The organism is Trichococcus sp. TS_SC_9, from assembly GCF_056156325.1.
On record NZ_CM149591.1, the window covers coordinates 1083015 to 1140685 of the forward strand.

The window sequence follows — 57671 nt, forward strand, 5'->3', positions numbered from 1 at the left end:
AAATAATCTTTTTTCAAAAGATTGTTTCTACAGAAACACAATTCTTGATTGTGTAAATAGACAAGCCAGGATAAGCAATTATCCTGGCTTTTCTTATATTTTCCGTGCAGTATCGGACTTCCGTCAGAAGGAGTTGGAAATATGTCAAATCATTACTACGCAAAGAACCCTGAAACCGAAAGCAAGGAAACTTCCTGGACGTTTCCTTTGAGGGGTCGTGAGTTCCGTTTCATCTCGGACAGCGGCGTTTTCTCCAAAAGAACGGTCGACTTTGGTTCGCACTTATTGATCGAAAGCTTCCGCTTGAATGAGGAAGTGGCCGGGGATATCCTGGATGTTGGCTGTGGTTACGGTCCGATGGGGCTTGCGCTTGCGCATGCTTATCCTGCCAGACTGGTGGAGATGGTGGACGTAAACGAGCGGGCTATGTCTTTGGCACGCAGAAATGCGGAAGCCAACAACATCCGCAATGTGAAAGTCTACGAATCGAATACCTACGATCAAGTACCTGAAGGAAGGCAATTCGCTGCAATCGTCAGCAATCCGCCGATCCGCGCCGGGAAACAGGTCGTCCATCGCATTTTGTCGGAAGCACACACGCACCTCTTACCGGGTGGCACGCTGACTGTGGTCATCCAAAAGAAGCAAGGCGCGCCGAGTGCTGAACAGAAAATGCTGGATGTCTTCGGGAATGTCGAAGTCATCGCACGCGACAAAGGATATTGGATCATCCAATCGGTCAAGGCTTAATGCGCGTCCCGGATCGCTCCGGATGCGGGCAGAAGGCTGTTGACAAATGAAAGCCATGTGTGTAGAATAGTAAGGTAATATAGACGCATAAGATAATTCAGAAAACGCGACTGAAATATTGTCCAGACGCGCTTTTCGAGGCAGAAAACAAAAGAAAGAGTAATTTTCTCAGAAATTGCAACCTTCTTTTGGTTTTTTTTTGCCAAAAAAACGTTGCGGAATGTATATGTAACAAAAACGTAACACTTGTTGCAGAAATGCAACATAAGAGTGTGTTGTCGCTAAAGGTCTAAATTTAAGTAGGGGTGAAGAAGTTGTTAGGGCATAATGAAAAATTCGGGAAACAACGTACCCGCAGAAGTTATTCGCGTATCAGTGAAGTGTTAGAGCTTCCTAACCTGATTGAGATTCAATCGGATTCTTATGAATGGTTCCTGGAAACTGGGATCAAAGAGATGTTCAAGGACATCACGCCGATCGAAGATCACACAGGGAACTTAGCATTGGAATTTGTCGATTATGAATTCCATGATCCAAAATACACTGTTTCAGAAGCACGTGCACATGATGCCAACTACTCGGCACCAATTTATGTAAAACTACGCTTGATCAACAAAGAAACAGGCGAAATCAAAGACCAGGAAGTTTTCTTCGGTGATTTCCCATTAATGACAGACATGGGTACCTTCATCATCAACGGAGCGGAACGTGTTATCGTCTCCCAATTGGTTCGTTCTCCAGGCGTTTATTTCCATAACAAGATGGACAAAAACGGAAAAGAAAGCTTCGGAAACACATTGATTCCTAACCGTGGCGCATGGTTGGAATATGAAACAGATGCGAAAGACATCTCTTACGTCCGTATCGACCGCACCAGAAAAATCCCGTTGACCGTATTGGTCCGCGCATTGGGCTTCGGTTCGGATGACCAGATTCTTGAAATCTTCGGCGACCACGAAAGCTTACGTTTGACTATGGAAAAAGACGTGCATAAAAACGCATCGGACTCCAGAACAGAAGAAGCGTTGAAAGACGTCTACGAGAGACTTCGTCCAGGCGAACCGAAAACGGCCGACAGCTCACGTAACTTGCTGAATGCCCGTTTCTTCGATCCAAGAAGATATGATATGGCTCCTGTTGGACGCTATAAAGTAAATAAAAAATTGAATGTCAAAACACGCTTGTACAACCAGATATTGGCTGAAACATTGGTCGATCCTGAAACAGGTGAAATCATCGCAGAAAAAGGGACTGAATTGGACCGTGGCATGATGGAACGCTTAACGCCTTATTTGGACAACGGCTTGAACCAAGTGACGTTGTATCCTTCTGATGATGGCGTTGTGACAGATCCGGTCGTTATGCAAGTAGTGAAAGTCTACTCTAAGAAAGACCCTGAGAAAGTCATCAACATCATCGGGAATTCCGAAATTGCTGACGATATCAAACATCTGACGACTGCCGACATCTTTGCTTCCATGAACTACTTCTTCAACCTTACTGAAGGATTGGGAACAACGGATGACATCGATCACTTGGGTAACAGACGTATCCGTTCAGTCGGAGAGTTGTTGCAGAACCAATTCCGTATCGGTTTGTCACGGATGGAGCGTGTCGTGCGCGAAAGAATGTCTATTCAGGATGTTTCTACCGTCACACCGCAACAGTTGATCAATATCCGTCCGGTAGTGGCTGCAATCAAAGAATTTTTTGGTTCATCCCAATTGTCACAGTTCATGGACCAAACGAATCCATTGGGCGAATTGACGCACAAACGTCGTCTTTCAGCCTTAGGACCCGGCGGTTTGACGAGAGACCGTGCCGGCTATGAAGTCCGAGACGTTCACTATTCCCACTATGGCCGTATGTGTCCGATCGAAACGCCTGAGGGCCCGAATATCGGACTGATCAACAGCTTGTCCAGTTATGCAAAAATCAACAAATATGGTTTCATCGAAACGCCATACCGTCGTGTCGACTGGAACACGCACAAAGTTACTAATATCATCGACTACTTGACCGCTGACGAAGAAGATAACTTCACCGTTGCGCAAGCCAACTCGGTCCTATTGGAAGACGGAAGCTTCGCCAACAATATCGTCATGGCCCGTTATATCCATGACAACTTGGAAGTTCCGATCGAACGCGTCGATTACATGGACGTTTCTCCGAAACAAGTAGTTGCTGTCGCTACAGCCTGCATCCCGTTCTTGGAAAACGATGACTCCAACCGTGCTTTGATGGGTGCCAACATGCAACGTCAAGCTGTTCCGTTGATCAACCCGCAAGCACCGTTTGTCGGTACCGGGATGGAATACAAAGCCGCTCATGACTCAGGTGCAGCCCTGTTGTGCCAGAATGATGGTGTGGTTGAATTCGTTGATGCCAAAGAAATCCGTGTCCGTCGTGACAATGGTGCTTTGGATAAATACGAAATCATCAAGTTCCAACGTTCCAACTCAGGAACTTGCTATAACCAACGTCCGATCGTAGCTTTGGGAGACCGTGTTGATGTCGGCGAGACATTAGCGGATGGCCCGTCTATGGAAAAGGGCGAAATGGCTCTTGGACAGAACGTGTTGGTTGCCTTCATGACTTGGGAAGGTTACAACTACGAAGATGCTGTTATCATGAACGAACGTCTTGTGCGTGATGATGTGTACACTTCGATCCATATCGAAGAATACGAATCAGAAGCACGTGATACGAAGCTTGGACCTGAAGAAATCACCCGCGAATTGCCTAACGTCGGCGAAGATGCTTTAAAAGATCTTGACGAGCGCGGCATCATCCGCATCGGTGCGGAAGTCAAAGACGGGGATATCCTAGTCGGTAAAGTCACTCCTAAAGGGATGACGGAACTGTCTGCGGAAGAGCGTCTGTTGCATGCCATCTTCGGTGAAAAAGCCCGCGAAGTGCGCGATACATCGCTACGTGTTCCTCACGGCGGCGGCGGTATCGTCCATGATGTGAAGATCTTTACCCGTGAAGCAGGGGATGAACTATCACCTGGCGTGAATCTGTTGGTGCGTGTCTACATCGTTCAAAAACGTAAGATCAACGAAGGGGATAAAATGGCCGGACGTCATGGTAACAAAGGGGTTGTATCCCGTATCATGCCTGAAGAAGATATGCCATACATGCCAGACGGCACTCCTGTTGACATCATGTTGAACCCTCTAGGGGTACCATCGCGTATGAACATCGGACAAGTATTGGAACTTCACCTAGGTATGGCTGCCCGTTCATTAGGCATCTACGTCGCATCTCCAGTATTCGATGGAGCGGATGAAGATGACGTTTGGGGTACGGTGGCTGAAGCCGGTATGGCGAACGATGCCAAAACGATCCTTTATGATGGCCGTACAGGTCAACCTTTCGATAACCGTGTGTCAGTCGGCGTCATGTACTATCTGAAACTTTCCCACATGGTTGATGATAAATTGCATGCTCGTTCAACTGGACCTTACTCTCTCGTTACGCAACAGCCGTTGGGTGGTAAAGCTCAGTTCGGTGGACAACGTTTCGGAGAAATGGAAGTTTGGGCACTGGAAGCTTATGGTGCTGCCTATACATTGCAAGAAATCTTGACATACAAATCAGATGATGTTGTCGGTCGTGTGAAAACATACGAAGCGATCGTCAAAGGCGAAACAATTCCTCGTCCAGGTGTACCTGAATCATTCCGCGTATTGGTGAAAGAATTGCAAGCACTCGGCCTGGATATGAAAGTGCTTGATGAAGCAGAAGAAGAAATCGAATTGCGCGACATGGATGAAGAAGACGATGTTGTGAATATGGAAAGATTAAATAAACAATCTGAAGCAATGAAGAGAGACTAATCCGTGTTCCCGGGCGCTGTTGAGGCGTTCGGGTGCATGTTTGATCAAAGCGCATTGCCTCACGAGAAACGCAGATAGAGCATTTTGGGCAGCTCAAAGAATAAAGGGAGGTTGGCCCCTTGATAGACGTTAATAAATTTGAAAGTATGCAAATCTCTTTGGCTTCTCCTGATAAGATCCGTAGCTGGTCTTACGGGGAAGTTAAAAAACCAGAAACAATCAACTACAGAACACTGAAACCTGAAAAAGAGGGTTTGTTCTGTGAGCGAATTTTTGGACCGCAAAAGGACTGGAAATGTTCATGTGGTAAATACAATGGTATCCGTTACAAAGGGATCGTTTGCGATCGCTGTGGCGTTGAAGTAACCCGCGCTAAGGTCCGTCGTGAAAGAATGGGCCATATTGAATTGGCTGCTCCTGTAACCCATGTATGGTACTTCAAAGGGATTCCTAGCCGTATGGGACTTGTATTGGATATGAGCCCGCGCGCGTTGGAAGAAATCATTTACTTCGCTTCATACGTTGTCATCGAACCAGGTGACACTGTGTTGGAATCGAAACAGTTGCTGACGGAAAGAGAATACCGTGACAAACGGGCGCAATTCGGAAACAGTTTCCATGCGGCCATGGGTGCGGAAGCTATCAAGCAATTGCTTGATCGCGTGGATGTCGACACTGAATGTGAACAATTAAAAGAAGACTTGAAATCCGCGACTGGACAAAAACGTACGCGTGCAATCCGTCGTTTGGACATCTTGGATGCTTTCCGTTCTTCAGGAAACAAACCTAGCTGGATGATCATGGATGTAATCCCGGTTATCCCTCCAGATTTGCGTCCGATGGTTCAATTGGAAGGCGGACGTTTCGCGACAAGTGACTTGAACGACCTTTACCGTCGTGTCATCAACCGTAACAACCGTCTGAAACGCTTGTTGGACTTGAATGCACCGAACATCATCGTTCAGAATGAAAAACGCATGCTGCAGGAAGCTGTCGATGCTTTGATCGATAACGGTCGTCGTGGCCGTCCTGTAACAGGACCAGGTAACCGTCCATTGAAATCACTTTCGCACATGTTGAAAGGGAAACAAGGACGTTTCCGTCAAAACTTGCTGGGTAAACGTGTCGACTACTCCGGACGTTCCGTAATCGTAGTTGGACCTTTCCTGAAAATGTATCAATGCGGATTGCCGAAAGAAATGGCGATCGAGTTGTTCAAACCTTTCTTGATGAAAGAATTGGTTGCCCGTGATATCGCAAGCAACATCAAAAATGCAAAACGCAAAATCGACCGTATGGACGATGATGTATGGGATGTATTGGAAGATGTCATCAGAGAACATCCAGTATTGCTTAACCGCGCACCGACGCTTCACCGTTTGGGTATCCAAGCGTTTGAACCGGTACTTGTCGAAGGTAAAGCGATCCGTCTTCACCCGTTGGTATGTGAAGCCTACAATGCCGATTTCGATGGTGACCAAATGGCCGTCCACGTACCGCTAGGTGAAGAAGCACAAGCAGAAGCGCGTCTATTGATGCTGGCTGCACAGAACATCTTGAATCCGAAAGATGGCAAACCAGTCGTAACACCATCCCAGGATATGGTCTTGGGTAACTATTACCTGACTCTGGAAGAAATAAATAAAGTCGGCGAAGGAATGATCTTCTCCAATGCGGAAGAAGCTGGTCTGGCATATGAAGGTGGCTTTGTCCATCTGCATACAAGAGTAGCGATCAGCACGCTTTCGTTGCCTAAGAAACCATGGACAGAATGGCAAAGAGGCCGTCTGTTGGTAACGACAGTCGGTAAGATCTTCTTCAACGAAATCATGCCTGATGAATTCCCGTACCTGAATGAACCTACACAATTCAACTTGGATGTTGCGACTCCGGATAAATATTTTGCCGAAGCCGGCGAAGATGTTCCGGCGTTCATCAAAAAACAAGAAATTGTCGGACCGTTCAAGAAGAAATACCTTGGTAACATCATTGCTGCCGTGTTCAAGAAGTTCCAAGTAACAGAAACTTCGAAGATGCTGGACAAAATGAAGGACCTGGGTTACAAAATCTCGACTCGTGCAGGTATCACTGTAGGGATCGCCGATATCTTGGTATTGGAATCCAAAGCAGAAATCCTGGAAAGAGCCCACAAAAAAGTCGATAACATCATGAAACAATTCCGTCGTGGTCTGATCACTGATGACGAAAGATACACCAGCGTCATCATGACCTGGAACATGGCGAAGGACGAAATCCAAGTCGAACTGATGAAGACATTGGGACAAGAAAATCCGATTTTCATGATGAGTGATTCCGGAGCCCGTGGTAACATATCCAACTTTACCCAGTTGGCGGGTATGCGTGGTTTGATGGCCGCTCCAAACGGTAAGATCATGGAATTGCCGATCACTTCGAACTTCCGTGAAGGACTAAGCGTTTTGGAAATGTTTATCTCTACCCATGGAGCTCGTAAAGGGATGACCGATACAGCCTTGAAGACAGCCGATTCAGGTTACCTGACACGTCGTTTGGTTGACGTGGCGCAAGATGTCATCATCCGTGAAGACGATTGCGGAACCGATCGTGGTCTGATAGTCCGTTCCATCCGAGAAGGCAATGAAGTCATTGAAGACTTGGAAGAGCGTCTGATTGGCCGTTATACTCAAAAAACAGTTGTCCATCCTGAAAACGGCAAAGTTCTTGCTGTACATAACCAATTGATCACAGAAGATATGGCGAAAGAAATCATTGATGCCGGTATCGAAGAAGTGACGATCCGTTCCGTGTTCACGTGCCACACAAGACACGGCGTCTGCAAACGTTGCTACGGCCGCAACTTGGCTACTGGTTCAAATGTTGAGGTCGGTGAAGCAGTCGGTACGATTGCTGCCCAATCCATCGGTGAACCAGGTACTCAATTGACCATGCGTACATTCCATACGGGTGGTGTTGCCGGAGACGATATCACACAAGGTTTGCCGCGTATCCAAGAAATCTTTGAAGCGCGTAATCCGAAAGGGCAAGCAATCATCACAGAAGTTACAGGGGAAGTTGTCTCCATCGATGAGAGTGCGTCCGATCGTTCCAAAGAAGTAACAGTCAAAGGTATCACGGATACAAGAACGTATACCATCCCTTATACTGCACGTACGAAAGTGGCTGAAGGCGACATCGTTCACCGTGGTGATCCATTGACTGAAGGATCCATCGAACCTAAGAGCTTGCTGCGCGTCCGTGATGTGCTGTCTGTTGAGACTTACTTGCTACGCGAAGTTCAGAAAGTATACCGTATGCAAGGGGTAGAAATCGGCGACAAGCATATCGAAGTTATGGTCCGTCAAATGTTGCGTAAAGTCCGCGTTATGGATCCGGGTTCAACAGATATCCTGCCAGGTACACTGATGGATATCTCAGATTTCGAAGACCGTAACCGTTCTGTCATCAACGCTGGGGAAGTTCCAGCAACAGCCCGTCCAGTCCTGTTGGGGATCACAAAAGCGTCATTGGAAACAAACAGCTTCTTGTCTGCTGCTTCCTTCCAAGAAACGACTCGTGTCCTGACGGATGCTGCGATCCGCGGCAAGAAAGATTCCTTATTGGGTCTTAAAGAGAATGTTATCATCGGTAAGATCATCCCTGCTGGTACAGGTATGGCCCGCTACCGTAAGATGGAGCCGAAAGCCGTCGAAGCCGAAAGTGAGAGCGTCTATAGCATCACTGATACAGCCGAAACGGGTTCAAACCTATCTGACTACAAAGCGTAAAACGATGAACGTCCCGGAAAAGCAATTTGCTTTTCCGGGACGTTCTTTTTGGTGTTTGATAATATGATTTTCTAGTCTGAGGTTCGAATTTGGTGGCGTAATTCCCCGCCTAGGTGGTTTTGACGTTTTTTTGACTGTGATTTGAACTGATTTTCCCCGCCAACGTGGTTTTGACGGGTTATTTCTGAGCATAAATCCAATCCCCAAATGGAATCAAAGGGGCATTAACGGATCAGCAGTATCCGTGCGAAGTGCACCACGATAGCAGAAGCGGCTAGAAAGGGCCCGAACGGCAATCTGCGCTGCAAGGAGCTGCCTTTCGCCATGTGGGTGTGCAGAAAATAGGAACCCGCGGAAAAACTGGCCAACAAGATGATAAACAAGGTGGGCTCCAACCCAAAAGTCAGGCTCAAGATCGAAAGCAGTTTGATGTCGCCGCCCCCAATCCCGTCAGGAAGAGCGAAGCTTGTGAAAAACAACAAGGAAAAAATCACAAAGAAACTGATGAAGGCTGCCGGCCAATCCGCAACCGGAAGCACTGCTTGGCGAAACACGACACCGAAGAGCAATAAGAGCTGGAAGCGATCGGGAATCAACAGGTAGAGATAGTCGGCAATCGCTATGACCACCAACAGGGAGAACACAAAGGCGAGAGCGACCAACTGCAGCACGTCTGTTGCATAGAAATAATAGAGCAGACAGGCCAAGAAACCGGAGATGATTTCCGAAGTGAGGTACAACGCATCTATTTTTATTGCGCAGTACGCACACTTCCCGCGGTGAAACACGTAAGAAAAAATCGGAAAAAGATCTTTGATCTGCAGCGTATGCTGACAATGGACGCAGTGTGAGCGTGTGGTGGTGAAGTTTTCTTTGATGGGGATGCGTGTTCCCAGGACGGTAAAGAAAGATCCGAAAATGGCTCCGAAATAAAAGATGGGTACGTAAGCAACGATGGCCAAAATAATTCCCCCTTGACGAACAAACTGACTATAATATCCGCAACTAGTCTGTTGAATCTTTTTGTGCGTGGGTTTTGAAAATATTTGGAAGAGCGTTTTGAGAATTGTTCCATTTGTTGTTGACAGGGCGTCCGTCAGATGGTAGACTGTTTAAGTTGTCAAATTAATCGTTTGTCCCGGTAGAAAATAATTGTTGACAGATGATTCTGAATTTGATAATATATAAGAGTTGCTACTGCAGTTCGAAAACGTTTAAAATATCTTCAAAAAATATTTTTAAAAGACGTTGACAACGAGCTGGTCAAGTGGTATTATAAATAAGCAATCACGTAATACGTGATACACGATTGACCTTTGAAAACTGAATAAAGAATGAACGAACCAAATGTGCAAGGAGCTTAGACTTCGGTCGAAGCAAACGAAGACGATACTTAGTATCGCAAACATAAAGTCAGCAAAACAACAAGAGCAATCAGCTTAACGTGTAGGATTTCTGTACAAGAGTCCACATTTACATGAGAGTTTGATCCTGGCTCAGGACGAACGCTGGCGGCGTGCCTAATACATGCAAGTCGAACGGTCTTTTCTATGGAAGCTTGCTTCCACTGAGAAGATAGTGGCGGACGGGTGAGTAACACGTGGGTAACCTGCCCATAAGAGGGGGATAACATCCGGAAACGGGTGCTAATACCGCATAGTTTTCTTGATCGCATGATCGAGAAAGGAAAGACGGCCTTTGTGCTGTCGCTTATGGATGGACCCGCGGCGTATTAGTTAGTTGGTGAGGTAATGGCTCACCAAGACGATGATACGTAGCCGACCTGAGAGGGTGATCGGCCACATTGGGACTGAGACACGGCCCAAACTCCTACGGGAGGCAGCAGTAGGGAATCTTCCGCAATGGACGAAAGTCTGACGGAGCAACGCCGCGTGAGTGAAGAAGGTTTTCGGATCGTAAAACTCTGTTGTCAGAGAAGAACAAGTTGGAGAGTAACTGCTCCAGCCTTGACGGTATCTGACCAGAAAGCCACGGCTAACTACGTGCCAGCAGCCGCGGTAATACGTAGGTGGCAAGCGTTGTCCGGATTTATTGGGCGTAAAGCGAGCGCAGGCGGTTCCTTAAGTCTGATGTGAAAGCCCACGGCTCAACCGTGGAAGGTCATTGGAAACTGGGGAACTTGAGTGCAGAAGAGGAGAGTGGAATTCCATGTGTAGCGGTGAAATGCGTAGATATATGGAGGAACACCAGTGGCGAAGGCGACTCTCTGGTCTGTAACTGACGCTGAGGCTCGAAAGCGTGGGGAGCAAACAGGATTAGATACCCTGGTAGTCCACGCCGTAAACGATGAGTGCTAAGTGTTGGAGGGTTTCCACCCTTCAGTGCTGCAGCTAACGCATTAAGCACTCCGCCTGGGGAGTACGGCCGCAAGGCTGAAACTCAAAGGAATTGACGGGGACCCGCACAAGCGGTGGAGCATGTGGTTTAATTCGAAGCAACGCGAAGAACCTTACCAGGTCTTGACATCCTTTGACAATCCTAGAGATAGGACTTTCCCTTCGGGGACAAAGTGACAGGTGGTGCATGGTTGTCGTCAGCTCGTGTCGTGAGATGTTGGGTTAAGTCCCGCAACGAGCGCAACCCCTATTGTTAGTTGCCAGCATTCAGTTGGGCACTCTAATGAGACTGCCGGTGACAAACCGGAGGAAGGTGGGGATGACGTCAAATCATCATGCCCCTTATGACCTGGGCTACACACGTGCTACAATGGATGGTACAACGAGCAGCAAGACCGCGAGGTCAAGCGAATCTCTTAAAGCCATTCTCAGTTCGGATTGCAGGCTGCAACTCGCCTGCATGAAGCCGGAATCGCTAGTAATCGCGGATCAGCACGCCGCGGTGAATACGTTCCCGGGTCTTGTACACACCGCCCGTCACACCACGAGAGTTTGTAACACCCGAAGTCGGTGAGGTAACCTTTATGGAGCCAGCCGCCTAAGGTGGGACAGATGATTGGGGTGAAGTCGTAACAAGGTAGCCGTATCGGAAGGTGCGGCTGGATCACCTCCTTTCTAAGGAATATAATGGAATCCTTGCTTGGTTCAATCATTCTTTGTTCAGTTTTGAGAGATCAATCTCTCAAGCAAGACAATTTGTTCTTTGAAAACTGAATACTACAAAAATAAAGTAAGAAACCTAAACATTTTACCGCGTTTTAAGTTAACTTAAATGAGTTTTTAACGAAATAAGTTAGCAAGCCAGCAATGGCGAGCTTAACCATAGGTTAAGTGAATAAGGGCGCACGGTGGATGCCTAGGCACTAGGAGCCGATGAAGGACGGGACTAACACCGATATGCTCCGGGGAGCTGTAAGTAAGCTTTGATCCGGAGATTTCCGAATGGGGCAACCCAATATCTTTGATAGGATATTACGTTACACTGAATACATAGGTGTATCGAGGAACACGCAGGGAACTGAAACATCTCATTACCTGCAGGAAGAGAAAGAAAATTCGATTCCCTTAGTAGCGGCGAGCGAAACGGGAAAAGCCCAAACCAAAGAGCTTGCTCTTTGGGGTTGTAGGACTGGGACATGAGACTGCAATGGATAGCAGAAGCCAACTGGAAAGTTGCGCAAAATAGGGTAATAGCCCCGTATGCGAAATCCAAATCAGCTCTACCAGTATCCTGAGTACGGCGGAACACGAGAAATTCCGTCGGAATCCGGGAGGACCATCTCCCAAGGCTAAATACTCCCTAGTGACCGATAGTGAACCAGTACCGTGAGGGAAAGGTGAAAAGCACCCCGGAAGGGGAGTGAAACAGTACCTGAAACCGTGTGCCTACAAGTAGTCAAAGCCCGTTAATGGGTGATGGCGTACCTTTTGTAGAATGGACCGGCGAGTTACGATTTCATGCAAGGTTAAGTTGCAAAGACGGAGCCGCAGCGAAAGCGAGTCTGAATAGGGCGAATAAGTATGAGGTCGTAGACCCGAAACCAAGTGACCTACCCATGTCCAGGTTGAAGGTGCGGTAATACGCACTGGAGGACCGAACCCACGCACGTTGAAAAGTGCGGGGATGAGGTGTGGGTAGCGGAGAAATTCCAATCGAACTTGGAGATAGCTGGTTCTCTCCGAAATAGCTTTAGGGCTAGCCTCGGATATGCGAATCATGGAGGTAGAGCACTGTTTGGACTAGGGGCCCTTCTCGGGTTACCGAATTCAGATAAACTCCGAATGCCATTGATTTAGATCCGGGAGTCAGACTGCGAGTGATAAGATCCGTAGTCAAAAGGGAAACAGCCCAGACCACCAGCTAAGGTCCCAAAGTATCTGTTAAGTGGAAAAGGATGTGGGGTTGCATAGACAACTAGGATGTTGGCTCAGAAGCAGCCATCATTTAAAGAGTGCGTAATAGCTCACTAGTCGAGTGACCCTGCGCCGAAAATTTACCGGGGCTAAACAGATCACCGAAGCTGTGGATGGAACCTTCGGGTTCCGTGGTAGGAGAGCGTTCTAAGGGCATCGAAGCCAGATCGTGAGGACTGGTGGAGCGCTTAGAAGTGAGAATGCCGGTATGAGTAGCGCAAGACGGGTGAGAATCCCGTCCACCGAATAACTAAGGTTTCCTGGGGAAGGCTCGTCCTCCCAGGGTTAGTCGGGACCTAAGCTGAGGCCGATAGGCGTAGGCGATGGACAACAGGTTGATATTCCTGTACCAGTTGCTTTTGTTTGAGCGATGGAGGGACGCAGGAGGCTAAGGAATGCACACGATCGGAAATGTGTGTCCAAGCAGCAAGTCTGAGAACGAGTGAAATGCTTTTTCTCTTAAGGACAAGCTGTGATGGGGAGCGAAATTTAGTAGCGAAGTTCCTGATGTCACACTGCCAAGAAAAGCTTCTAGTGAGAAAGTAACTGCCCGTACCGCAAACCGACACAGGTAGTTGAGGAGAGAATCCTAAGGTGTGCGAGAGAACTCTCGTTAAGGAACTCGGCAAAATGACCCCGTAACTTCGGGAGAAGGGGTGCTGACCGCAAGGTCAGCCGCAGTGAATAGGCCCAAGCGACTGTTTATCAAAAACACAGGTCTCTGCAAAATCGAAAGATGACGTATAGGGGCTGACGCCTGCCCGGTGCTGGAAGGTTAAGAGGAGAGGTTAGCGCAAGCGAAGCTTTGAATTGAAGCCCCAGTAAACGGCGGCCGTAACTATAACGGTCCTAAGGTAGCGAAATTCCTTGTCGGGTAAGTTCCGACCCGCACGAAAGGCGTAACGATTTGGGCACTGTCTCAACGAGAGACTCGGTGAAATTATAGTACCAGTGAAGATGCTGGTTACCCGCGACAGGACGGAAAGACCCCATGGAGCTTTACTGCAGTTTGATATTGCGTGTTTGTATCACATGTACAGGATAGGTAGGAGCCAATGATACCGGGACGCCAGTCTCGGAGGAGGCAACGGTGGGATACTACCCTTGTGATATGACCACTCTAACCCGCTGCTCTTAGCGAGCAGGGAGACAGTGTCAGACGGGCAGTTTGACTGGGGCGGTCGCCTCCAAAAATGTAACGGAGGCGCCCAAAGGTTCCCTCAGAATGGTTGGAAATCATTCGTAGAGTGTAAAGGCAGAAGGGAGCTTGACTGCGAGACCTACAAGTCGAGCAGGGACGAAAGTCGGGCTTAGTGATCCGGTGGTTCCGCATGGAAGGGCCATCGCTCAACGGATAAAAGCTACCCTGGGGATAACAGGCTTATCTCCCCCAAGAGTTCACATCGACGGGGAGGTTTGGCACCTCGATGTCGGCTCATCGCATCCTGGGGCTGTAGTCGGTCCCAAGGGTTGGGCTGTTCGCCCATTAAAGCGGTACGCGAGCTGGGTTCAGAACGTCGTGAGACAGTTCGGTCCCTATCCGTCGCGGGCGTTGGAAATTTGAGAGGAGCTGTCCTTAGTACGAGAGGACCGGGATGGACACACCGCTGGTGTACCAGTTGTTCTGCCAAGAGCATCGCTGGGTAGCTATGTGTGGACGGGATAAACGCTGAAAGCATCTAAGCGTGAAGCCCCCCTCAAGATGAGATTTCCCATCACTTTAAGTGAGTAAGACCCCTGAGAGATGATCAGGTAGATAGGTTGGGAGTGGAAGTACAGCGATGTATGGAGCGGACCAATACTAATCGGTCGAGGACTTAACCAATTTTTAAAAGATGAAAACTCAAGCGGTGTTTTCGGGTTCCCTTTAAATTTGTAGATTCAGTTTTGAGAGAACAACGTTCTCTTGAAAAATGTGCGGTGACGATGGCAAGAAGGTCACACCTGTTCCCATCTCGAACACAGAAGTTAAGCTTCTTAGCGCCGATTGTAGTGAAGGGTTTCCCTTTGTGAGAGTAGGACGTTGCCGCGCATTTATATTATGGAGGTTTAGCTCAGCTGGGAGAGCGTCTGCCTTACAAGCAGAATGTCGGCGGTTCGATCCCGTCAACCTCCATTCATGAGTTATTAGCTCAGTTGGTAGAGCATCTGACTTTTAATCAGAGGGTCGCAGGTTCGAGCCCTGCATAACTCATTCATCATTCTTGCGATAATGATGGAACAATTAAATATAATGAGACGCCGGCTTAGCTCAGTTGGTAGAGCATCTGATTTGTAATCAGAGGGTCGAGGGTTCAAATCCTTTAGCCGGCATCCAAAAATGCGGAAGTAGTTCAGTGGTAGAACATCACCTTGCCAAGGTGGGGGTCGCGGGTTCGAACCCCGTCTTCCGCTTTTTTTTTTTTTAATGGCTATTGTTTTTTAGCCGGGGTGGCGGAACTGGCAGACGCACAGGACTTAAAATCCTGCGGTGAGTGATCACCGTATCGGTTCGATTCCGATTCTCGGCACTTACGCACCCATAGCTCAATTGGATAGAGTACTTGACTACGAATCAAGCGGTTACAGGTTCGACTCCTGTTGGGTGCATTTTCACATAATTATTACCGGGAAGTAGCTCAGCTTGGTAGAGCACTTGGTTTGGGACCAAGGGGTCGCAGGTTCGAATCCTGTCTTCCCGATAAATAAAAATAGACGCAGAAATCATTCCGATGGTTTCTGTGTCTATTTTGTTTATCGGGATATATTGCCGTTTTTTCTCTTTCAGTATATAATGAGGAACATTCTCGATAATTCTGTTGGAAATGTTGAGGGAATACGCTGTTGTAGAGGCAATAGAGAGCAGTGTGGATGGGTTATCAGCTTTCTTGACTAGTTTGCCGCAAACGTCCTCGGATAGCCCTTTCTGATTAATTGGGCGAAAAACCCGGCATTTTAATGCCGAGATGAAAGCCTTTTTTTGTTTCATATTTTTTGGTGCTTACATATGGTGGCGGTATAATGTAGTCAGAGGTGATAACATGACTGACAAAAATCGTTTCACGCATGGTCGGACTTCTGTCTTTCGTTTGGACTACCATATTATTTGGCGGACCAAATACCGCAATCCGGTCCTGTTCGGAAAAGTCGATTCTGACCTCAAACAGATTCTGTCGGAAATAGCGAGCGAATATGGATTTGAAATCCAACACATGGAAATCGGTTTCGATGACCATGTCCACTTGTTGGTGTCTGCGCCGCCGAAATTGTCCGTTACAAACATCGTCCGTTGGCTGAAAGGTATCAGCGCAAGAAAACTGTTCCAGTTGCACCCAGAACTGAAAAATTCTTACTGGCTGGCCGAAGGCAATCGGCACCTTTGGGCGCCGAGTTATTTTGTTGAAAGTATCGGCACAAGCAACGAACAGGCAATCGCCAAGTATATTGACGACCAGCGGATAAAGGAGGCGAAAGACAATGAAACTTAAAGGCATCAAAGTGAAGTTGCTGCCGAATCAGGCCCAAAAGGACCAGATCGACATCAATATCCAACTTCGCCGGTTCATCAAAAACAAGATGCTGGATATGCAGCAGGCACGCTACAAAAACGGCGGTCAATACGTCAACAAATTCGGCATGAACTACCTCATCAAAGTGTTGAAACTCGAATTTCCGTTCCTGAAACAGGCCGAAAGCACGTGTCTGGAATATGCCTGCGCCGATTTGGATCAGGCGTATCAGCGCTTCTTCACTGGCCAAAACAAACATCCGAACTTCGAAAGCCGTAAACGTCCGCACAACAGTTACAAATCCAAATGCATCAACCAAAACATCCAAGTCGCGGATAACCATTACATCAAGCTGCCGAAACTCGGTTTGGTCAGGGCCTACGGCCTTGAACGGATTCGCGGTCAAATCAAGAACGCTGTTATCCGCAAGGAGCCGACCGGCGCCTATTCCGCGACAATCCAAGTGGAACACGAACCTGTTCTGTTGCCCAAAACCAACAAAGAAGTCGGCATCGACCTGGGCATCACCCATTTGGCGATCCAGTCCGACGGATTCAAGCTGGAAAACAAGAACTTTGAACGTTCCTTGGCAAAAAAACGCCGCAGCTGGGAACGTAAGTTGGCGCGCCGGCGCACGCAGGCTTTGGTCAAAATCAAGGAAGCCGAGACGGCCGGCGTCGAACTGGATCTTTCGGAATTCAAAAACGTCCAAAAAGCCAAACAGATGGTGGCCAAACTCAATCGCAAAATTGCTAATCAAAGCGAATACCACCTGCAGAAGTACACGACCGATTTGGTGCGGCACTTTGACCTGATTGTCCTGGAGGATCTGAAAACCAAAAATCTTCTGCAAAACCACCATCTTTCCCGTTCCATTGCGGACGCAGCCTGGGTGAAAATCAAGTCCATGCTGGCGTACAAATGCGACTGGTACGGCAAGGAATTGGTGCTGGTCAACCCTGCCTATACGAGCCAGACCTGTTCGCATTGCGGCGAGAACACCGGCAAAAAGCCGTTGCGGATCCGCACGTTCGCTTGCCCGCATTGTCACACCAAAAACATCGATCGGGACGTGAATGCGGCCATTAACATCCTCGACAAAGCGTTGGCCGAACGTTAAACGGCAAGAGTGTGGGACACGCTTTGGTCCATAGGAATAACCTCTGGCCGGTTGGTTTCCAATCGGTTAAGTCCGTTCCGTTCCCAGAAGCTCAGGCACTTGAGTGCCGAGCAGTCCCCATTTGACAGTTATGTAGGAATAGCATAATATAAACATATAATAGTCAAAATTAGTCAGGGGAAGGGAGGCGTCCATTCCATGCATGGTCAGAACATGTCAGATATCATCGAAGCGTATATCAAAAAGATTCTGAATGCAGAAGAGCAGATTGAAATCAGAAGGAATGAAATGGCAGATCGTTTTCATTGTGTACCTTCACAAATCAACTATGTCATCAATACCCGTTTTACGGAACAGCAAGGCTACTCGGTCGAAAGCAAACGCGGCGGGGGCGGTTATATACGCATCATGAAGGTGAAAATCCTCGATCAAGCAGAATTGTTGGATAAGCTGATCGCGATAGTAGGCGAAAGCATCACCCAGAAAGATGCGTTTGCGGTAACCCAAAATCTATACAGTCGCGGTATCATCACGAAACGCGAAGGAAACCTGATGTTGTCGGTATTGGATAAGTCACTTGCCCCATACACAGGCGAGCACGAAGAAAGAATACGAGCCCTGCTGTTGAGAAATTTTTTGAACAGCTTGCGCTTTGAATAGATAGCCCGTAGAGGAGGCGTTAAAAATGGATGAATTATTTACAGAAAAAGCCAGCCAAGTATTGATGTTGGCAACAGAAGAAGCGCACAAATTTAAGCATCAATCCATCGGAACGGAGCATATGCTTCTCGGACTAGTACGAGAACAAGAAGGCATTGCCGGAAAAGTGTTGCGCGGATACGATATTGATGAGGAAGGAGTCCGCGAAGAGATTGTCCATCTGACCGGTTTCGGCCAAATGAACACGGAAGACTTCAATGCGCCGTTGCCATTTTCTCCTCGGGCAAAAAAAGTCATTATGTATGCGACAAACGAAGCGCACAAATTGGGGGTTCCTTTGGTAGGGACCGAACACCTTTTGTTGGGTTTATTGAAAGAAGAAATTTTGGCAGTCAAAATCATCAAAAATCTGCAGATCGATCCGAATCTGCTGCGTAAATCTCTCTATGAGAAACTGGGCATCAAACAACCGACAAAACCGGATATGCGTTCAGCCAAAAAGACGGAGAAAGTGGAGGAAGGAACGCCAACTTTGGATTCCTTGGCCCGCAATCTGACGGAATTGGCACGGGAAAACCGGATGGATCCGATCGTAGGCCGCGACAAGGAAGTCCGCCGCATCATGCAGATTGTTTCCCGCAGAACGAAGAACAATCCTGTTTTGGTAGGGGAACCGGGTGTCGGCAAGACAGCCATCGTGGAAGGCTTGGCACAGAAAATCGTGGCCGGCGATGTTCCGGATACGTTGGCGAACAAACGCATTATGATGTTGGATATGGGTTCGCTGGTGGCCGGTACGAAATACCGCGGTGAATTCGAGGAAAGAATGAAAAAAATCATCGACGAGATCTACAATGACGGGAATGTCATCCTCTTTATCGATGAGTTGCACACCTTGATCGGCGCAGGCGGAGCGGAAGGGGCGATCGATGCCTCGAATATCCTGAAACCGGCATTGGCAAGGGGCGAACTGCAGACAATCGGTGCTACCACCCTTGATGAATACCAAAAATATATCGAAAAAGATGCGGCGTTGGAAAGACGTTTCGCACCTATCCATATCGATGAGCCCACACCGGAGGAATCGGTTGAGATCATGCGTGGCTTGCGTTCCCGTTATGAGGAGCACCATGGCGTGGAAATCACTGATGAGGCTTTGAAAGCAGCTGTCCAGTTATCCGTCCGCTATATCACTTCCAGAAGATTGCCGGACAAAGCGATCGATCTGATTGATGAATCCGCGGCAAAAGTTCGGTTGGATGTCACCCACGGGGATACGCCGATCGGGAAAATCGAGCTGGAAATCGCTAAGTTGTCGAAAGACAAAGAGGAAGCGATCCTGAATCAGGACTTCGATAAAGCTGCCCGCATCCGCAAACGCGAAATGGCGAAGAAGCAGAAATTCCAAAAAATGGTGGAGCAACAAGCCCAAACGATCACGCACTACGATCTGAAGGTGACTGAAAACGACGTAGCTGAAGTGGTGGCTTTGTGGACCGGAATCCCTGTCAACCAGATGGAGCAGAAGGAAAGCGACCGTTTGATGAGGCTGGAAAAAGTGCTGCATGAACGCGTCATCGGCCAATCCGAGGCGGTCAATGCAGTGTCCCGCGCAATCAGGCGTGCACGTTCCGGTTTGAAGGACCCGAACCGTCCAATCGGTTCATTCCTTTTCCTAGGGCCTACCGGTGTCGGGAAAACAGAGTTGGTGAAAACACTTGCTGAAGCGATGTTCGGGACAGAGGATGCCTTGGTTCGCTTGGATATGTCCGAATACATGGAAAAATACAGCACGAGTCGTCTGATCGGCTCCCCTCCCGGCTATGTCGGTTATGATGAAGGCGGCCAGTTGACGGAAAAAATCAGACAAAAACCCTACTCGGTCATTCTTCTCGACGAGATTGAAAAAGCCCACCCGGATGTCTTCAATATCCTCCTGCAAGTACTAGATGACGGTCATTTGACCGATTCCAAAGGACGGAAGGTCGATTTCCGCAACACGATCTTGATCATGACTTCCAACTTGGGTGCAACGGCTTTGCGTGATGAAAAATCGGTCGGATTCGCGGCGAAGGATCTCAAGCATGATTATAAAGCGATGGAGAAACGCATCCGCGAAGAGCTGAAGAACAGCTTCCGTCCGGAGTTCCTGAACCGTATCGATGAAACAATCGTCTTCCATTCATTGGAGAAAGACGAGTTGCATGAAATCGTCAAATTAATGGCGAACGGCATCGTGAAACGTTTGAAAGATCTCGATATCCATGTGCGAATCACGCCTGCAGCCATTGATGTCATCGCTAAAGCCGGTTTCGATCCGGAGTACGGCGCACGCCCAATCAGACGCGCGATCCAAAAAGAAATCGAAGATAAATTGAGTGAAGAAATGCTGAGCGGTTTGATCAAATTCGGCGATACTGTTACGATTGGTGCCCAAAAAGGCAGTATCCGGATCTCTGTGAAGCCCGCAAAGGCAGAAAGCAAAGATAAAAAAGTGCCGGTAAATTCTTAAGAGCAGCAGGGCCTCATTTGGGAGACAGGGTTATTGTTCGGTTATCGCTTCCGTTTATGTTAAAATATAGTTACGGAAGTTAGAGGAGGGAACCAATAAAATGAAAAATTCTAAAAAGGCATTATTGATCGGTTTGGGTGCTACAGCAGCGATTGCGGCAATTGCGGCAGCTTTGGCATACGAGGAAGAAGCAGTGGACAAAATCGGCTCTTATTTGAACCGTCAACGCATGAAGAGTTTTGTTAAGGACCATCTGAAAGGCAGCCAAAAATTTTTGAAGGCAATCGAAGATTTGACTGATGATGAAATCGACGGATTCTTGCGCGTTGTCGACAGAGCAGGCGATTGGAAAGAATCAGCAATGGACCTATTCTCTGATTTTAAGGACAAAGCCGGCGATGTAAAAGACAGCGTAGGCGATAAGTTGCATAGATAAGAATTGAAAAAGACTGCCGGAACCAGGGGAATCCCTGGTTCTGGCAGTCTTTTTTAGTTGGTGTGAGGACCCGTTACTACAGCGATGGCTAGATAAGCCAAGGCTAGGTCGTCCATGCTCTTCAAGGCCAAGCCGGTCGCATCAAAAAAGCGATCGATCCGGTACTGGAGGGTGTTGCGGTGCAGATAGAGGTCGGCTGCTGCTTTCGACAGGTTCCCTTGATTCTGCCACATGGCTGTGATCAGTTCGTGTGTGCCGTCGACGGAACTGATCGTAGTCTGCAAGGCTTGCAGCACCGGATTTTGGGTTCCAGATTCCGAGATGAAATAAGGAAGCGCGATTGCGGCAAGCGTTATGATCTTGTTTCCTTTGGCAATCGTGCGACTGGCCGAAAATATTTTCCTTTCTTCCTCGAAAAGGAGCGGCAAGCGGGAATCGACAGGCCAGCGCTGTCCCAGATACAAGTCGGTTCGTAGGCTGAAGTCGTCATCCAGAATATCCAGCACTGCAGCCAATTCTTCATCAATACAGTAGGGTTCCGGGCTGTCGAGAATGAAGACACCGTTTTTGCCATTCAAAAAGAAGCATTCGCGGACAAGCGGCAGCGTTTGGCTGAAAGAATCGAGCCACAGTGTCTGGTCGAAAGACCCAGCGTCCTCTTCCCGGTACGAGAGGTTGAACTGGAGCAGTTGGGTCTGCGCCAGTCCGGTCGGAATTTCGGACGTCTGACCCAACAGAAACCGGGCCCAAGGATTCTTCGGGATTTCGGACGTCGTCTGGACCTCGTGGAGCAACAACTGCTTCAAAAGGGCTTTTTCGCGTCCGTTCAGCGTATGTTCAGGGATATGCAACCATTTGTTCTGGAAAGGCAGCGTGAAGTAAGCGGGCCCGAGACTGGCCGCAGTCGTTATCTTGGCTTCGGGGAATAGTTGTTGGAGTTCGTTTTGATTCAAACTTTCACCTCATTTTGTAGGCTGGTTATTTTAGATTTGTAAGGCTTTTCATCCATTTTAGCATTATTATCATTAATTTGCTAAAAAAATATGAAATATGCTATGATTAATGAAGCAAAAGGGACGAGGTTGGGGAAGATGGATGAGTTGAAGGAAGAGTATATGCGGGAAGCCATCAAAGAGGCGGAAAAGGCTGCGGCCATAGGGGAAGTGCCGATCGGAGCGGTGATCGTCTGGAAGGGTGAAATCATCGGGCGCGGCCATAATGAACGTGAAGCGACGAATGATGCGACGACGCATGCGGAAATGACGGCAATTAAGCAAGCCAATGCATTCAAGAAAAATTGGCGGCTCGAGGAAGCCGAACTTTATGTGACGCTGGAGCCGTGTCCGATGTGCTGCGGCGCCATCCTTTTGTCGCGAATCAAGAAGGTCTATTATGGTGCATCCGACCTGAAAGGCGGAACGGCAGGCACTTTGATGAACCTGCTTCAGGATGAACGTTTTAATCATCAGTGCGAGGTCGAACGGGGTGTCCTGGAGGAAGAATGCCGGACGCTGCTACAGGATTTTTTCCGGGCGCTGCGCAAAGAACGGAAGGAAAACAGCCGGAAGCATCTCCGCGAACATATGCAGGAAGAAAACAAAGGCTAGCTTTTTCTTTTTGGCTATGATATGATAAGAAATGCCGAAAGGCCTTATCGCAATGGCGATCTTATGAATTGAGTCAGATCCGGAAGGAAGCAGCTATAAGTAGGTATCGCCATGTGCTATAAGTTAATATAACTTAAATGAAGAAGCAGGATAAACCGTTTTGACGGTTCTCCTGCTTCTTTTTTAAATCGAATCATTTCGAAATTTCATTCAATCTTGGTCGCTCATAATGGAAGAGGAAAAAGACTTTGGAAGAGAAAATAGTGGACAACAAAGAACTTGAACTCAAATATGTATCCGGCAAAGGTGCTTGGACCTATCATATTGAAGTTCCGGACACAAAACAAATCAATGGGCCCTGGGGAAGCATCAAAGTCAGGGGAACCATCGACTGCTATGACTTTGGGGTGATGAACCTGATGCCGTTACGGGATAAAAATGCAATCATGTCCGTCAATGCCAAAATCCGTAAATCCATCGGCAAGGGTGGCGGGGACGCGGTAGTGGTGACGATGTGGCTGTTGGATGCTGAGGAGCATATGTAGGATGCTGTCAGTTCCTTTTGCGGTAGTTTTTGATTAGGCTTTGTATTGCTGGAAAGGCTATGGCGGCAATGACTATGGAAATCGCAATATCATGCGTCAGCAAGGTAAAGGCTAGCATGATTAAAGAAGCTGCGAAAAGGGTATAGACGTTCACTTTTTCTGCATCCATTTGTTTCCTCCTGCATCCAAATTTTGATTGAGAAATGCTTTTTATTATTCCAGTATAATTTTATCATAATATATTAAAATATCCAGGATACTAAAAGTAGGTATCCTGGACCTTTTCGTTATCTTGTGGTTTTTAACCCTCGCTTACTATGATCAAAATATTCCCTTCCTCCAATTCGGAGAAGTATCCTTGCATTTTGCGTTCTTGCTCAGCTTCCTGGTCCGGTGACAACTGCGGATAAGGATGCTGAGGGGAGGGCTCGAAGAGGGCTTCCTCATCGAAGGCCGGGTAGAGCGGGGCGAGTTCATTCCATTCTGCATTCTCGTCGTGCCCGGTTTCGGTGATGACGTCAATACCGGTTTCTTTAGCCAACCGCTCTTTTTTATCTGGTGAGTTGGTCACCAATAGGAGATCCGTTTCCTTGTGCCCTTTTTCGAGGAGTGTTTTTACGGCTGCTTCCACAGCTTCGACGGTTGCGTACGAACCTGCCACAAATTTTGACATACAGTCTCAATCCTTTCTAGTTACATGGTTTTACAAGGCTGTTTGACGGGGCCGAATAGGAAATTTTTATTCGTCCGCTTCCTTCGTAATGATGACGATGCTGCCGCTTTCAATGGCAGCGATGCGGTCTGCAAGAAAGCCCTTGCTGTCCGGGAAAGTCCCGGTCCTGTGCTGGAAATCTTCGTATTGCTTCAGGTTAAAAAGATCGTGGACCTTCTCCAATAACGAATGACTTGAGAAAATCGCACCGTCCGCGCCGCGCAGGTCCCAATTCTCCAATATGGCTTCTTGGCTGGCATTGTTCGTCACCAAGGTAATCTGTTCCTTCGTGTAGCCTTTTTTATGCAGTTCCTCAACCGCCCTTTTGCACTCCTCGATGGAATGGACGCTGGTATGGATGGTATAAGTCATGATGATGTCCCCCTTATCAAGAGAAAAGAAAGCGTTCTCTTTTGATTTGAGTATAAGCCTTTGCATCAAAAAAAACAACAATCGCACTGTCCGTTCCATTCGCTTACAAGCACCTGACATAAAGCCCTGCGATTTTTTATCGGATTAGCCCGGACTTTGTCTGAATACAGCCACTCTGGACCATTTATCCTGATACAGAATACGCACATTCCGTATGCGGTCGAGCGGAATCCATTCTTCACCAATCAGGATTTCATCCTCGCCGCAATAGCCCTTGAAAAAGCCCTCAATGGACTCTGTTTGGCGCCCAAAACGATCTTTTTGATTCAATTGGACCGATATGCGGCGGTTTTTTTTCAAGGCTTCTGCTAAAGTTTCGTCGATTTCGGTAGGGCTCATCTGCGGCAGGATCGGGATATCTTTCATGGCCTCCTCTTTTCCTGCAGAGATGGATTTTACCAGTTCGTCCATCGCGTAGGCCGTTACCCATTTGATCATGCCGCGGTCGTGGTAGTCGTTGTAATCTTCAAATACCTTATCCGTCCGTTCTCTTGGTTCTTTCAGCATTTTCTTCCCCTTCCTCCAATCCGGCCATGCCACCCGCGTGTCCTCCCACCAACGAACTGCGTGCGATTGCGCGGCCGCCCTCCAACAGGCTGACTGCCCGCACCAGTGAGCGGAACCCATATTTTCTGCGGATCGAATCGACTATCTGGTCTTTTTTTTGATCTTTTACTTGTTCGTCAGGCTCCTGAAACAGGTCCAGCTGCAGAAAATCCGTGTAGATCAGATTGCCGGCACCCACCCCGACATTCCGGATCGATTGGTCTTTGTAGTGCTGGTCAAAAATCATCAGGATATGGGCCACGAGTTGGCTGGAGGCGTTGGTGGGCGGAATCTTCATTTGCTGATGGAATCCGGTCCGGCCAAGCTGATCGATATAGTTGATACTGTAGCCGATGCTCAGACTCACAAGCTGGGCCTTGGCTCCGGATTTTCGCAGGCGCGTCGCCACTTGGTCGGCCATTTCGACCAGGACGATTTCGATTTCGGAGCGCACCACATAGTCTTTGATGAGTACCTGTGAGTTGCCGATGGATTTGGACCCTACTTTAACACTGTCCCCCAGAAAGCTGCGGTCGATCCCCCAACTGTGGGCGTACAGCTGCGCGCCCATGACGCCGAGTTGACTCTTCAAATAATAGTAATTGGTATGCGCCAAGTCATAGATCGAGGAGATGCCCAACTGGTTGAGCCGCAGCTGGGTTCGTTTACCGATGCCCCAAAAATCGGTCATGTCGGGGATTTTCCACACGGTTTCGGGAATATCCGGATAACGCCATTCCGCAATCATATCCGGCTGATGCTTGGCCGCGTTATCGAGCGCCAACTTAGCCAGCAGCGGGTTATCGCCGATGCCGATCGTTGTGTAGATGCCGGTCGTCTGCAACACGTCCGCCTGGATGAGTCTGGCCATTTCATAAGCCGTTTTTTTTCCAAAAAGTTTCTGGGCGCCGGTGATATCGACGAAACTCTCATCAACCGAATAGACATGGTGGTTGGCTTCGTCCGCGTATTTCTTGTAGATGTTGTTGATTTCGGTATTTTTCTGCATGTACAGCCGCATCTGTGGCGCCGCAATCACCAGTCCCGGCGGATAGGGGAAGGGCAAGTCCCTGGCCCGGCTGATGTTCGATATCCCGTAAGCCTTCTTGGCAGCCGGAGAGGAAGCCAAAATTAGCCCGCTGCCGCGCTCTTTCGGATCGGCTGAGGGATAGCTCATGACAACCAATTTTGTTTCGAGCGGATGCAGCCCGCGCCTGACACATTCCACGCTCGCATAGAAGGATTTGCAGTCGATGCAAAGAATGTCGCGACTGGGCTCCTTCGCATAATCAAAAACCAATTCTGTTTCATACATAAAAACCGTCTCCAATCTCTATGTCTCTATTATACGAACGTGTGTTTGGTTTTGTAAAGCGAACAGGGAAAGATATTTAAAAAGAAAGTTAGGAAAGTTTTAAAGTGTCTCCTCGATTTGTTACGGCACAGAGTTGGAAACCTTTTCATTTCATGATTAACTGCCTTTCTGCTATACTTGCCGTGTGGAAAACTATTCATAAATTTATGGATAAAAGGAGGAAAAAAGAATGGAACAATTTACGGATTCCTTGCAAGGTTTGTGGGTCTCTTTCGTCAATATCCTTCCGAATCTCCTAGGCGCTCTCTTATTGTTGGTATTAGCTTGGATTATCGCTACGCTAGTGAAAAAGGCTATCGTGAAGGGTCTCAATGCCCTCGGATTTGATAATAGATTGGTAAAATGGGGCGTTGCACACACGGTAGAGGACTCCCACCGCGTTATTGAATCGATCGGGAAGGTCTTCTACTATCTGATTTGGCTATTCTTCATACCGGGTATTCTTTCACAGATTGGTCTCGCCAATATTGCTCTACCCATAACCAACATGTTCGATAACTTTTTGGCTTTTCTGCCTAAACTCTTCGGAGCAACCATTATCTTGGTGATTGGTTACTTCGTGGCCAAATTCGTCAAGGAACTGGTCCAAAGCTTGTTGGAATCCATCAACGTTGACCGTTGGATTTCCAAATACACTCAAACTAGCAATCAAAGTGCGAAACACGCCGCAGGTCCAACCCCTGGGCAGAAGAATACGATTGCCCGTGTTTTGGCCAATATAGCATTTGTGATCATCCTGATTCCAGTCCTGACTATGGCGCTGGAGGCGTTGCAGATCCGTTCCATCTCTGAACCCATCGTGAATGTATTGACCCAAATTTTGGCTGCCATTCCGAATATTCTGGTGGCGGTAATCCTACTGATTGTAGGTACGCTAATCGCAAAATTTGTGGCGGATCTTCTGGAAGGACTGTTGGAGAATGCTGGAATCAACCGCTTCTCCCACTACCTAAATCCTAATGGAACTTCCCGTCTCAACCTTTCACAAGTAATCGCAAAAATTGTACAGGCTGTAATCATTGTCTTCTTCACGGTAGAAGCGCTGAATGCGGTGAACCTGGAAGTGTTGAATACCATTGGCGTTGCGATCATTAGCTACTTGCCATCTGTACTGATTGGCCTCATTATCTTAGGACTGGGGATCTTCGGCGGGAATGCGCTATCTGCCTTCCTGAAAGAGTCTACCGGAAGCTCTATGTTAGGCGAGGTCGTTAAGTACATCTTATATGTCTTGGCTGTCTTCATGACGTTGGATCAACTGCAGTTTGCTTCAACGATTGTGAACACTGCCTTCCTGTTCATCATTGGCGGCCTTGCCGTCGCCTTTGCCTTGGCATTTGGTCTGGGAGGCAGAGAATTTGCCAAGCATCAGCTCCAAAAACTTGATCGCAAAATTGACCAAGAAACAGCCAAGCCTTCCGAGCCTATTGAGAAGACGGAAACGGAAGAAAAAATTGATCCACTTGGCTAATAACAAACAATATAAACTCTCTTTTCAAAAACCAGTTCCTTTTGGAGCTGGTTTTTTTCTGTCAAAGGTTCCATTCCACGCTTGCATAGAAGGATTTGCAGTCGATGCAAAGAATGTCGCGACTGGGTTCCTTAGCTAATCAAAAACCAATTCCATTTCGTACATAAAAATCGTCTCCAATCTCTACGTCTCTATTAAACGAACGTACGTTTGCTTTTTTAAAGCGAACAGGGAAAGATATTTGGATAAAATGACAAAATACAGGCGAAGGAGCAATCTTTTATATACTTGTTGTGAGGAATTACGATTTTTTGATATATAATTATAGGTGGTTAATAGTTCAGGGGAATTGGAAGGGCGGCCGGAAAAGAATCAGGGGTATGGGGAAGATTGGAATGAGGTATCGATTCCTTTTGAATTTCTATTATAATGAAGTACGAAAGGAGTTAGAGCCATGGCGGAATTTCTCACAGCTGGTTGGACCTTATTGAATGCACTTGCTTTAACCCTCTTTGCAGGATGGATTATTACTTATCTTTTCAAAAAGAAATGAATGACCGGTAGGTACTTCTTCTAAACAGATAGGATGGTGTTGGAAAATGATGAAAAAGCCAATGGTAACAACAATATTTTACCTTTCAAGTCTTCTGGTATTGAGTGGGTGTGGCGGTTCCACTTCCACCACAAGTGTCGTGGAGTCAATCGGGAATGCTGCTCAGAAGAACGCGGAACTGGACAATGCCCGGTTTGAGACGCGCTACTCCATGGATAGTGACGCTGAGCCATTCGACCAAAGCTCGGAAGGAGCCTTCGTTAAAAATGCGGAGTCTGATTATGAGTGGTATCAGAAGACTTCCTTCGATGAAACGAATACTACGGAAATAGCTCAGATAGGCGGAAAGCAGTATCAGAAAATCAGTGTGCCCGGTCAATCGGAAACGCAATGGGTGGAGGTTTCTTCAACTGGATTTGCTTTGCAAGAACTTCTGCGCTCGCTCTTTGAGAATGATTTAGTGGAAGCGGATATTGCGGAGAGCCAAGTTAAGGAAACAGGAGAGCGCAAGGAATATACCCTCACCATGAACGACGCTTATGCCGAGAGGATAAAAGCGGAAAATGTGGAAGTGATCCAGCAGAACATCGACAAATTGAAACAGGACGACGAAGAAGCGCTGGTCATCGAGGGAATAGAAGCCCATCTCCAGGAAATAGAGGAGACAGACTACCAAGACGTCACCATCACCTATGAAATCAATGAGGAAGATTTCCTGACGGCTGTCCACTACGAATCTACCGTGGTACCTCCAGTTGGGGAGCCATACACATTGGTCAGCAGTTTCTCCCTTACGGAATATAATCTGGATGATACAGGAGACCTGTTGCCTCAGATCGCAGAGTGAGGGAATCCGGAGAAATAATCGGTATTCCGCAAATAGGCAATGTTTTTGAAGAAAAATCTGTTCCGTTTGTGATAGAATCTAACGGGAACGATAAACATAGAATGATTTAAAAGTGAGGATATAAGATGATTGCAAAGACAGAAGAGGATTTTAACGGATTAAAAGAAATTGGCGGCATTTGTGGAGCGATCCGCGATGAAATGGTCCAATCCACGAAACCCGGCATCACCACAAAAGAGCTCGATGACATCGCCAAGGAGCTTTTTGAAAAAGCAGGAGCGCAATCTGCACCAAAAGGGGAATATGATTTTCCTGGATATACGTGCATCAGCGTAAATGAAGAAGTAGCACACGGGATTCCGAGCGATCGGATCATTGAAGAAGGGGACCTTGTGAATATCGATGTTTCGGGTTCCAAAAACGGCTATTTTGCGGATACTGGCATTTCCTTTGTTGTCGGGAAGGGCGATGTCGTTCTGAAGAAATTATGTGACGTTGCGAAAGAAGCGTTCGATGCTGGACTTGCGAAGGTAAAACCGGGCGCGAAAACAAGCAACCTCGGAAAAGCGGTGCACAACGTGGCGAAACGCCATGGTCTGACTGTCATCAAAAATCTTACCGGACACGGTGTTGGGCGCGCGATTCACGAAGCCCCCGATCATATTTTCAATTACTACTCGCGCTGGGATGACGAGATTCTGAAAGAGGGCATGGTCATTGCCTTCGAGCCTTTCATCTCCACATTCGAAGAGGAAGTTTTCCAAGTTGAAGATGACGACTGGACCTTCTTTACAGAAGAAAGCATGGTCGCCCAATACGAACATACGATCATTGTGACGAAGGAAGGACCGATCATTACCACGTTGTAAAGTCGAAAGATACATATAAATAAAAAGCGCCTCCCGTTACGATAAACGTAACAGGAGGCGTTTTTCATCTTTTTGCTACGACTTCTATTTCTTCATCCACACCAAAAATTATATAGACATAGTTTGTTAATAGGGTACCTTTTTGTGAAATAATTGGAGAGTCAAAGATGGGTACTAAGCCAAAAGTCTAATAGGCTGATGGAAAGTAATCCTGTATAGTAGAAGTAACGAATGAAGGATGGGTAGGTGAACAGGTTGATAAAAATTATGATTATTGAAGATGATTTAGTCATTGCCTCAAGTTTGCAAGAAGAGTTAATGAAATGGCAATACAGTGCCTTCTATGTCACTGATTTCAATGACGTAATGAACATATTTACGCAAGAAGCACCCCAATTGGTCTTAATAGATATCAAACTTCCGTATTTTAATGGGTATTATTGGTGTACGGAAATTCGTAAAATCTCTCAAGTACCCATTATTTTTGTTTCTTCACAGAGCGAACGAATGGATATTGTAATGGCGATACAGATGGGAGCCGATGATTTTATTAGTAAGCCATTTGATTTAACCGTTGCTTTAGCCAAAATACAAGCATTGTTGCGGAGAACATATGACTTTACCGGTAAAGATGCTTATTTGAGTTATCAGAAGGTCTATCTAAAGACAAGCGAATTAAAGGTTCAATACCAGGATCAAGAAGTAGAATTAACTAAAAATGAAATAAAAATTTTAGAAGTACTCTTTCTGCAAAAAGGGGCTTTTGTTTCCCGGGAGGCTATCATGATGAAATTATGGGAAAATGATTCGTTTATCGATGATAATACATTAGCTGTTAACATTAACCGCTTACGAAAAAAACTCGCAGAAATCAATGTAACCTCCTTTATTGTCACGAAAAAAGGATATGGATATGGACTTCAGAAGGACGACCATGATGAAACCTACTAAGAAATGGACAGACATTTTTATAGCTTTTATTAAAGCGAACCGTTCTTTGCTGATAACCTATATGCTGAACGTCGTAGTATTTAGTTTCATCTATATGTTAGGCCGGTTACCATTCTACTTTTTACTATTTAGTATTGAACTTACTTTATTTTTGGGTAGTTGTTTTTTCGTATTTCAATTTTCGAGGTATTATAAGCGGTTTCGATTACTGGAACAGTTAGATAAAGATCCAATCCATACACTGAAACAATTATCGGCTAGCCAAGACCCAAGTGAAGAATTTCTTCGTCTTAAAATTGTAGATTTAATAAAAGAAATTCAACAAATCGAAAGAAAGAATCTACAGAGAAGCAATTCTCAGATGGATTATTTTACTTTGTGGCTGCATCAAATTAAAACACCTATTTCAGCTATCAGCTTATTGATGCAACGAAACAGTGAGATGAAATTTAGCCACCAAATGGAACAAGAGCTGTTACGGATTGAAAATTATACGCATATGGCGTTAAATTATTTGAAAATTGAAAATAGTGGGTCAGATTTGGATTTTGTGGAAGTTTCGCTTAATCGCGTAATCAAAGAGACTATTAAAAAATTTTCTATTTTGTTTATTTATAATCATATCCGATTAGACTATCAAGAGACAGCAGTAACTATTTTGTCAGATGAGAAGTGGCTGCGGGTACTAGTCGAACAAATTCTTTCCAATAGCTTGAAGTATACTCCAGAAGGTGGCACTATCAAGATTTACATGAGTCCCACACAAGAGCAGCAGCTCATTATTGAAGATACTGGTATTGGCATCCGATCGGAAGATTTACCACGTATATTTGAACGTGGTTATTCAGGGTTTAATGGGAGAATACATGAAAAATCAACTGGACTGGGCTTATTTCTTAGTCAGGAAATTACAAAACGTCTGGGTCATAACCTAGTAATCGAATCAACTTTAGAAAAAGGGACCAAAGTAATGATTGATTTAGCCAGAGAGCCGTTAATAAAAGACTATTGATAGACAATCTTACAAAACTGTAAGGTTAAACGACTATTTGTAAGAAAAGATAAAGGCAGACGATGTTCATTTTTATTAAACTAGTGATAGGGATAAAGAAATGAACAGGAGGAAACGAACATGACATTATTAGAAGTGAATCATTTAAAAAAGACCTATACGGGAAGATTTTCAACGCAGGAAGTCCAAGCCCTAAAAGATATAAATTTTTCAGTTAAAAAAGGAGAATTCGTCTCTATTATGGGGGAATCGGGTTCAGGAAAAACAAGCTTATTGAATATTTTAGCAACACTTGATACAGCTACTGCCGGTGAAGTAATGCTGGAAGGAAAAGACCTAACAGAGATCAAAGATAGTGAGATTTCTAATTTCCGTAGAGATTACCTAGGATTTGTTTTCCAGGACTTTAACTTATTGGATAATTTTTCAATCAAAGACAATATTTTATTGCCGCTTGTGTTATCCAACACTCCAATAGCTGAAATGGAGAATCGTTTGGTACCCATCATAAAAAAATTAAAAATTGATGGGCTGATCAATCATTATCCATATGAAGTTTCTGGGGGGCAAAAACAGCGGGCAGCGGTAGCTCGAGCCCTGATTACAAACCCAAAATTATTACTTGCAGATGAGCCCACGGGAGCATTGGATTCAAAATCGAGTCAAAGTCTATTGGAAACCTTTGAATCAATTAATAATGCGGGTCAAACCATTATCATGGTTACTCACAGTACAAGGGCTGCAGCATACTCGAACCGCGTATTATTTATTCAAGATGGCGAAGTGTACCACGAGATTTACCGTGGCGAACAAACACCAGATCAGTTTATGGACAAAATCTCGCAAGCATTGGTTGTTTTAGCAAATCGGGGTGAGCAACATGAATAAATTTTTTTTTTCAAAGTTGGCACTGCGTAATCTTAAGTCCAATAAGCAAATTTATTTTCCTTATATTTTTGCCTCAATCGCAACGGTAGCGATGTTTTACATGATGGTTGCTTTAAGAGGCAATCAATTTATTCAAACCAGATCGGATACTTTATCTACACTTTTTGCTTTAGGCGCCACAGTCGTTGGGGCATTTTCCTTTATATTTATTTTATATACCAATAGTTTTCTGATCAAACGCCGAAAAAAAGAAATTGGCCTATATGCTATATTGGGAATGAAGAAGAGCCATGTTTCTAGGATATTGATGATTGAATCAATCGTAACAAGTTTTTTTAGTATTGTTATAGGCTTGATAGTTGGACATTTATGGGGAGAGTTTACTTTTCTTATTTTGAACTATGCTTTAAAATTCGGGATAAAAATGTCTTTTCCTTTTACGATAAATGCAATGGTGATTACGATTGGACTATTTGCCCTAATCTTTTTAATAACGTTAGTTTACAATATCACTCAAGTAACGTTTTCTAATCCTATCCAATTGATTAAAGGCAAACAGACCGGAGAACGGGAGCCAAAAAGCTCGATTATACTTTTTGTTCTTTCTTTGTTATTGATCGGATCAGGGTACTGGATATCGATAGCGATTGATAACCCGCTTGATGCTTTGATTTATTTTTTCCTTGCAGTACTGTTAGTTATTGCAGGTACGTATTTCTTATTTATTTCTGGATCTATTTTCATCCTGAAAATATTGAAGAAAAATAAGCAGTTATATTATCGCCCAAGTCCATTTATTTCAATCTCCGGTATGCTTTATCGAATGAAACAAAATGCAGTAGGCTTAGCAAATATTACTATTCTAGCAACTATGGTCATTATTGCGGTATCAACAACGGTAGCTATATTTATTGGGACCCAAGATACCTTATCGGTTCGTTTTCCTTATGAAAATCAAAGAACCTATTATGAAACTGTCGATTTAGAAGAACAATTTGAAGCTATCAAAAAGGAAACAGAAACGAGTGGATTAGAAATTACAGAAACAGAAATGTATATGTACTATAATTTATTCCCACTAATTGAAAAAAATAAACTAATCATTGAAGAAACTGATTTTGCTAAAAGAATACCGGATACTGTCCAGCTACTTGTCAAAGAAGATTATGAGAGGATAGCCGACGAAACAATCCATTTACAATCCGATGAAGTGTTGGTATTTGATTCAAAAAACACATTTGATTTTTCAACGCTGCTTATCGGAGACACAACGTATCAGGTCAAAGCAAAAATAGAGAACCCCTTGAAAATGGACAAATCACAGAGTCCTAATATGATCGTGGTAGTAGATTCTAAAGAGGTCTTAGAATCCATTATAGATACGGATTTGAGAGCAAGAGGTGTTGAATTTCCGATTGTTGCAGATGCAGTCATTTCTTGGGACACGACTGGAACGCAAGAACAGAAGAAAGACTATTCTGACAAAATAGCAGTTAGCGTAAGTGATAGCGATAACTCATATTTTGAGTCAAGAGAACTTCTGCGTGAAGAATGGTACAGTATGAATGGCGGGTTCTTGTTCTTAGGCATCTTTCTTGGATTATTGTTTACGTTTGGAGCAGCGTTGATTACGTATTTCAAACAAGTTTCGGAAGGCTATGATGATCGAGAAAAATTTCAAATTATGCAAAAAGTTGGGTTGGATAAGCAAACGATTCGCAAAACCACTCGGTTACAAATTATTTGGATGTTCCTTTTACCGTTAATTATTGCTGTGATTCATGTTGCATTTGCCTTCCCAATTATTCAAAAATTATTGCTCATTTTTAGTGTGGTCAATACAGCATTAGTCTTCTGGTGTTTTGTAGGTGTAATAGTCGGATTTAGTGTAATATATTGGATTATTTATCAAGTAACGTCAAAAGTTTATTATAGCATTGTTGAATAGTATGAATAATTAAATCACCCGGTTAAGAGTTGGTCTAAGAAGGTTAGAATTCTTATGCCAGCTTTTTTATTTCCAAGATAAATACAAAAGACCTCCCAAGCTGATCGCTGGAAAAGTCATGGTGAAAATCTGGACTGCCATTTTATCTGGATTCAATAGTTGCTTGGAAATTCACGATAATTCAAGTGTCACGAATCTTTCCTATTATGCTAAAATTAAACCATAAGGAGGGGTTAATGATGGGAAATTCAAATAATGATGAGCAGAAAAACCATGGTAAGAAAAAAGATGATATTCCTTATCTTGCTATGGGTATATCAATAGGCGCGGCTATAGGTATAACTATGGATAATCTAGCTCTTGGAATGGGAATTGGAGTAGCCATCGGTGCAGCATTAGATGGTATGAAGTCCAAAAACAAAAGCAAATAAACGTTTAAGGAACATCACTAAGCTGGTGAGAATCGCATCATCAGTATCCGCCAGCACTACATATAAACAAACAGCGCCTCCCGTTACGTTACGATAAACGTATCAGGAGGCGTTTTTCATCTTTTTGCCACGACTTCTATTTCTACATCGGCACCAAGTGGCAATTCGAGAACTGCAACGCAAGTCCTAGCAGGATAAGGTTCTGTAAATTTTGTTTTATACACTTCGTTCATCGCCTCGAAATGCTTCATGCCTGTAAGATAGACATTTGCCTTTACGACATGAGCTTCTGTAAGCTCCAGTTCTTTTAAAATACTATTGATGTTCTTGAAACATTCTTCTGTTTGCTCTTGGATAGTCAAATCCTGTTTCACCAGCGTCAAAGAATTCTGGGCTGTTTGCCCTGATATGTATATATATTCTCCTGCATCTATGGCATGGGAATAAGGTCCTGAACACATGACGTCTTTTGCAGTATAAGCTTGCCTTTTCATTAAGGTGAGCCTCCTTAGTGTTTTGTATTGTGTGCGGTTTCATTTGATTGTAGCATATTCATTGCAGCGCTTATATAGGTCACGGTGTCTTCTGGTCAGACCCCATACAAAACAAGCTAGCCACAAGCATTAATCAACAAAAAAGGCATTACCGATTAGACGGGCATACGAGGATAGTGAACCACCCACATATACAGTTATTGGTAATGCCTGATCAGCAATAGCCTTTCGGATTATATATGGAAAGAATCGTTGGATTCGATAACTTTTTTATACCACTCAAAGCTTTTCTTTTTGGAGCGCTGTAAGGTTCCCCGGCCTTCGTTATTCCGATCGACATAGATCAGCCCATAACGCTTGAGCATTTCTCCCGTTGTAAAGGAGACCAAGTCGATGCATCCCCAGATAGTGTATCCAATGACTGCTACGCCATCGTGCTCAATCGCAAGGCGCATCTGTTCGATATGGGCGGATAGATAAGCTATCCGTTCTGTATCATTGATTTCATCCTGATCCAGCGTATCTGCGAAACCAAACCCATTTTCAACAATAAAAATGGGTAGTTCATAACGATCTTGAAGTAGGTTCAAATAGTAACGCAAGCCTTTTGGATCAATCGTCCAGCCCCATTCTGTGGTCTCTGCATATGGGTTTTCGACTAATGCCTCATTGCCCAACAAAGGATCGTTCAGCCGTACAGCCTCTGGACGTGTAGATACGGTATTGCTTAGATAGTAAGTAATGCCGATGTAATCCACTTTGCCTTCTTGAAGAATATGCAAGTCGTGTGGCGTTACGTCGATAGTGAAACCTTTTTGCTTCCATTCATTCAAGACACGTTGCGGATAGTGGCCGCGGACTTGAACATCTGTAAAAAACAATTGCTTATTGTCTTCTTGCTGCGCCAACAATAAATCATTTGGATCGCTGGTCAAAGGATAATTCGGTGTAGCTGCAAGAACACACCCTATTTGAAAATCCGGATTGATAGCCTTGCCCATTTTTACAACTTGGGCTGCCGCCACAAATTGATAATGGCTCGCCTGATACATTACTTGCAGCGGAGTTTCATCCTGCGGCTGCACAAGCCTCCATATTCCTTTACAGGATGATAGGGAGGGCATTTCAAAATGAGAAAGCGTAAAGATCGGCTCAATGTTGTACTTCCGCAATTCGATAAACACAAGTCTATAGATGGAATACCAAATGGAGGGGAAATACTGGAACCAGATGACGGTGCAAATAAATCTACAGATTGTTGTTATTGCAAGCTGCTGGACTAATTGAATTGCACCCAGCGAAAGGCATGTTCCAAGATTGTCACTGCGATAACCGGCTCCTTTTTGCAGTCTTCCGCTAAGCCTTTATAAATTTTATGATGACTTAGCTGAGATAAAAATGGAGTATCCTCCCTAAATTCCTTATCACTCACTCTTTCAACTGTATGATACAGAAGGTTTTTATCTATAGTTAAAAGGAGTTGAATAGTTTGCACTCTTGTAATCAGTTATGCTATCTGCATGCACTATTCAATTTGTACAACTTCTTCAGAAATACAGATTGACAGTATTTTTTTCTTGTGATATTTTTGAAATAAATGATACAAATACATCACATTTAGGGGGTACTCCATGCTATCGTTTAATAAGAAATACTTGGTTCAAAAATGCCTCACAGGTACTGGACTTATCTTGTTTGGTTGTTCAAAAATATTTTTGCCAGATTCACAAGACTGGTTGTTTTATTTGTTTGGCGCTTTGTATGCCGCTGGTATGCTTTGGAGCGTTGTAAAAAGGGCTGAACCGGAAGATGAGCGTGCAATTGAAAACATACGAAAAGCAAAAAATCATATATATGATCTGTTTGTAATAATCATATTAGTCCAGGAGGTTTTTACGCGGTGGGGGGGCGAGACTTTACAATTGACCGGAAATAAGGTAATTATCATCTTTGGAATGCTGCAGTTCGCGGAATACCTTCACTTTTTAAGATTTGAAAAGAGTAATTCCTATGAGTAAGTTGCGAACATACGTAGCTGTTTACCGTGCCGAAAAAAAGATGAAACAAGAAGAACTTGCATCGTTGGTCAATGTTCGAAGAGAAACGATTAGCAGGTTAGAAAAGGGACTGTACAATCCTTCATTAAAATTAGCAATGGATATTGCAAAAGTTTTTGATGTGCCCGTGGAAAAGCTATTTGAATTTTATGAAGATGAATTATAATCAAACAAATTTGTTTAAGCGGTAACTTTATGTCCTAATAATTTTGATTATAGCAAGTCTAATAGAAAGCGCTATAGAATATATCATTAACAGAGATTTTATTGGTTCTGGATTCTACACAGCATTTTTTTAATGTTACTTGAGTTATTAAGAGTTAGATGTAAACGGAAGAATCTTAAATCAAAAGAAAAATCTGAATAAGACATAGAAGACGAAAAAGCTAAGATAGGTGAATAAAAGGAGAATTTAAAATGAAACAATACCAAAATAAACAGGAGTTGCTTGAAACAATTCAAAGTAAATACCAAAAATATATCGCAGAATTTGAATGCATCCCAGAAGAACTAAAAAATAAACGCAGTGAGGAAGTGGATAGAACGCCTTCGGAAAACTTGTCTTATCAACTTGGTTGGATAAATTTACTACTGCAGTGGGATAAGGAAGAGAAAAGCGGAAAAGATGTACAGACACCTGGGAAGGGCTATAAATGGAATAATCTAGGAAGATTGTACCAATCTTTCTACGAAGACTATGGCCAGTATTCGTTAGAAAAACAAATAGATCTTTTAAATACTGCAGTATCTGACCTAAGCGAGTGGGTTCAGTCCTTAACAGACAAGGAACTTTTTGAATCAGGCCAGAGAAACTGGGCTACTACACAAGCTGCATGGCCACTCTGGAAATGGGTCCACATCAACACAGTCGCACCATTTACGACCTTCAGAACAAAAATTCGTAAATGGAAAAAATTCAACTTATAAAAGCACGCAAAAAAAAGGTTCTGATTTATTTATCAATTAAAGAATTCACAACTTAAATATGAAAGATGATCACCCTTAAAGTCAGTTATATAGATATTATGGGCGATCATTTTTCTTTAGTCATGCAATTTTTTGTTTATAAATATGCATTAGCGTTCTAGTAGGGAACATCTATTTCTACATTCAATATAAGAACGGTTTTAGTTGATTTCATCATAAACTGACGGACAGAAATATAATTATCTCTTCAGAAAAATGAATGTGTAACCGTGAATCTTATGGATGAATAGAGCCATTTTTGGCTGATATCAAAAAGTATAGATTACCCTCATATCAACAAGTAAACTTAACAAAGCAACTTGCAAAATTAATTTTATTCACAACAAAAACCGCTGCTCATTTTATAATTATAGAAATAACCTTCATTCCCTTGTAATTTATAACGAGGAATGGAGGTTATTTCTATAAAGTTGAAGTTGACTTATACCTTTTGGAGATGTATCATACGAATGTACAGTCAAACGATATAGTTAAACTGAGAAAGGGGATTAATCTTATGAATATTAATAAACTCCTACCTTTAACAGAAACAACATTTTATATAATGATTTCTTTTCTTACACCGTCACATGGGTATGCAGTTATGCAAAAAGTGGAAGAGTTAAGTAAGGGGCGTGTTCGAATCGCAGCTGGAACGATGTATGGGGCTATTGAAAATTTAAGGAAACAAAAATTAATTCAAGAAGTTTCTAGTGAAGATAAGCGTCGTCGCGTATACATATTAACTCAGTTAGGAAAAGAAGTTTTGGCTCTTGAAAGTGAACGTTTAAAGCAACTGGTATCAATTGCAGACGAATTCGTGTAGGAGGATACTTACCATGAAAAAATTTAGAGTAATTGTTGATATGACGCAAGAAGAACAATATTTAAAAGAAATGGCAGAGCAAGGTTTGGTATGCCACCCGTCAATAGGACAGTAAAATATTTAAACAGTTTTACAGACTGCTCCCCGTAATGTGGGGGCAGTTTTTTTGCATATATATATCTGCCGCGCTTACGCTTGGCGGCCCACACGTTTTATGAGCGAAGCACAACCCGCTCCCCTCACAAAACGTGAGGGGTCATTAGGCTGCCTCGAAATACTGGTCATGGAACTCCATCGGAGTCATGATATGCAGCTTTCTTTGAATGCGTCTATTATTGTAATATTCCATATAGTTGTGAATCATATCAATCAAAGAGGAACGACTCGTAAATTTGCGACGGTAATATTTTTCACGCTTGATGAGCGCCCAAAACCCTTCCATAGGGCCATTGTCAATACAACGAGCGACACGGGACATGCTTTGTATCATACCAGCCTCGCTTAAACGCGCACAGAATTGCTTACTTGTATATTGAAATCCGCGGTCACTGTGGAACAACGGCTGAGCTTCTGGCTCATTTTGTATGGCTGCATCAAAAGTCTGGAGGACTAGCGGCATATCGTTTTGATCACTGATTATGTATGCGACAATTCGACGGTCATAAAGATCCAAAATGGCACTCAAATATACTTTCTTGATTGCCGGTCCTTCGTAATACTTGAATTCGGTCACATCGGTCAACCATTTTTCATTTGGTGCGTCTGCACGAAAGTTCCGGTTGAGGCGATTTTCGGCGATATGATACGGATTCTGTGCACCTTTGGTGATGCTATTCGCACGATGTTTGATTCGGGATTGGATTTGTTGACTACGGCATAACCGAAGGGCGCGGTTGTCACTGATGATCATGCCATGGGTATATTCCAACTCATCGCGTATCCGACGATGACCCATATCGTCATGTTCTTCATGGATCTGTTTTGCCACTTCAGCGATTTGGTTGTTGCGAATTTCCCTTGGACTTTGTGGTTGCTCAAGCCAGCGGTAATAAGCGGAGCGTGTCACATGTAAGATTTCGCACATAACTTGCACCGGATAACCTTTTTCTGTATGGAATTGCTTGATGGTTTCGTACTCAGCTTGTTTTCTTATTTCGCTCAACGATTCCTCCTTTCTAATTCTTGGAATTTTTTTGTTACATCAAGTTCCATTTTTAGACGTTGATTTTCGCGTTTTAAACGTGCTAATTCGTCTTGAAGTAATTCCTCGGGAGTCCGGCTGGGCATTGTCCCTTTCCTGCGCCCACGGCGGTCTTCCAACCCTGCTTCTCCCAATTCCGCATATCTCTTTACCCATTGATAGACGTTTTGATAGGAGACTTGATATTTTATAGCCATAGCACCATAATCTTTTCCATTCTCTAAACAGTCCAACACAATTTTTAAACGCTCATCTATGGTTGTTATCCGACCTTTGCTCATAGTACTTCCTCCACTGGTTGTTTTGAAGTCTTTATGAGTATTATAATCCTTTAGCCAGTTCTGCAGTGGCGTTTTGCTCCGCAAACCATATTTTTTGGCGATTTCAATCATGCTGCCCAGGCCGTTCAGATAGTCCGTGACGGCTGCCAACTTTAACTCCTTGGAGTAATGACTGTTCTTCTTTACCGGTAAAAGGGCCGATGGACCGCCGTTCTCATAAAGTCTAATCCAATTGCGAATGGTCTCTTGAGATACTCCAGCGTTCTGTGCTGCCCTTGATATACCGATTTCATTTCTCACATATTGCTCGACAATGTTGACTCTGTTTTCGACAGATAATTTCATAGCTCTTTTAGACATAGAAAAAACCCCCATATAAGACTTGAAATAATTCAATGTCCTATATAGAGGTAGCATATCAGTTGGGGATTAGTCAATTACACGGTTTCAAATGTGTACACATTTGAAACAATCACACCTAAAGCAAAAAAATACAAAATAGATTATAGAATATTTAAAAAGAAAAATGATTACTTGGAATATTTAATTTTATTCGAAGATAGTGGTTGGAATCATATAAGTGGTAAAAAAGAAAGTGGGTTTCATTTTTTCCTACCAAAAGAGAATCAAAACCAAGACTTAGATATATTTTCTAGTGTTTCATCAAGCAATGACCGTTATAAACGTTTGTACAGCCATGCGACTGCATTCGGACTATTAATGCTTACTTATTTCATTATTCTCAAACCTACTTTTGAATTGCCAACATGGTATTTAGATCCCTCCCTATGGGAATATAAGGGGATTCAGCTATTCGGTATAATTGTAGTTCAAACGTTCTTTCTTGTTCTTAAGACGCTACCACAGGTATTTTTTTTAGTGGGAACTTTCTACTATGCCTTTATTGTTTCTAAAGTTAAGACTATTATGAAGAAAAATCAAATGAACTGATCTGTGTTGACTTAATATAGAACCGGTGTTCTTTGAAATAGCTTTTTGCCTTGTAGGATGTCGAAGAATAAATGACCTCCTATTTTATCCTAAGTATGATTGTCGTCAAACTCAATAAAGCTTACCTCCAGTTTGGAAAGGTCCCGAGTAGCAAGCTCGCTATCTTTGTAGACGAGAATATTGTTGGAAGGAAACACTTGGTTAGAATGTTCAAAAAAGGCTTGGAAAAAGCAACAATGCCCATTGTATTAGTGCCGTTAAAATGTATAATACAAACTTGTTTATTATCGAGATATTTTAAACCGTCTATCACTGTTAATCCACCTAGTTATAATAACTAGGTACAACTAGGTGAGAATCCAGGATATCAAATACCAAGATTTAGGATGTTTTTGGCTTTGTCCTTTTTATTTGTGATACAGTCATTCTGTTAACAATATTCATTTCTGAGGAGTGTATTTAAATATGCAAAATGTCAAAGTATTAAGCATTTCAGAACTAAAACAGATTAACGGTGGTGAGCATGGCAAACCGATTTATTTTAAAGATTTAACTTGGCAACAGCAAAAATGTATATTGTCAGTTGCAGGCGGAACTTTGGTAGGTACCACAACGGGAGGTCCCCTCGGAGCACTTATAGGTGCTGGCTCTCAATTTTGGGGAAACTGTATTTAAATATGAGAAGAGCATTTAAACAATCCCTACCACCCACTTTATTTATGTTAATAATTCTGTTTTGCATTGATTTTTTTATTGTGAAAAATATCGATACAACAAGGAATATGCTATCTTCCTTTATATTTTTTATAGGAATGATGGTTATAAACTATCTAAACTCAGATGATAAGCTCCCATCAAAGTAGACAGTAGAAGCAACAAAGTTTTCTGCGGTCTACTTTGATGGTTTTTACGTGAAGAAATAGGTAACATCCAAAAATGTTAAGAGTGACAGACATGCTCTCAAGCACAGACGAGCAGTACGCTTAAAAAAGCTTGAATATTTTATTTCAATAGAGCCAGCTTAACGGTTAATTTGAACCAACGTCACGGCTAAAATGAACCAGGTTAACGGAAAGAGAGCCACCCTTTTATAATAGTAAGTATCACTGAATCATGGTGGTAAATACTATTATAGGGGGTTTTTTAATTGATTAAATACCGAGAAATTCTACGATTAAGTCATCAAGGGATGAGTCAAAGAGCGATTGTGTCCAGTTGTGACTGCTCTAGGAACACCGTGATATCAGTACTGAATCGTGCGCAAGAGCAGGATATTTCGTGGCCGCTACCTAACGATTTATCTAATGGGGAGCTTCATAATTTCTTGTTTCCTGAGAAGAAAGCTACTCAAATCTAGAAAACACCGGATTTTGAGTATATCCACAAAGAGTTGGCGAAGAAAGGTGTGACCTTGACGCTCCTTTGGGATGAATATTGTCAAAAATGTCATCAGACTGGTGAGATTCCCTATATGTACACACAGTTCTGTTTTCATTACCGTAAATATGCGAATGTGACGAAAGCCACTTTAAGAATTAGAAGAAAACCTGGCGAAGTCATGGAAGTGGATTGGGCAGGTGCGACGGCTTTTCTAAAAGATAATCTGACAGGAGAGAAGATTCCTGCGTATATCTTTGTAGCGATCCTGCCATGTAGTCAATACACCTATGTGGAAGCCTGTCTCTCTCAGAATACGGAACATTGGATATTGGCACACATCCATGCCTTTAATTATTTCGGTGGTATTCCAGAAATGATTGTTCCGGATAATTTACGTACTGGTGTGGATCGCTCATCCCTTTGGGATCCCAAAATTAATCGTACCTATTACGAAATGGCTGAATATTACCAGACTGCTGTCGTACCAGCCCGCGTTCGGAAACCGCGCGACAAGGCCTCTGTAGAAGGAAATATTGGAACAGTTTCCACTTGGATTATTGCGGCACTGAGGCACCAAACGTTTTTCACTATTGGAGAATTAAACGAGTCAGTGAGCCAAAAACTAGAAGAGTACAACCAAAAACCTTTTCAGAAGAAAACAGGTAGTAGGCTATTAAGCTTTCTGGAAGAAGAAAAATTTGCCTTGCTGCCTATTCCTGCTAGACCGTTCGAGTTGGCCTCTTGGAAACAGGCATTGTTCCCTTAGACTATCACGTTGTGATAGATAAAAATCACTATTCTTTACCCTATGAATACGTCAAACACGAGGTGGAAATTCGCACTACCCCTAAAGTGATAGAAGTCTTTTATAATCACATGAGGATAGCTTCCCATCTGAGAATAGTCGGAAAAGAGAATCAATTCGTTACCATTCCCGAACACATGCCAGACAACCACCGCATGTACATTGAATGGGACAAGGAATACATCCTTCAGTGGGCCCATCAGGTTGGAGAGAACACACATACAGTCGTAAACGCCATCTATGGTTCCTCTCGTGTAGAAAAACAGGCGCAGGCTATTTTGGAGGGAAACCCATGACAAGTGAGAGTACTATTGTAAAATTAAATGAAATGCGCCTATCGGCAATGGCAGATACTTATGTGAAACAATTAGGGAATAAGAACTATTCGGATCTATCCCTTGACGATCGTTTTGGTATGCTTGTGGATATTGAACACTCCAAACGCAAGAACTCGAAGTTGGACCGGCTAATCAGCCAGGCTCATTTCCGTTACTCCAATGCTTGTGTAGAGGACATTGAATATCTACCCGATCGTAAACTGGATAAACTCTTGATCTTACGGCTAGCTGACTGTCAGTACATTTAGGATCATCACAATGTTCTAATACTAGGAGCTTCTGGAAATGGGAAGTCCTATCTTTCTTCTGCCTTAGGAGTATCAGCGTGCAGAAAACATTATAAAGTAAAATACATTCGGCTTCCCGAGCTACTGGAAGAACTCGCCATCGCGAGGGGACAGGGAACTTTCCAGAAAAAAATCAAACAATACAAGAAAGTAGAACTACTAATTCTGGACGAATGGCTTCTCTCGCCTTTAGAGGGCAATCAGGAACGGGATCTCCTCGAGATCATAGAGAGCAGACATCAAACCGCCTCAACAATCTTCTGTTCACAGTTCGCACCAGAAGGTTGGTATGAACGGATTGGAGAGTCAACCATTGCGGATGCTATCCTTGACAGAATTGTGCACGATTCACACCTACTCTTCGTTGACGGTGAAGTATCCATGCGAGAAAGACACGGTATCAAGCACTAGAAACTCCCAAAGAAAGCAGTCCGCATCTTCAAGCCTGGCTGCTTTCTTTGGGTTCTTTTGGTTCACTTCCCGTGATGATGGTTCATATTGTCCGTTTAACTGGTTCATTTTAGCCGTGTTGCTGGTATTTTTCTGACGAAATATTCAAAGCTCGAGAAATCCCTCTATATCTCCCAGAGTTGTTGATAAATCCCTTGGTTATACCTTAAGTCGGTATGAGAGCCTTTTTCGACTAATTGGCCCTCATTCATTACAAAAATTTGATCGCAAGATTTTGCGATTGATAAACTATGGGTAATCAGAATCAATGATTTATCTGTTAACTGTAATAAATTTTTCAGAATTTCATGCTCTAATATAGGATCTAACCCACTTGTGGCTTCATCTAAGATTAAAATTTCTGCATCTTTCAATAGCGCGCGGGCAATCGCTAATCGTTGACGTTGTCCCCCTGATAAATTTACCCCTCCTTCTTCAATGTGTGTTTCCAACTGTAAGGGTTGTTTGGAAATAAATTCAGTGAGTTGAACCTTCTCACACACCGCCGTAATTTGTTCGAAGGGTGGAATAGATTCAAGGCCAAAGCTTAAATTTTCTAAAATCGTTCCACTAAAAAAAAATGAGTCTTGTGGAATATAAGTGACCCGGTTCCGTAAATGTTGGTAATTAATATCCTCAATATTTAGCTGTCCGTATTGAATGGTACCCTCTGAGGGACGGTAGAAATTCACCAGTAATTTCGCTAAGGTTGACTTGCCAGATCCACTCACTCCAACTAATGAAACGTTACTTCCAGCAGGAATGGAACAAGTAATCCCTTTGAGGGTTGGGGCGTTCATATTATAGGAAAAGGAAACATTATTAAGATGGATACCTTTGTGGAAAGCATCATATGGAAGCTGTTGAATTTCTCTTTGTTTGCTGTCCTCAGCTTCAATGGAAAGAATTTCATTTAATCGCTTATTTGCAACATGTGCTGTCTGTATTTTCACTTGTAAGTTGATAATATTTTGTAATGGATCCGTAAAGAAGACTGATAATGCGTTGTACGTAATTAGTTGTCCCATACTAATTTTCCCATCAATCACATAATAAGAACCTAACCATAGGGTCAAAGCGCTACTGATAAGTTGAATAGCTCTCTTAATTCCTTGTTGCACATTATCTAGTGTGGCAGTTGTTAAGGATTTTTTCATTAGTAGAATAAATTCTTCACTAACACGCGTATAAACCCTCTCTTCTCCGTTATAAGCTTTAATAGTCTCAATTCCCTTCAGGCTTTCAATGATACTTGAGTTCAAATTCGCACCTGTGGCCAGTTCTTCTGAATTTGCTTTTTCATAGCTTCTTACAAAAGAAAAAATAGAAATCAAATAAAATGGCAAGGAGACTAGAGTAATTAAAAATAAAGTGTGATTTTGAAGGGCTAACGTTACTCCTACTAGTAATACCATTCCGATATCCAAAAAAATAGACAATGTGGCGTTGGCAAGGGCATCGATAATCTTATTAGCATCTAAAAAACGGGAAATAATCTCACCTGATTTTCGTGTCGTAAAAAAATTCATAGGCAGAGTGAGCACATGTTTGAAATATCCTAGCATGACTGTACTACTCATATCTTGTCCTAAAATAACCAGCAGATAGTTACGGATGCACTCTAATATAGTTCGAAAAAGATAAATAATAATCAAACCAATTGAAACGATGTTCAGGGGAGACAATGCTTTGGATGGAATAAAAAAGTCTAAAATGCCTTGAAAATAGTATGAACTCACGATACCAAATAAACTGATAAATAAAGAAGCTAACACGATATGAAAAATCAAAGATTTTTGTTGCCAGAGCATAGGTACAAAGGTAGTTAACCCTGCTGCTTTCTCTTTTTTTGGTTGATAATCTGCATTTGGAGTCATAAGTAGCAACACACCAGTCCATTCTTTACAGAAATTTTCAATTGATTTTTTTAACTTTCCATTTCCGGGATCAGCTATCAGCAATAAGTTCTCCTTCACACCATAGACAACCACGTAGTGCATATAAGCATTATCAATCATAATATGCGCAATTGCCGGAAAAGAAAAATCTTTTTCTTTCCATATTTGATGATCTGCTTGAATGGCTTGACAATCGAAGTTTAAAGTCTCAATACATTGTTTTAATCCAAAGGCCGAAGTGCCTTCCAAATTAGTGCCAGAAAATTCGCGTAATTTATAAAGTGGTATATCCGTTCCATAATGATTTAAAATCATCGCCAAGCAAGCCACACCACAGTCCGTTTCATCTTGTTGTTTAATCAGTCGAATAGATCCCATTTTATTTTCCCCGCCCATCCTTTTTTATATAAAAAGAAAAACGTTAAGAATTCCTCAACGTTTTTTATCTTGACAGAGGACAGTGTGAAACCATAGTGTGTCCTCATTCCACATAGAATCATCTATAAGTCAAAGTCCACCTTTACTATCTCTTTAATTTTTTTTGCTTTACCCAATGGGAATCTACAGGATAATTCCTCTTCAAACCGAATCGTGCGAGTTGAATAATCAATCTCTCTAATATTGACTGGATTGATTAAACAAGAACGATTTACTCTGAATAAATTTGGATATCTTTTCTCCAACTCATTGAGCTTTCCATAAAACTCATATTGTCCATTAGTAGTATATAAAGAAACTCTATGGGGAATATTTGAGGGCGCAACAAATAACACATCCTCCATGTCAATGTTGAATGTCTGAGAACCTACAGAAAAAGAAAAATTTCGTTTTTGTGCCGTTTTTACGCCGTCAATTCTCTCCTGTGCAATCGAAAGAAGTTCCATAATTTCTTCGCGGTAGGTACTTATTGGTTGGTCTTTGGCAATAAAACCAAGCGCTTCTACTTTTCTTTTAAATGTAAGAGGCGCTAACTCATCATGAGTTGTAACAAAAATAATTTTAGCTTGAACATCAGCCTTTCTAATCATTTCTGCAAGATCTATTCCGCTAATTGAATGGTTTAAATCAATATCCAGAAAGTAAATCCCATTTTTGGGTTGAAACTGTTTTAAATATGTCTTTACTTCAATGGGACTCTGCGTTTTTAATTTTATTTGAAATAGTTCACTATGAAATAGAATGTAATTCTGAATAATAGCCTCAAGCTGCTGTAACTGCAGGAACTGATCTTCACAAATAATAATTGGATAACTCATTATGTTCCTCGCTTTCAATAAATATTGTGATATTAGACTCTCTTAATCCGAATAGGAAGTTAGCGAAGAACCGTTTCCTGGTCTTGATAACTTAATCGCAAGATAGTGGAATTGACATCCATTCCAAGATAAAGCAATAGCAATAGACTTCTTAAAAGTATGTCAGAGAAAAAAAACACCTGATCATTATCAATGATACCTATATGCCTTCAGAAATACCAGAAGCCGGGTTCCAAAATTGTTGATGAAGGCATCCTTTACTTTAGTTAAGCGCGGATCAGCCTGTTGATTATAATCATTTATTTATTCTAATAAAATGAAATTGAATAAATAGAGTATGACATAACTTTTATTCCTGAAATGAAAAACATCCCAAGACACAGAGAATGTCATCTTGAGCGATCCGAAAATATATATTCAGGATTTCAAATACTAGTCCTCAAGATATTGTTGATTTTACCCTTTATATCTATGATACAGTTGTCTTGTAGTAAACCAAAGTTAAGGTGTGAGCAATAACATGAAAATGTTAGAGCATTATACGAGTTGAAATGTAAAAAATTTATGGTGGTATGAGCAATGAGAAATATATGGCTTTAATTGAAGCGATGAGTGGTTGGGATGCTAGCCATAAATAAAAAAGGAGTGAAAACATCATGGAAAATATTTATAAAGCAAACATCAAAGTTTTAAACTCTTCTGAAGAACTACAAGAAATATTTGAAGGAAGCGCAGTCGGTATTTTAGGAACCACTCTTTCAGGTGGAACAGCAAGGGTGAAAATCTATTCTGGTGGAGGTCCTTACGCAATGGCTGCTTGTGGTGTTGGAGGCGCATTGATAGGAGCTGGTTTCGGTGCTTGGACGGGTGCTTAATAACGTAAAGAAAGCAAGTGGTCAAGACTGGTTTATCTCTCTTACGAATATGACTCTTTTTATAGTTTTTTCAAAGGTTTGGAATGGAGAAAATACATTTTGGAAAGTGTCAGTTCTTATAATTATAGGATTTTTGAACATATTCTTACTATCGAAGTCAGGAAAAAGAACAGATAAATTTCTGTTGAAGAAGTTGGGGTAAAACCCAACTGACCAATGAAAAAAGGCGCGAGCTTACCAATCCGGTAAAATCGCGCCTTTTTTTATCCTCCTGCAGCTCTGTTAGGTAGTTTTTATACCATCTAAATTCCAAAATATTATTTTCAAAAACTCGTAACAGATAGTCTGTGATAATCCGTTTGTTCGAATACCAGTATTAATTGCACCGAAAACATATCTTCTTCTTTTCTATATTGGACATAAATATTTGAATATTTTTGTTTAATTTCTTGTATGTTTGAAAGCCCCAAACCCAAATGATTTTTTTTTGAAGAAAACCCTTCATCTACTAATTGCGAAACTGATGTATTATTCGGCTTACAGGTATTCTCGATTAAAAATTCTATTTGGGTATCATCTTCATAAATAAGTATAGAAATTTTTCCGTTGTTTACCAGACTAGCCTCTTCAATCGCATTATCAAGAGTGATTCCTAAAATACGAATAAGATCGAACGTATGAATGGGGATAGTATCAATATTATTATTGCATTCAAAGTGACAATTTATATTTTGTTCTTGAATAACAAATAATTTACTGATAAACAGGCTCTTTAGATAGGTATTTTTAATTTTTTGAACATCGTTATAATTCCAGCTTGAGGAAGAAAGATAATTTTTAGAGTATTCATCTAAGTCATCTATACACCGCTCTAGTTCTTCGTTTCGACTTTCTATAGCCGTTTCTCTCAAACTTAGAATAATGTTCTTATAATCATGCTTAAATTTACGCAACTTTTGTTGATTTCTTTCTAAGTGGTCTGTATATTTTTTTAAGTCGGTTAATTGTTGCCGGGACAACTGTTGTTCGTATTGCTCTTTTTGGCTGGTTATCTCTTTTATAAAAATAAGCGCAAGGAAAATAACTTGAATAGTAACAAATACAGTTATGCCAATAATAAATGTATCAAAAGCTTGATAATAGTGGGAAGCATACAGAAATAATAATAGTGCAAGAAAAAAATAACTGAGTAACAGCGTTGAAAAAAATGAACCATGTTTTTCAACGGTTTGATCGATTCTAAAATGGCGGTATAAAAAAATGATGACCAGTAAAGAAACAATCTTTAGACTAACCTCAGTAATAATATAGAGAAATCCTTTTGTTTCATCGAAAGAGGTAAACGGAAGTACAACGGCTGAAACGAAAATAGAAACTAGATAAGTTGTAATCATACTCAACAGTGATGTGCTCAATAAAACGAAATCCGATTTCTTGGGTTGTTTTAGAAAAAAATAGCAACCTAATATGGGAATGATGTCTGCAAAACTATTTAAGAAAATCTGGGCAAAAAAAGTTAATGGGACAAAAAGAGTGATTATTACAGTTTGTTTTTTTAGGCTAACTTTTTTGTAAAAATTAAAAAAAGCTAGGTGGAAAAAAAAGAGTTCCAAAAACATCCTCAAAATATATGCTTTAGTGTCTATATATAACATCTGCTGTTCCTCCTTAAATAGAAGTATAGCAGATGTTAAAAGATCTAACATTTTTTAAAAAAAGAAAAAATACACTGTGCAACGCTAGACCTAGATTTACCTGAACTGGATAGCCCACCTCCAGCAATTATTTTTTTTAAATGTTCATCCGAGATATTTCTAATTTTCATCTTTTAGGCTCCTTCACTGTTTGAATACAAAAAGTATGCCATAAAACGTTTACTCAAACGAGAAAAGATCCTAAACCACGGGAAATTATATCCTTAACAAAATAAATCCGAAAAATTAAAGCAGGGGATGACTGTTGTGTTTTTAGGAGGAAGTAAGAATAGCAGTTAGCGCTGCTTAAATAATTGACATTTAAAATACCTGCTTTCCTGGGTGAAATGGCATTACTTTATTTTTCACACTCCAATAATAAAACCCGTTGTTAACGATATGTTACGTGTCTCAATGAGCATCAATAACTAGCAAGTTCTATTTGTAATGAGATCCAGACTAAACACCCTTTCACCGACTGTGAAATGCTTTAGGTAATTAACCTATCAGTATAAAAATTTTAAATCAGTGATTTTCAAAATGTTGAGTTCACGTTTTTTACTTTTTTATTCATTTAGGAACACTACTGGCTAGGTTGAGGATGTTTTAGTCATTTTTATTAAGATTTATGCCATAATTTTCTTAATCAATTTATAGGAGAAAAATTGATTCTGACTAAGACTATTCTTGCAATGTACATGTTGGCTGTAGCTGTAGCTGAGTAGCTTTGCGAGAAATTCAACTATAAATTAAGAAAGGAATATATCTATATGAAGATTTCAGAGGTGATGCTTTTTTTCGCATTGCTAGCTACTTTTTTTCTGATTTATTTGGACTTTCAAGTTAACAGACTTGATTATCGATTAATATTGGTATGCATTTGTTTAATAGTCATGCTGATCATCAATCGAAATAGTATCACTACAAGTTTAATGGCTCTGACGATGATTGTTTTACTGTCCAGGCTGCAGTTTAACTTAATCGCATTTATGATACTTACGGCATTCTTTGGAACATACTACTTTTTAAAAAATGAAAGCTAATCCATGCGGCTGACCTTGAAATCAGTAATGGTAACTCTCATCAACCAAATATCAAAATATATCAATGAAAAGGTGTGTAATCTTAAATGAAGACAAAAGACAAACAGGATTATCTTAAAAAGGCTAAAAATTGGAATATGGTGTTATTAGTTTTAAAAGCTCTGGGGCTGCTTACGTCAATTGTAGGGCTACGGGGGATTTTAAATCCTGACAAAGCTCTCTACACAGAAGATGTTTACGGATCTTCAGCCACGCAATTATATGAACAAGCAAATAGTATCGGAACAAAAGCTTATGCCGTTATCGGCGTAATCATCTCGATTACAATCCTGATTATGCTCATCTCTGCACATAAAAAACTAAAAGAAGGCGTCGCAACTGCAAAAACGCCTTACTACCTGCATTTATTTTGGATCGTAACCGGGATTATCTACTCCTTGCTGTTCACTCCCAAAATAGAAATTCAAGGATTTACCGAATTTGCCAGCATGATCTCGATCGTAAGTATTGGTCTACAAGCGCTTGTTTCCCTACCGGCGATTTTGTCCATAATCTACCTGTTTAAAGCCGAAACAGAGGCGTAAGGAATGAAGAGAAACAAGGCAAAGGAAGAACAAACGAATAAAAAAGGATTTAAAATGAAACCACTGTCCAAAAAGAAGCGAATAATATTCAGTGCCGTATGGGGAGTGATCGCCATTTTAGCGATCAGTACAGCATTTTTTTTCAAACAAAAACAGCAGCAGGAACCTACATTGGCTTCCTATGACGCGGTAACGATAAAAAAAGCCGATGATTTAATCTTTAATGGATCCGTTGCAGCTCAAAACGTAGAGGAATTCTATTTTGACCAGACAAAGGGCCAGGTTTCCGACATTTTAGTAACCAATAATCAAGAAATCAGTGCAGACACGGTAGTCATGGTCTATCAAAACGAAACCGTACAAGATCAAATAACGGAACAGCAACAAACGCTCGACAAACTAACTTTAGCGGTGAACAATGCGCAAGAAAATCTGGACAATACGTATACAAAAAAACAAAACATTCAAAATAGTTTGAATGAAGCATTCAATGAATTCAATAATGCCGATGCCGATTCAATGGAAGGTCAAACCATTCGCCAAGAAGAACAAGCTAAAATGGATCAGTATAAAGAAGCTGTTTCTTCTCAGGAAGAAGTCATCTCACAAGCGCAGCAGGTACTAGATTCCGCAAACTTAGATTTATCCACTGCCACTCAAAATATCGAACTTGCCCAGAATAAAATTACAACAAATGTAGCAGCAACAACTGATGGAACCGCCATTGTGGAACCGAAAGGGAAAACAAATGCGCGTGTTCCCGTTATTAAAATTTTAGGTAAGGACACAATCATAAAAGCATTAGTTTCCGAGTATGATTACAGACACTTAGCAACAGATCAAGCTGTGGAAATCCAATTGCTGAACAGTAATAAAAAAATTGCAGGTACGATTACAGAAGTCAGTATATTACCGGAGTCTACGGCTACTGAGGGGACTGCAACGGCACAATCTAATGTGGCAAATTATTCCTTCAAAGTAAAACCATCAGAAAACTTACAATATGGGTATAGTTGCCAAATTTATGTACCCGTTAATGAACTGCGTATACCCAAAAAGGCAATCCTGAACGAAGAGGATAAGCAGTATGTTTTTGTTTACTCCAAAGGAACGGTCAAAAAACAAGCCATCCTGGCAGAAAATAGAGACGGTGTTTTTGTTGTTACAGAGGGATTAAAAGAAAAAGACCGCATTATTTCCGAGCCATCTCAAGACTTAAAAGACGGCCAAGAAGTGATGGTGAATTAGATGATTAGTTTGGTTAATGTGAATAAATACTATCAGAACGACGAAGAAAGCCTGCATGTTCTCAAAAATATTAATCTAGCGATTGCTCCAGGTGAAATGATTGCCATTATGGGCCCATCGGGCTCGGGCAAATCAACCTTAATTAATTTACTGGGATTCATCGATAAACAATTCGAAGGAGAGTACTTATTTGAAGGGGAGGCTCTATTGACTTCTTCGGATGAAATCCTCTCCAAAATCCGGAATCAAACCGTAGGTTTTGTGTTCCAAAATTTCAGCTTGATCGAAAATAATACTGTTTTTGAAAATGTTGAATTGCCCTTGCTTTATAATGGCTATAAATTCCATCAAACAGAAGAAAAGGTAAGGGCTGTTTTAAAAAAAGTGGGTCTATCCGATAAGGCAGATAAACACCTGAAACAATTATCTGGCGGTCAACAGCAGCGCGTGGCAATTGCCAGAGCGTTGATTAACCAACCTAAATTCCTCATCGCAGACGAACCGACAGGTGCATTGGATTCGCATACTTCTGAGGAAATTATGAAGTTATTTGTGGATTTGAATACCCAAGATCAGGTTACGATTATTCTCGTTACACATAACCCTGATATGGTCCCGTATTGTTCAAGATTAATAAGTATTCGCGATGGTGAGATTATTGAAGACAAGGCGTTACGCCCATGAACATATATGTTAATTGGCGAACCGCTACTAAAGCAATCTTAAAAAACAGAAAACGAAGCCTGTTAACGATATTTGGCATTGTGATTGGGATTGCCTCCGTCATCACTATTTTATCAATCGGTCGTGGATTCGAGAAAGAAACGTTAAAGAATTTAACCAATGGTGAATCGGATGAAGTGAACATACAAGTAAATTATGCCCCAAGTAACGATAGTCTGAGCTATAGCAGTTTGGATTATTTCACTGATGTGGACATTGCAACCGTAAAGCAAGTGGACGGAGTGAAATCCGCAAATTACCCTGACCCCGATTATTCGAACATTTATAAAGGCATTTACATCAAAGGCAAAAAACAAAATAAGCAGGTTTCTTTAATAAATAATCTGGGTAAGGATCCCATTGTCGGACGCCAGCTGACCGCGTATGAAAACGAAACGCTGGATAAAGTAGCTATGATAGATTCCGTTACCGCAAAAGAGATGTACGGAAGTGCTGAAAATGCATTGGATCGTGGGATTGAATTAGAGGGCCATCTATTTAAAATAATCGGGATTTATCAAGGCACGGAGTCAGAAAGTCTATTTTCTATGCCAGAAAGCAACATTCAAATTCCCAAAAAAACCTATCTGCACTATTTCAATGACACGACTGAAAAATCTTCCTTAACAGTGACATTGGAAAAGGGAGCCACGCCTAGTTCCGTGACAACGGATGTGATCGAACAACTCAAGGAAAAGGGCGCAATGAAAGCCTTTGGTGAGTATCAAGTATTCGACACCGCCTTATTAACGGACGGGGTCAGTAAAATCCTCCGCACGATCACAGTATTTATTTCCGCTGTTGCCGGAATATCGCTTTTTATTGCAGGTGTAGGCGTAATGAATATGATGTACATTTCTGTTTCGGAGAGGACAAAGGAGATTGGGATTCGACGTGCGCTGGGAGCGACCCAAAATTCCATTCGGATGCAATTTCTTTTGGAGGGCGTCACACTGACCTTGTTTGGAGGGATTGTGGGCTATATTGTGGGGATCAGTTTTGCATATATCATTGGATCCATCATTGATATTCCAATTTCGATTGAATTTTCCACTGTTTTTTTAGCCATAAGTGTATCGACTGGTATAGGGTTAATTTTCTCTGTCATGCCTGCATCAGCAGCTGCTAAAAAGGACTTGATTGAAACATTAAGATAACCAATGAAATATCCTGATGATTAATAGTTTTCAGAACAACTTTCTAGAAGAACATGATTACATTTAGAAGAGATTTTTTCGTACTTGTTATTTCACTTCAGTCCAAAACTTTTGATCTAAAGAGACCTAACTGCTAAATATAATGCAGGAAAGGCTCTTTTTTTTATTGTGGAGGGATAGAATGATAAAAGAAAAAGGAATTGAATAGACTTCTTTAACTGGAAAATTTGTTTTATGATTATAAGCTACTTAGTCGCTGATTGGTTAAACGGTATCGCACAAACGTTTTGAATTGACAGTTTCTTATTAACAATTGATGTCGGAATTACAAGCATAGGTATACTAATGATGGCCCATTGCTTTTCAAAAGAAACTAACTCATCCTCATATTAAAATTTTTTTCACTTAACGATACCTTTCATTATTTTCTTTATACCACTTCTAACGTTTCTATAGAGAGCACCTGTCCGTTAAGGTTCATTTCGTAACAGGAAAAATTTAATGGGAATGAAGACAAAATCTATCCTGTTGCGTGCGCAACGGGCAACCTTGCTGTATTCTATGAGTATTAAGAAGATAAATTTGAGGTGCTGTAAACATGGACATTGGAAAAGTGATTCGTTCAAAAAGATTAGAAATGAATAGTACGCAGCAGGAATTAGCTGATAATATTTTTGTGACCAGGCAAACTATTTCAAAATGGGAATTAGGTAAAAGTGAACCCGATCCAATTTCTTTAAAAATATTGGAGCAAGTTTTAGACGTTAGTTTTGCAGAAAAAAATTTAACAGAACCGAGAAGGAGTGATAGAAACATGAAGAGCCTCTATAATATATTAGGTACGCTTTTGTTTGGAATTTTGTTTTTTCCGTTGCGTTTTATATGGGTTAAGCTGTCCAATAATTGGAATTCTCCGATAATTCGGTATGCAGTAATTCCTGCTTTTCTTCTCAGCTATCTATGGTATATGCATTCCTTAATAACTAACGTGTTTTATTTCTTTTTAGTTCTATCGCTCGCTCTTTATCTGATTATAATTTTTTATTTTTATGAACCAAGAGAGAGTAATAATAAAAAGAATAATTAGCGAATTGATAAAAAAGTTCGATTAAGTATTATTGAATGGGATGAATAAAGGTCTCAGAGGTCTTAGCTGCATAAATAATTATGTTAGTGGAAACATCTTCGTATCTAGGATTGAAATGACTTTCTAGGATAATCAAGTTTAATCATATAATTTTCAATATCGTTTTTTTGACAGCTTTTATGTGTCAGAAAATCGGTATTATTTTTTTTAGGGGTAGAAGTCAGATTTTTTTTGACAGTAAGTGTTGACTTTTTTTATTTTTAAATATAAAGTTAGTTACATAAGTAATTAACTGAATGACTGAGGTGAAGAAATTGAAATTTGAATACTCAGGAGGCAAACCTTTATTTCAACAAGTTGCGGATCAAATTACGGAAGGGATTTTGAACGGTTCTTACACAGAGAAAGAGCAGATTCCCTCCACTACAGAAATTTCCAAAAGCTATCAAATTAATCCGGCAACCGTCTTAAAAGGAATGAACTTGCTTGTTGACCAAGAATTAATTGAAAAGAAACGAGGATTAGGTATGTTTGTGATAGAAGGTGCTCAAGAGAAAGTTAGAAGTATCCGTAAGGAAGAATTTCTAACAAAAGAAGTCTCTCAAATGGTCGCAGAAGCCCAAAAGTTAGGTATTACCGCCGAGCAATTGAAAAAATTAATCGAAAGAGGGTATCAATCATGAGTTTGGTAGTGGAACAAGTAAGTAAAAAGTACCAAGATAAGGCGGTTTTAGCGGATGTCACGGTTTCCTTCGAACCCCAAAAAATTTATGGCTTGTTGGGGAGAAATGGGGCAGGGAAAAGTACCCTGCTTAATATCATCAATAATCGCAGCTTTGCTAGCACCGGGCAGGTCTTGCTGGATGGCAAACCGCTTACTGAAAATGAAAAAAAGCTGAATCAAATTTATCTCATGAGCGAAGACAATCTTTTTCCCGTATCCATGAAAGTCAAAGACATTTTCAAGATTAGTGCAGATT

49 protein-coding genes, 7 tRNA genes, 3 rRNA genes, 1 other RNA gene and 2 pseudogenes (2 of these 62 cut by a window edge) are annotated in these 57671 nt (G+C 42.3%); 47 read left to right on the forward strand and 15 right to left on the reverse strand.

The window, feature by feature from the left end; translation table 11 throughout:
- From rplL to rpoC, 4 genes are all read left to right on the forward strand, one after another.
- Positions 1 to 6, forward strand: partial view of a 50S ribosomal protein L7/L12 gene (gene rplL, locus AC0J5I_RS04995; protein ID WP_086986651.1) — the 3' portion only. The gene continues 360 nt to the left of window position 1, outside the view; only the last 6 of its 366 coding nucleotides appear in the window; its start codon lies off the left edge, out of view; its stop codon occupies positions 4 to 6.
- 135 nt (positions 7 to 141) lie between these two features.
- Complete coding sequence (locus tag AC0J5I_RS05000; RefSeq protein ID WP_475304380.1) at positions 142 to 750, forward strand: class I SAM-dependent methyltransferase; 609 nt, start codon at positions 142 to 144, stop codon at positions 748 to 750.
- 314 nt (positions 751 to 1064) lie between these two features.
- The gene (gene rpoB, locus AC0J5I_RS05005) at positions 1065 to 4592 is read left to right on the forward strand and encodes a DNA-directed RNA polymerase subunit beta (RefSeq protein WP_475304381.1); all 3528 of its coding nucleotides are present in this window, start codon (positions 1065 to 1067) and stop codon (positions 4590 to 4592) included.
- Between the two features lie 119 nt (positions 4593 to 4711).
- Positions 4712 to 8356, forward strand: a complete 3645-nt coding sequence (rpoC, locus tag AC0J5I_RS05010; RefSeq protein WP_475304382.1) for a DNA-directed RNA polymerase subunit beta' — start codon at positions 4712 to 4714, stop codon at positions 8354 to 8356.
- A 224-nt stretch (positions 8357 to 8580) separates the two neighbouring features.
- Here rpoC and AC0J5I_RS05015 read toward each other — a convergent pair whose 3' ends face one another.
- Positions 8581 to 9318: a prepilin peptidase gene (locus AC0J5I_RS05015; RefSeq protein ID WP_475304383.1), complete on the reverse strand. Its 738-nt coding sequence runs from the start codon at positions 9316 to 9318 to the stop codon at positions 8581 to 8583.
- A 511-nt stretch (positions 9319 to 9829) separates the two neighbouring features.
- On the opposite strand from AC0J5I_RS05015, the gene AC0J5I_RS05020 reads away from it, so the two are divergent.
- From AC0J5I_RS05020 to AC0J5I_RS05090, 15 genes are all read left to right on the forward strand, one after another.
- Positions 9830 to 11388: ribosomal RNA gene (locus tag AC0J5I_RS05020) — 16S ribosomal RNA — on the forward strand.
- Positions 11389 to 11598: 210 nt separating this feature from the next.
- A 23S ribosomal RNA gene (locus AC0J5I_RS05025) occupies positions 11599 to 14512 on the forward strand.
- 91 nt (positions 14513 to 14603) lie between these two features.
- Positions 14604 to 14719: ribosomal RNA gene (gene rrf / locus AC0J5I_RS05030) — 5S ribosomal RNA — on the forward strand.
- The 16S, 23S and 5S rRNA genes sit together here with 7 tRNA genes alongside, the layout of an rRNA operon.
- 11 nt (positions 14720 to 14730) lie before the next feature.
- A tRNA-Val gene (locus tag AC0J5I_RS05035) sits at positions 14731 to 14803 on the forward strand.
- A 5-nt stretch (positions 14804 to 14808) separates the two neighbouring features.
- Positions 14809 to 14881 (forward strand) — tRNA-Lys (locus AC0J5I_RS05040).
- A 46-nt stretch (positions 14882 to 14927) separates the two neighbouring features.
- A tRNA-Thr gene (locus AC0J5I_RS05045) sits at positions 14928 to 15000 on the forward strand.
- Positions 15001 to 15009: 9 nt separating this feature from the next.
- Positions 15010 to 15081 (forward strand) — tRNA-Gly (locus AC0J5I_RS05050).
- Between the two features lie 30 nt (positions 15082 to 15111).
- Positions 15112 to 15197 (forward strand) — tRNA-Leu (locus AC0J5I_RS05055).
- Between the two features lie 5 nt (positions 15198 to 15202).
- A tRNA-Arg gene (locus AC0J5I_RS05060) sits at positions 15203 to 15276 on the forward strand.
- An 18-nt stretch (positions 15277 to 15294) separates the two neighbouring features.
- Positions 15295 to 15368 (forward strand) — tRNA-Pro (locus AC0J5I_RS05065).
- A gap of 339 nt (positions 15369 to 15707) precedes the next feature.
- Positions 15708 to 16154 (forward strand): IS200/IS605 family transposase, encoded by a 447-nt coding sequence (gene tnpA / locus AC0J5I_RS05070; RefSeq protein WP_475304384.1) that lies wholly within the window; start codon positions 15708 to 15710, stop codon positions 16152 to 16154.
- On the forward strand, positions 16144 to 17295 hold the full coding sequence (locus AC0J5I_RS05075; protein ID WP_475304385.1) for an RNA-guided endonuclease InsQ/TnpB family protein: 1152 nt from the start codon (positions 16144 to 16146) through the stop codon (positions 17293 to 17295). The genes tnpA and AC0J5I_RS05075 overlap by 11 nt, the downstream gene beginning before the upstream one ends.
- Positions 17296 to 17493: 198 nt before the next feature.
- A complete protein-coding gene (locus AC0J5I_RS05080) occupies positions 17494 to 17955 on the forward strand; it encodes a CtsR family transcriptional regulator (RefSeq protein ID WP_475304386.1) in 462 nt (153 codons plus the stop codon).
- 25 nt (positions 17956 to 17980) lie between these two features.
- Complete coding sequence (locus AC0J5I_RS05085) at positions 17981 to 20467, forward strand: ATP-dependent Clp protease ATP-binding subunit (RefSeq protein WP_475304387.1); 2487 nt, start codon at positions 17981 to 17983, stop codon at positions 20465 to 20467.
- Positions 20468 to 20567: 100 nt separating this feature from the next.
- Complete coding sequence (locus AC0J5I_RS05090) at positions 20568 to 20903, forward strand: hypothetical protein (RefSeq protein WP_475304388.1); 336 nt, start codon at positions 20568 to 20570, stop codon at positions 20901 to 20903.
- A gap of 53 nt (positions 20904 to 20956) precedes the next feature.
- Here AC0J5I_RS05090 and AC0J5I_RS05095 read toward each other — a convergent pair whose 3' ends face one another.
- The gene (locus tag AC0J5I_RS05095) at positions 20957 to 21856 is read right to left on the reverse strand and encodes a helix-turn-helix domain-containing protein (RefSeq protein WP_475304389.1); all 900 of its coding nucleotides are present in this window, start codon (positions 21854 to 21856) and stop codon (positions 20957 to 20959) included.
- Positions 21857 to 21958: 102 nt separating this feature from the next.
- On the opposite strand from AC0J5I_RS05095, the gene tadA reads away from it, so the two are divergent.
- The 3 genes from tadA (at position 21959) to AC0J5I_RS05110 (ending at position 23055) form a co-directional block, all read left to right on the forward strand.
- Positions 21959 to 22510 carry a tRNA adenosine(34) deaminase TadA gene (gene tadA, locus AC0J5I_RS05100; RefSeq protein ID WP_475304390.1) on the forward strand — a complete coding sequence of 184 codons (552 nt, stop codon included), beginning with the start codon at positions 21959 to 21961 and terminating at the stop codon, positions 22508 to 22510.
- Between the two features lie 41 nt (positions 22511 to 22551).
- An RNA gene (ffs, locus tag AC0J5I_RS05105) (signal recognition particle sRNA small type) lies at positions 22552 to 22638 on the forward strand.
- 120 nt (positions 22639 to 22758) lie between these two features.
- Positions 22759 to 23055 carry a DUF1905 domain-containing protein gene (locus tag AC0J5I_RS05110; protein WP_475304391.1) on the forward strand — a complete coding sequence of 99 codons (297 nt, stop codon included), beginning with the start codon at positions 22759 to 22761 and terminating at the stop codon, positions 23053 to 23055.
- A 7-nt stretch (positions 23056 to 23062) separates the two neighbouring features.
- On the opposite strand, the gene AC0J5I_RS05115 is transcribed toward AC0J5I_RS05110, so the two are convergent.
- From AC0J5I_RS05115 to AC0J5I_RS05135, 5 genes are all read right to left on the reverse strand, one after another.
- On the reverse strand, positions 23063 to 23224 hold the full coding sequence (locus tag AC0J5I_RS05115) for a hypothetical protein (RefSeq protein ID WP_475304392.1): 162 nt from the start codon (positions 23222 to 23224) through the stop codon (positions 23063 to 23065).
- Between the two features lie 132 nt (positions 23225 to 23356).
- Positions 23357 to 23728, reverse strand: coding sequence for a general stress protein (locus AC0J5I_RS05120; RefSeq protein WP_475304393.1), 372 nt, complete (start codon positions 23726 to 23728; stop codon positions 23357 to 23359).
- 66 nt (positions 23729 to 23794) lie between these two features.
- Positions 23795 to 24139, reverse strand: coding sequence for a hypothetical protein (locus AC0J5I_RS05125; protein WP_475304394.1), 345 nt, complete (start codon positions 24137 to 24139; stop codon positions 23795 to 23797).
- Positions 24140 to 24283: 144 nt separating this feature from the next.
- Positions 24284 to 24706: a hypothetical protein gene (locus AC0J5I_RS05130; RefSeq protein WP_475304395.1), complete on the reverse strand. Its 423-nt coding sequence runs from the start codon at positions 24704 to 24706 to the stop codon at positions 24284 to 24286.
- Positions 24675 to 26060, reverse strand: a complete 1386-nt coding sequence (locus tag AC0J5I_RS05135) for a Y-family DNA polymerase (protein ID WP_475304396.1) — start codon at positions 26058 to 26060, stop codon at positions 24675 to 24677. The genes AC0J5I_RS05130 and AC0J5I_RS05135 overlap by 32 nt, the downstream gene beginning before the upstream one ends.
- Before the next feature lie 229 nt (positions 26061 to 26289).
- On the opposite strand from AC0J5I_RS05135, the gene AC0J5I_RS05140 reads away from it, so the two are divergent.
- The 8 genes from AC0J5I_RS05140 (at position 26290) to AC0J5I_RS05175 (ending at position 35090) form a co-directional block, all read left to right on the forward strand.
- Complete coding sequence (locus AC0J5I_RS05140; protein ID WP_475304397.1) at positions 26290 to 27591, forward strand: mechanosensitive ion channel; 1302 nt, start codon at positions 26290 to 26292, stop codon at positions 27589 to 27591.
- 599 nt (positions 27592 to 28190) lie between these two features.
- A complete protein-coding gene (locus AC0J5I_RS05145) occupies positions 28191 to 28991 on the forward strand; it encodes a hypothetical protein (RefSeq protein ID WP_475304398.1) in 801 nt (266 codons plus the stop codon).
- Between the two features lie 125 nt (positions 28992 to 29116).
- Complete coding sequence (gene map / locus AC0J5I_RS05150) at positions 29117 to 29860, forward strand: type I methionyl aminopeptidase (RefSeq protein ID WP_475304399.1); 744 nt, start codon at positions 29117 to 29119, stop codon at positions 29858 to 29860.
- Between the two features lie 255 nt (positions 29861 to 30115).
- Positions 30116 to 30811, forward strand: a complete 696-nt coding sequence (locus AC0J5I_RS05155; protein ID WP_475305554.1) for a response regulator transcription factor — start codon at positions 30116 to 30118, stop codon at positions 30809 to 30811.
- Positions 30795 to 31823 carry a sensor histidine kinase gene (locus tag AC0J5I_RS05160; protein WP_475304400.1) on the forward strand — a complete coding sequence of 343 codons (1029 nt, stop codon included), beginning with the start codon at positions 30795 to 30797 and terminating at the stop codon, positions 31821 to 31823. Before AC0J5I_RS05155 ends, AC0J5I_RS05160 begins: the two co-directional genes overlap by 17 nt.
- Positions 31824 to 31943: 120 nt before the next feature.
- The gene (locus AC0J5I_RS05165) at positions 31944 to 32711 is read left to right on the forward strand and encodes an ABC transporter ATP-binding protein (RefSeq protein WP_475304401.1); all 768 of its coding nucleotides are present in this window, start codon (positions 31944 to 31946) and stop codon (positions 32709 to 32711) included.
- Complete coding sequence (locus AC0J5I_RS05170; RefSeq protein ID WP_475304402.1) at positions 32704 to 34659, forward strand: FtsX-like permease family protein; 1956 nt, start codon at positions 32704 to 32706, stop codon at positions 34657 to 34659. Before AC0J5I_RS05165 ends, AC0J5I_RS05170 begins: the two co-directional genes overlap by 8 nt.
- 236 nt (positions 34660 to 34895) lie before the next feature.
- The gene (locus AC0J5I_RS05175; RefSeq protein WP_475304403.1) at positions 34896 to 35090 is read left to right on the forward strand and encodes a glycine zipper domain-containing protein; all 195 of its coding nucleotides are present in this window, start codon (positions 34896 to 34898) and stop codon (positions 35088 to 35090) included.
- A gap of 116 nt (positions 35091 to 35206) precedes the next feature.
- On the opposite strand, the gene AC0J5I_RS05180 is transcribed toward AC0J5I_RS05175, so the two are convergent.
- Together AC0J5I_RS05180 and AC0J5I_RS05185 are read right to left on the reverse strand one after the other, a co-directional pair.
- Entirely contained in the window at positions 35207 to 35584 is a 378-nt protein-coding gene (locus tag AC0J5I_RS05180; protein WP_475304404.1) for a RidA family protein, read from the reverse strand.
- A gap of 233 nt (positions 35585 to 35817) precedes the next feature.
- Positions 35818 to 36657, reverse strand: a pseudogene (locus AC0J5I_RS05185) (family 1 glycosylhydrolase); the annotation flags it as partial.
- Between the two features lie 558 nt (positions 36658 to 37215).
- Here AC0J5I_RS05185 and AC0J5I_RS05190 point away from each other — a divergent pair.
- The 4 genes from AC0J5I_RS05190 (at position 37216) to AC0J5I_RS05205 (ending at position 39433) form a co-directional block, all read left to right on the forward strand.
- Positions 37216 to 37602: a hypothetical protein gene (locus tag AC0J5I_RS05190; protein ID WP_475304405.1), complete on the forward strand. Its 387-nt coding sequence runs from the start codon at positions 37216 to 37218 to the stop codon at positions 37600 to 37602.
- Positions 37595 to 37807, forward strand: coding sequence for a helix-turn-helix transcriptional regulator (locus tag AC0J5I_RS05195; protein WP_475304406.1), 213 nt, complete (start codon positions 37595 to 37597; stop codon positions 37805 to 37807). Before AC0J5I_RS05190 ends, AC0J5I_RS05195 begins: the two co-directional genes overlap by 8 nt.
- 251 nt (positions 37808 to 38058) lie before the next feature.
- Positions 38059 to 38568, forward strand: coding sequence for a ClbS/DfsB family four-helix bundle protein (locus tag AC0J5I_RS05200; RefSeq protein ID WP_475304407.1), 510 nt, complete (start codon positions 38059 to 38061; stop codon positions 38566 to 38568).
- Positions 38569 to 39124: 556 nt separating this feature from the next.
- Complete coding sequence (locus tag AC0J5I_RS05205; protein WP_475304408.1) at positions 39125 to 39433, forward strand: PadR family transcriptional regulator; 309 nt, start codon at positions 39125 to 39127, stop codon at positions 39431 to 39433.
- 259 nt (positions 39434 to 39692) lie between these two features.
- Here the strand turns inward: AC0J5I_RS05205 and AC0J5I_RS05210 are convergent, their stop codons facing one another.
- On the reverse strand, positions 39693 to 40595 hold the full coding sequence (locus AC0J5I_RS05210; protein ID WP_475299478.1) for an IS3 family transposase: 903 nt from the start codon (positions 40593 to 40595) through the stop codon (positions 39693 to 39695).
- Positions 40592 to 41275: a helix-turn-helix domain containing protein gene (locus AC0J5I_RS05215; protein WP_475299477.1), complete on the reverse strand. Its 684-nt coding sequence runs from the start codon at positions 41273 to 41275 to the stop codon at positions 40592 to 40594. The genes AC0J5I_RS05210 and AC0J5I_RS05215 overlap by 4 nt, the downstream gene beginning before the upstream one ends.
- A gap of 57 nt (positions 41276 to 41332) precedes the next feature.
- Between AC0J5I_RS05215 and AC0J5I_RS05220 the strand changes: the two genes are divergently transcribed.
- The 5 genes and pseudogenes from AC0J5I_RS05220 to istB all read left to right on the forward strand — a co-directional run bounded on the left by AC0J5I_RS05220 (position 41333) and on the right by istB (position 45087).
- Complete coding sequence (locus tag AC0J5I_RS05220) at positions 41333 to 41866, forward strand: DUF2812 domain-containing protein (protein WP_475305557.1); 534 nt, start codon at positions 41333 to 41335, stop codon at positions 41864 to 41866.
- Positions 41867 to 42331: 465 nt separating this feature from the next.
- Positions 42332 to 42541 (forward strand): bacteriocin, encoded by a 210-nt coding sequence (locus tag AC0J5I_RS05225; RefSeq protein ID WP_475304409.1) that lies wholly within the window; start codon positions 42332 to 42334, stop codon positions 42539 to 42541.
- A gap of 715 nt (positions 42542 to 43256) precedes the next feature.
- Positions 43257 to 44012 (forward strand): IS21 family transposase, encoded by a 756-nt coding sequence (gene istA, locus AC0J5I_RS05230; RefSeq protein WP_475304410.1) that lies wholly within the window; start codon positions 43257 to 43259, stop codon positions 44010 to 44012.
- Between the two features lie 11 nt (positions 44013 to 44023).
- Positions 44024 to 44347 carry a Mu transposase domain-containing protein gene (locus AC0J5I_RS05235; RefSeq protein ID WP_475305561.1) on the forward strand — a complete coding sequence of 108 codons (324 nt, stop codon included), beginning with the start codon at positions 44024 to 44026 and terminating at the stop codon, positions 44345 to 44347.
- 32 nt (positions 44348 to 44379) lie between these two features.
- Positions 44380 to 45087, forward strand: a pseudogene (gene istB, locus AC0J5I_RS05240) (IS21-like element helper ATPase IstB).
- A 164-nt stretch (positions 45088 to 45251) separates the two neighbouring features.
- Here istB and AC0J5I_RS05245 read toward each other — a convergent pair.
- Both AC0J5I_RS05245 and AC0J5I_RS05250 read right to left on the reverse strand, forming a co-directional pair.
- Positions 45252 to 47402, reverse strand: a complete 2151-nt coding sequence (locus AC0J5I_RS05245; protein WP_475304411.1) for a peptide cleavage/export ABC transporter — start codon at positions 47400 to 47402, stop codon at positions 45252 to 45254.
- A 122-nt stretch (positions 47403 to 47524) separates the two neighbouring features.
- Positions 47525 to 48280: a LytR/AlgR family response regulator transcription factor gene (locus AC0J5I_RS05250; protein WP_475304412.1), complete on the reverse strand. Its 756-nt coding sequence runs from the start codon at positions 48278 to 48280 to the stop codon at positions 47525 to 47527.
- A 656-nt stretch (positions 48281 to 48936) separates the two neighbouring features.
- On the opposite strand from AC0J5I_RS05250, the gene AC0J5I_RS05255 reads away from it, so the two are divergent.
- Positions 48937 to 49155 (forward strand): Blp family class II bacteriocin, encoded by a 219-nt coding sequence (locus AC0J5I_RS05255; protein WP_475304413.1) that lies wholly within the window; start codon positions 48937 to 48939, stop codon positions 49153 to 49155.
- 323 nt (positions 49156 to 49478) lie between these two features.
- On the opposite strand, the gene AC0J5I_RS05260 is transcribed toward AC0J5I_RS05255, so the two are convergent.
- Positions 49479 to 50810 carry a sensor histidine kinase gene (locus tag AC0J5I_RS05260; protein ID WP_475304414.1) on the reverse strand — a complete coding sequence of 444 codons (1332 nt, stop codon included), beginning with the start codon at positions 50808 to 50810 and terminating at the stop codon, positions 49479 to 49481.
- Between the two features lie 44 nt (positions 50811 to 50854).
- Positions 50855 to 50980: an EntF family bacteriocin induction factor gene (locus AC0J5I_RS05265; protein WP_475304415.1), complete on the reverse strand. Its 126-nt coding sequence runs from the start codon at positions 50978 to 50980 to the stop codon at positions 50855 to 50857.
- 998 nt (positions 50981 to 51978) lie between these two features.
- Between AC0J5I_RS05265 and AC0J5I_RS05270 the strand changes: the two genes are divergently transcribed.
- From AC0J5I_RS05270 to AC0J5I_RS05300, 7 genes are all read left to right on the forward strand, one after another.
- Positions 51979 to 52476 carry a hypothetical protein gene (locus tag AC0J5I_RS05270; protein ID WP_475303962.1) on the forward strand — a complete coding sequence of 166 codons (498 nt, stop codon included), beginning with the start codon at positions 51979 to 51981 and terminating at the stop codon, positions 52474 to 52476.
- A gap of 3 nt (positions 52477 to 52479) precedes the next feature.
- Entirely contained in the window at positions 52480 to 53724 is a 1245-nt protein-coding gene (locus AC0J5I_RS05275) for an efflux RND transporter periplasmic adaptor subunit (protein ID WP_475303960.1), read from the forward strand.
- Positions 53725 to 54408, forward strand: a complete 684-nt coding sequence (locus AC0J5I_RS05280) for an ABC transporter ATP-binding protein (protein WP_107996034.1) — start codon at positions 53725 to 53727, stop codon at positions 54406 to 54408. It abuts the gene before it with no gap.
- Positions 54405 to 55604, forward strand: a complete 1200-nt coding sequence (locus tag AC0J5I_RS05285) for an ABC transporter permease (protein ID WP_475303954.1) — start codon at positions 54405 to 54407, stop codon at positions 55602 to 55604. The genes AC0J5I_RS05280 and AC0J5I_RS05285 overlap by 4 nt, the downstream gene beginning before the upstream one ends.
- A gap of 598 nt (positions 55605 to 56202) precedes the next feature.
- Positions 56203 to 56691 (forward strand): helix-turn-helix domain-containing protein, encoded by a 489-nt coding sequence (locus AC0J5I_RS05290; protein WP_475304416.1) that lies wholly within the window; start codon positions 56203 to 56205, stop codon positions 56689 to 56691.
- A gap of 314 nt (positions 56692 to 57005) precedes the next feature.
- Complete coding sequence (locus AC0J5I_RS05295) at positions 57006 to 57374, forward strand: GntR family transcriptional regulator (protein ID WP_475304417.1); 369 nt, start codon at positions 57006 to 57008, stop codon at positions 57372 to 57374.
- Positions 57371 to 57671, forward strand: partial view of an ATP-binding cassette domain-containing protein gene (locus AC0J5I_RS05300; RefSeq protein ID WP_475304418.1) — the beginning only. 557 nt of this gene lie beyond the right edge of the window; the window shows 301 of its 858 coding nt (coding positions 1–301); its start codon is at positions 57371 to 57373; its stop codon lies off the right edge, out of view. The genes AC0J5I_RS05295 and AC0J5I_RS05300 overlap by 4 nt, the downstream gene beginning before the upstream one ends.

What these genes read in the sequence shown, in the direction of transcription:
- AC0J5I_RS05290 (WP_475304416.1), top strand. Translation starts at nt 56,203, where the DNA reads ATGGACATTGGAAAAGTGATTCGTTCAAAAAGATTAGAAATGAATAGT.
- AC0J5I_RS05145 (WP_475304398.1), top strand. Translation starts at nt 28,191, where the DNA reads ATGATGAAAAAGCCAATGGTAACAACAATATTTTACCTTTCAAGTCTT.
- AC0J5I_RS05200 (WP_475304407.1), top strand. Translation starts at nt 38,059, where the DNA reads ATGAAACAATACCAAAATAAACAGGAGTTGCTTGAAACAATTCAAAGT.
- AC0J5I_RS05265 (WP_475304415.1), bottom strand. Translation starts at nt 50,980, where the DNA reads ATGAAAATTAGAAATATCTCGGATGAACATTTAAAAAAAATAATTGCT.
- AC0J5I_RS05115 (WP_475304392.1), bottom strand. Translation starts at nt 23,224, where the DNA reads ATGGATGCAGAAAAAGTGAACGTCTATACCCTTTTCGCAGCTTCTTTA.
- AC0J5I_RS05075 (WP_475304385.1), top strand. Translation starts at nt 16,144, where the DNA reads ATGAAACTTAAAGGCATCAAAGTGAAGTTGCTGCCGAATCAGGCCCAA.
- AC0J5I_RS05190 (WP_475304405.1), top strand. Translation starts at nt 37,216, where the DNA reads ATGCTATCGTTTAATAAGAAATACTTGGTTCAAAAATGCCTCACAGGT.
- AC0J5I_RS05180 (WP_475304404.1), bottom strand. Translation starts at nt 35,584, where the DNA reads ATGAAAAGGCAAGCTTATACTGCAAAAGACGTCATGTGTTCAGGACCT.
- AC0J5I_RS05135 (WP_475304396.1), bottom strand. Translation starts at nt 26,060, where the DNA reads ATGTATGAAACAGAATTGGTTTTTGATTATGCGAAGGAGCCCAGTCGC.
- AC0J5I_RS05225 (WP_475304409.1), top strand. Translation starts at nt 42,332, where the DNA reads ATGCAAAATGTCAAAGTATTAAGCATTTCAGAACTAAAACAGATTAAC.
- map (WP_475304399.1), top strand. Translation starts at nt 29,117, where the DNA reads ATGATTGCAAAGACAGAAGAGGATTTTAACGGATTAAAAGAAATTGGC.
- AC0J5I_RS05215 (WP_475299477.1), bottom strand. Translation starts at nt 41,275, where the DNA reads ATGTCTAAAAGAGCTATGAAATTATCTGTCGAAAACAGAGTCAACATT.
- AC0J5I_RS05255 (WP_475304413.1), top strand. Translation starts at nt 48,937, where the DNA reads ATGGAAAATATTTATAAAGCAAACATCAAAGTTTTAAACTCTTCTGAA.
- AC0J5I_RS05130 (WP_475304395.1), bottom strand. Translation starts at nt 24,706, where the DNA reads ATGCTGAAAGAACCAAGAGAACGGACGGATAAGGTATTTGAAGATTAC.
- AC0J5I_RS05285 (WP_475303954.1), top strand. Translation starts at nt 54,405, where the DNA reads ATGAACATATATGTTAATTGGCGAACCGCTACTAAAGCAATCTTAAAA.
- AC0J5I_RS05090 (WP_475304388.1), top strand. Translation starts at nt 20,568, where the DNA reads ATGAAAAATTCTAAAAAGGCATTATTGATCGGTTTGGGTGCTACAGCA.
- AC0J5I_RS05120 (WP_475304393.1), bottom strand. Translation starts at nt 23,728, where the DNA reads ATGTCAAAATTTGTGGCAGGTTCGTACGCAACCGTCGAAGCTGTGGAA.
- AC0J5I_RS05140 (WP_475304397.1), top strand. Translation starts at nt 26,290, where the DNA reads ATGGAACAATTTACGGATTCCTTGCAAGGTTTGTGGGTCTCTTTCGTC.
- AC0J5I_RS05125 (WP_475304394.1), bottom strand. Translation starts at nt 24,139, where the DNA reads ATGACTTATACCATCCATACCAGCGTCCATTCCATCGAGGAGTGCAAA.
- AC0J5I_RS05000 (WP_475304380.1), top strand. Translation starts at nt 142, where the DNA reads ATGTCAAATCATTACTACGCAAAGAACCCTGAAACCGAAAGCAAGGAA.
- AC0J5I_RS05250 (WP_475304412.1), bottom strand. Translation starts at nt 48,280, where the DNA reads ATGAGTTATCCAATTATTATTTGTGAAGATCAGTTCCTGCAGTTACAG.
- AC0J5I_RS05270 (WP_475303962.1), top strand. Translation starts at nt 51,979, where the DNA reads ATGAAGACAAAAGACAAACAGGATTATCTTAAAAAGGCTAAAAATTGG.
- AC0J5I_RS05275 (WP_475303960.1), top strand. Translation starts at nt 52,480, where the DNA reads ATGAAGAGAAACAAGGCAAAGGAAGAACAAACGAATAAAAAAGGATTT.
- tadA (WP_475304390.1), top strand. Translation starts at nt 21,959, where the DNA reads ATGATTAATGAAGCAAAAGGGACGAGGTTGGGGAAGATGGATGAGTTG.
- tnpA (WP_475304384.1), top strand. Translation starts at nt 15,708, where the DNA reads ATGACTGACAAAAATCGTTTCACGCATGGTCGGACTTCTGTCTTTCGT.
- AC0J5I_RS05160 (WP_475304400.1), top strand. Translation starts at nt 30,795, where the DNA reads ATGATGAAACCTACTAAGAAATGGACAGACATTTTTATAGCTTTTATT.
- AC0J5I_RS05080 (WP_475304386.1), top strand. Translation starts at nt 17,494, where the DNA reads ATGCATGGTCAGAACATGTCAGATATCATCGAAGCGTATATCAAAAAG.
- AC0J5I_RS05195 (WP_475304406.1), top strand. Translation starts at nt 37,595, where the DNA reads ATGAGTAAGTTGCGAACATACGTAGCTGTTTACCGTGCCGAAAAAAAG.
- AC0J5I_RS05085 (WP_475304387.1), top strand. Translation starts at nt 17,981, where the DNA reads ATGGATGAATTATTTACAGAAAAAGCCAGCCAAGTATTGATGTTGGCA.
- AC0J5I_RS05175 (WP_475304403.1), top strand. Translation starts at nt 34,896, where the DNA reads ATGATGGGAAATTCAAATAATGATGAGCAGAAAAACCATGGTAAGAAA.
- AC0J5I_RS05245 (WP_475304411.1), bottom strand. Translation starts at nt 47,402, where the DNA reads ATGGGATCTATTCGACTGATTAAACAACAAGATGAAACGGACTGTGGT.
- AC0J5I_RS05280 (WP_107996034.1), top strand. Translation starts at nt 53,725, where the DNA reads ATGATTAGTTTGGTTAATGTGAATAAATACTATCAGAACGACGAAGAA.
- AC0J5I_RS05170 (WP_475304402.1), top strand. Translation starts at nt 32,704, where the DNA reads ATGAATAAATTTTTTTTTTCAAAGTTGGCACTGCGTAATCTTAAGTCC.
- AC0J5I_RS05205 (WP_475304408.1), top strand. Translation starts at nt 39,125, where the DNA reads ATGAATATTAATAAACTCCTACCTTTAACAGAAACAACATTTTATATA.
- AC0J5I_RS05260 (WP_475304414.1), bottom strand. Translation starts at nt 50,810, where the DNA reads ATGTTATATATAGACACTAAAGCATATATTTTGAGGATGTTTTTGGAA.
- AC0J5I_RS05165 (WP_475304401.1), top strand. Translation starts at nt 31,944, where the DNA reads ATGACATTATTAGAAGTGAATCATTTAAAAAAGACCTATACGGGAAGA.